The organism is Streptomyces sp. NPDC002577 (assembly GCF_053594815.1).
On sequence record NZ_JBSFWK010000008.1, the window covers coordinates 227,493 to 276,179 of the forward strand.

At 69.0% G+C, this 48,687-nt stretch carries 41 protein-coding genes and 3 pseudogenes (1 of these 44 cut by a window edge); 29 read left to right on the plus strand and 15 right to left on the minus strand.

Annotation, left to right across the window (positions count from 1 at the left end; translation table 11 throughout):
- The 9 genes from ACWD4J_RS14680 to ACWD4J_RS14720 all read left to right on the plus strand — a co-directional run.
- Positions 1-3,280, plus strand: the 3' portion of a protein-coding gene (locus tag ACWD4J_RS14680) for a HAMP domain-containing protein (RefSeq protein WP_451395718.1). Its footprint begins 902 nt before the window's first position; 3,280 of the gene's 4,182 nt are visible here — the last part of the coding sequence; the start codon falls outside the window, past its left edge; the stop codon is at positions 3,278-3,280.
- Positions 3,277-3,879: a response regulator gene (locus ACWD4J_RS14685; RefSeq protein ID WP_451395719.1), complete on the plus strand. Its 603-nt coding sequence runs from the start codon at positions 3,277-3,279 to the stop codon at positions 3,877-3,879. The genes ACWD4J_RS14680 and ACWD4J_RS14685 overlap by 4 nt, the downstream gene beginning before the upstream one ends.
- Positions 3,880-4,126: 247 nt before the next feature.
- On the plus strand, positions 4,127-4,333 hold the full coding sequence (locus ACWD4J_RS14690; protein WP_451395720.1) for a hypothetical protein: 207 nt from the start codon (positions 4,127-4,129) through the stop codon (positions 4,331-4,333).
- Positions 4,334-4,871: 538 nt separating this feature from the next.
- Entirely contained in the window at positions 4,872-5,927 is a 1,056-nt protein-coding gene (locus ACWD4J_RS14695; protein WP_451395721.1) for a LacI family DNA-binding transcriptional regulator, read from the plus strand.
- Between the two features lie 147 nt (positions 5,928-6,074).
- On the plus strand, positions 6,075-7,316 hold the full coding sequence (locus ACWD4J_RS14700; protein ID WP_451395722.1) for a sugar ABC transporter substrate-binding protein: 1,242 nt from the start codon (positions 6,075-6,077) through the stop codon (positions 7,314-7,316).
- A 21-nt stretch (positions 7,317-7,337) separates the two neighbouring features.
- Positions 7,338-8,321 (plus strand): carbohydrate ABC transporter permease, encoded by a 984-nt coding sequence (locus ACWD4J_RS14705; RefSeq protein WP_451395723.1) that lies wholly within the window; start codon positions 7,338-7,340, stop codon positions 8,319-8,321.
- The gene (locus ACWD4J_RS14710; RefSeq protein WP_451395724.1) at positions 8,318-9,178 is read left to right on the plus strand and encodes a carbohydrate ABC transporter permease; all 861 of its coding nucleotides are present in this window, start codon (positions 8,318-8,320) and stop codon (positions 9,176-9,178) included. The genes ACWD4J_RS14705 and ACWD4J_RS14710 overlap by 4 nt, the downstream gene beginning before the upstream one ends.
- 79 nt (positions 9,179-9,257) lie before the next feature.
- Positions 9,258-10,994 (plus strand): amylo-alpha-1,6-glucosidase, encoded by a 1,737-nt coding sequence (locus ACWD4J_RS14715; RefSeq protein ID WP_451395725.1) that lies wholly within the window; start codon positions 9,258-9,260, stop codon positions 10,992-10,994.
- Between the two features lie 67 nt (positions 10,995-11,061).
- The gene (locus tag ACWD4J_RS14720; RefSeq protein WP_451395726.1) at positions 11,062-12,909 is read left to right on the plus strand and encodes an RICIN domain-containing protein; all 1,848 of its coding nucleotides are present in this window, start codon (positions 11,062-11,064) and stop codon (positions 12,907-12,909) included.
- Between the two features lie 166 nt (positions 12,910-13,075).
- On the opposite strand, the gene ACWD4J_RS14725 is transcribed toward ACWD4J_RS14720, so the two are convergent.
- A complete protein-coding gene (locus ACWD4J_RS14725; protein ID WP_451395727.1) occupies positions 13,076-13,717 on the minus strand; it encodes a TetR/AcrR family transcriptional regulator in 642 nt (213 codons plus the stop codon).
- 106 nt (positions 13,718-13,823) lie between these two features.
- Between ACWD4J_RS14725 and ACWD4J_RS14730 the strand changes: the two genes are divergently transcribed.
- A complete protein-coding gene (locus ACWD4J_RS14730) occupies positions 13,824-15,308 on the plus strand; it encodes an FAD-dependent monooxygenase (RefSeq protein WP_451395765.1) in 1,485 nt (494 codons plus the stop codon).
- Between the two features lie 28 nt (positions 15,309-15,336).
- Here ACWD4J_RS14730 and mdlC read toward each other — a convergent pair whose 3' ends face one another.
- Positions 15,337-16,947 (minus strand): benzoylformate decarboxylase, encoded by a 1,611-nt coding sequence (mdlC, locus tag ACWD4J_RS14735; protein ID WP_451395728.1) that lies wholly within the window; start codon positions 16,945-16,947, stop codon positions 15,337-15,339.
- 431 nt (positions 16,948-17,378) lie between these two features.
- On the opposite strand from mdlC, the gene ACWD4J_RS14740 reads away from it, so the two are divergent.
- The gene (locus tag ACWD4J_RS14740; protein WP_451395729.1) at positions 17,379-18,059 is read left to right on the plus strand and encodes a TetR/AcrR family transcriptional regulator; all 681 of its coding nucleotides are present in this window, start codon (positions 17,379-17,381) and stop codon (positions 18,057-18,059) included.
- A 126-nt stretch (positions 18,060-18,185) separates the two neighbouring features.
- Here ACWD4J_RS14740 and ACWD4J_RS14745 read toward each other — a convergent pair whose 3' ends face one another.
- The gene (locus tag ACWD4J_RS14745; protein ID WP_451395730.1) at positions 18,186-18,746 is read right to left on the minus strand and encodes a flavoprotein; all 561 of its coding nucleotides are present in this window, start codon (positions 18,744-18,746) and stop codon (positions 18,186-18,188) included.
- A 202-nt stretch (positions 18,747-18,948) separates the two neighbouring features.
- A pseudogene (locus ACWD4J_RS14750) lies at positions 18,949-19,953 on the minus strand (cytochrome P450); the annotation flags it as partial.
- Between ACWD4J_RS14750 and ACWD4J_RS14755 the strand changes: the two are divergent.
- Positions 19,900-20,436: pseudogene (locus ACWD4J_RS14755) on the plus strand (gamma-glutamyl-gamma-aminobutyrate hydrolase family protein); the annotation flags it as partial. The pseudogenes ACWD4J_RS14750 and ACWD4J_RS14755 overlap by 54 nt on opposite strands.
- A 274-nt stretch (positions 20,437-20,710) precedes the next feature.
- Here ACWD4J_RS14755 and ACWD4J_RS14760 read toward each other — a convergent pair.
- The 4 genes and pseudogenes from ACWD4J_RS14760 to ACWD4J_RS14775 form a co-directional block, all read right to left on the minus strand.
- Positions 20,711-21,112, minus strand: a pseudogene (locus tag ACWD4J_RS14760) (MarR family transcriptional regulator); the annotation flags it as partial.
- 137 nt (positions 21,113-21,249) lie between these two features.
- Positions 21,250-22,110, minus strand: coding sequence for an alpha/beta fold hydrolase (locus tag ACWD4J_RS14765; RefSeq protein ID WP_451395731.1), 861 nt, complete (start codon positions 22,108-22,110; stop codon positions 21,250-21,252).
- Complete coding sequence (locus tag ACWD4J_RS14770) at positions 22,107-23,084, minus strand: VOC family protein (RefSeq protein WP_451395732.1); 978 nt, start codon at positions 23,082-23,084, stop codon at positions 22,107-22,109. The genes ACWD4J_RS14765 and ACWD4J_RS14770 overlap by 4 nt, the downstream gene beginning before the upstream one ends.
- A gap of 27 nt (positions 23,085-23,111) precedes the next feature.
- Positions 23,112-24,644, minus strand: coding sequence for an FAD-dependent monooxygenase (locus ACWD4J_RS14775; protein ID WP_451395733.1), 1,533 nt, complete (start codon positions 24,642-24,644; stop codon positions 23,112-23,114).
- Positions 24,645-24,756: 112 nt separating this feature from the next.
- Here ACWD4J_RS14775 and ACWD4J_RS14780 point away from each other — a divergent pair, with 112 nt between their 5' ends.
- The 4 genes from ACWD4J_RS14780 (at position 24,757) to ACWD4J_RS14795 (ending at position 28,312) form a co-directional block, all read left to right on the plus strand.
- Positions 24,757-25,392, plus strand: a complete 636-nt coding sequence (locus ACWD4J_RS14780) for a TetR/AcrR family transcriptional regulator (protein WP_451395734.1) — start codon at positions 24,757-24,759, stop codon at positions 25,390-25,392.
- A 210-nt stretch (positions 25,393-25,602) separates the two neighbouring features.
- Positions 25,603-26,598, plus strand: coding sequence for an aldo/keto reductase (locus ACWD4J_RS14785; protein WP_451395735.1), 996 nt, complete (start codon positions 25,603-25,605; stop codon positions 26,596-26,598).
- Between the two features lie 751 nt (positions 26,599-27,349).
- The gene (locus ACWD4J_RS14790) at positions 27,350-27,661 is read left to right on the plus strand and encodes a hypothetical protein (RefSeq protein WP_451395736.1); all 312 of its coding nucleotides are present in this window, start codon (positions 27,350-27,352) and stop codon (positions 27,659-27,661) included.
- Between the two features lie 180 nt (positions 27,662-27,841).
- On the plus strand, positions 27,842-28,312 hold the full coding sequence (locus ACWD4J_RS14795; RefSeq protein ID WP_451395737.1) for a GNAT family N-acetyltransferase: 471 nt from the start codon (positions 27,842-27,844) through the stop codon (positions 28,310-28,312).
- 312 nt (positions 28,313-28,624) lie between these two features.
- On the opposite strand, the gene cpt is transcribed toward ACWD4J_RS14795, so the two are convergent.
- The 4 genes from cpt to ACWD4J_RS14815 form a co-directional block, all read right to left on the minus strand.
- A complete protein-coding gene (cpt, locus tag ACWD4J_RS14800; protein WP_451395738.1) occupies positions 28,625-29,158 on the minus strand; it encodes a chloramphenicol phosphotransferase CPT in 534 nt (177 codons plus the stop codon).
- A gap of 137 nt (positions 29,159-29,295) precedes the next feature.
- Positions 29,296-30,192 (minus strand): aminoglycoside phosphotransferase family protein, encoded by an 897-nt coding sequence (locus tag ACWD4J_RS14805; RefSeq protein ID WP_451395739.1) that lies wholly within the window; start codon positions 30,190-30,192, stop codon positions 29,296-29,298.
- Positions 30,193-30,376: 184 nt separating this feature from the next.
- The gene (locus ACWD4J_RS14810) at positions 30,377-31,453 is read right to left on the minus strand and encodes an NAD(P)/FAD-dependent oxidoreductase (protein WP_451395740.1); all 1,077 of its coding nucleotides are present in this window, start codon (positions 31,451-31,453) and stop codon (positions 30,377-30,379) included.
- 182 nt (positions 31,454-31,635) lie between these two features.
- The gene (locus ACWD4J_RS14815) at positions 31,636-32,469 is read right to left on the minus strand and encodes an IclR family transcriptional regulator (protein ID WP_451395741.1); all 834 of its coding nucleotides are present in this window, start codon (positions 32,467-32,469) and stop codon (positions 31,636-31,638) included.
- Positions 32,470-32,797: 328 nt separating this feature from the next.
- On the opposite strand from ACWD4J_RS14815, the gene ACWD4J_RS14820 reads away from it, so the two are divergent.
- The 6 genes from ACWD4J_RS14820 (at position 32,798) to ACWD4J_RS14845 (ending at position 37,206) form a co-directional block, all read left to right on the plus strand.
- On the plus strand, positions 32,798-33,604 hold the full coding sequence (locus tag ACWD4J_RS14820; protein WP_451395742.1) for an ABC transporter substrate-binding protein: 807 nt from the start codon (positions 32,798-32,800) through the stop codon (positions 33,602-33,604).
- Between the two features lie 49 nt (positions 33,605-33,653).
- Positions 33,654-34,397 (plus strand): amino acid ABC transporter permease, encoded by a 744-nt coding sequence (locus ACWD4J_RS14825; protein WP_451395743.1) that lies wholly within the window; start codon positions 33,654-33,656, stop codon positions 34,395-34,397.
- On the plus strand, positions 34,397-35,047 hold the full coding sequence (locus ACWD4J_RS14830) for an amino acid ABC transporter permease (protein WP_451395744.1): 651 nt from the start codon (positions 34,397-34,399) through the stop codon (positions 35,045-35,047). The genes ACWD4J_RS14825 and ACWD4J_RS14830 overlap by 1 nt, the downstream gene beginning before the upstream one ends.
- Entirely contained in the window at positions 35,047-35,817 is a 771-nt protein-coding gene (locus ACWD4J_RS14835; protein ID WP_451395766.1) for an amino acid ABC transporter ATP-binding protein, read from the plus strand. The genes ACWD4J_RS14830 and ACWD4J_RS14835 overlap by 1 nt, the downstream gene beginning before the upstream one ends.
- A 292-nt stretch (positions 35,818-36,109) precedes the next feature.
- Positions 36,110-36,670 (plus strand): DinB family protein, encoded by a 561-nt coding sequence (locus ACWD4J_RS14840; protein ID WP_451395745.1) that lies wholly within the window; start codon positions 36,110-36,112, stop codon positions 36,668-36,670.
- Between the two features lie 32 nt (positions 36,671-36,702).
- Entirely contained in the window at positions 36,703-37,206 is a 504-nt protein-coding gene (locus tag ACWD4J_RS14845) for a GNAT family N-acetyltransferase (protein ID WP_451395746.1), read from the plus strand.
- 51 nt (positions 37,207-37,257) lie between these two features.
- Here the strand turns inward: ACWD4J_RS14845 and ACWD4J_RS14850 are convergent, their stop codons facing one another.
- Positions 37,258-38,718 carry a PucR family transcriptional regulator gene (locus ACWD4J_RS14850; RefSeq protein WP_451395747.1) on the minus strand — a complete coding sequence of 487 codons (1,461 nt, stop codon included), beginning with the start codon at positions 38,716-38,718 and terminating at the stop codon, positions 37,258-37,260.
- Between the two features lie 113 nt (positions 38,719-38,831).
- Between ACWD4J_RS14850 and speB the strand changes: the two genes are divergently transcribed.
- The 4 genes from speB to ACWD4J_RS14870 all read left to right on the plus strand — a co-directional run bounded on the left by speB (position 38,832) and on the right by ACWD4J_RS14870 (position 43,422).
- Entirely contained in the window at positions 38,832-39,779 is a 948-nt protein-coding gene (speB, locus tag ACWD4J_RS14855; protein WP_451395748.1) for an agmatinase, read from the plus strand.
- Positions 39,776-41,326 carry a purine-cytosine permease family protein gene (locus ACWD4J_RS14860; RefSeq protein WP_451395749.1) on the plus strand — a complete coding sequence of 517 codons (1,551 nt, stop codon included), beginning with the start codon at positions 39,776-39,778 and terminating at the stop codon, positions 41,324-41,326. The genes speB and ACWD4J_RS14860 overlap by 4 nt, the downstream gene beginning before the upstream one ends.
- A gap of 137 nt (positions 41,327-41,463) precedes the next feature.
- Entirely contained in the window at positions 41,464-41,853 is a 390-nt protein-coding gene (locus ACWD4J_RS14865; protein WP_451395750.1) for a YybH family protein, read from the plus strand.
- Positions 41,854-41,973: 120 nt separating this feature from the next.
- Positions 41,974-43,422 (plus strand): gamma-aminobutyraldehyde dehydrogenase, encoded by a 1,449-nt coding sequence (locus ACWD4J_RS14870; protein ID WP_451395751.1) that lies wholly within the window; start codon positions 41,974-41,976, stop codon positions 43,420-43,422.
- 274 nt (positions 43,423-43,696) lie between these two features.
- Here the strand turns inward: ACWD4J_RS14870 and ACWD4J_RS14875 are convergent, their stop codons facing one another.
- Positions 43,697-44,287 carry a TetR/AcrR family transcriptional regulator gene (locus ACWD4J_RS14875; RefSeq protein ID WP_451395767.1) on the minus strand — a complete coding sequence of 197 codons (591 nt, stop codon included), beginning with the start codon at positions 44,285-44,287 and terminating at the stop codon, positions 43,697-43,699.
- 154 nt (positions 44,288-44,441) lie between these two features.
- On the opposite strand from ACWD4J_RS14875, the gene ACWD4J_RS14880 reads away from it, so the two are divergent.
- Positions 44,442-45,461 (plus strand): aldo/keto reductase, encoded by a 1,020-nt coding sequence (locus ACWD4J_RS14880; protein ID WP_451395752.1) that lies wholly within the window; start codon positions 44,442-44,444, stop codon positions 45,459-45,461.
- 258 nt (positions 45,462-45,719) lie between these two features.
- On the opposite strand, the gene ACWD4J_RS14885 is transcribed toward ACWD4J_RS14880, so the two are convergent.
- A complete protein-coding gene (locus tag ACWD4J_RS14885) occupies positions 45,720-46,295 on the minus strand; it encodes a TetR/AcrR family transcriptional regulator (protein WP_451395753.1) in 576 nt (191 codons plus the stop codon).
- 114 nt (positions 46,296-46,409) lie between these two features.
- Here ACWD4J_RS14885 and ACWD4J_RS14890 point away from each other — a divergent pair, with 114 nt between their 5' ends.
- Together ACWD4J_RS14890 and ACWD4J_RS14895 are read left to right on the plus strand one after the other, a co-directional pair.
- The gene (locus tag ACWD4J_RS14890) at positions 46,410-47,639 is read left to right on the plus strand and encodes an MFS transporter (protein ID WP_451395754.1); all 1,230 of its coding nucleotides are present in this window, start codon (positions 46,410-46,412) and stop codon (positions 47,637-47,639) included.
- 101 nt (positions 47,640-47,740) lie between these two features.
- A complete protein-coding gene (locus ACWD4J_RS14895) occupies positions 47,741-48,544 on the plus strand; it encodes a tetratricopeptide repeat protein (RefSeq protein ID WP_451395755.1) in 804 nt (267 codons plus the stop codon).
- Positions 48,545-48,687: the final 143 nt, after the last annotated feature.

The window sequence follows — 48,687 nt, forward strand, 5'->3', positions numbered from 1 at the left end:
GATCCTCCAGCTGAAGAGCACCGTCAACACCATGGTCGACCAGCTGTCCGCCTTCGCCGACGAGGTCACACGTGTGGCCCGTGAGGTCGGCACCGAGGGCGAGCTGGGCGGCCGGGCGCACGTACGCGGCGTGTCCGGGGTGTGGAAGGACCTCACGGACAACGTCAACTTCATGGCGGACAACCTGACGTCCCAGGTGCGCAACATCGCCCAGGTCGCCACCGCCGTCGCCCAGGGCGACCTGTCCAAGAAGATCGACGTGGAGGCCAAGGGCGAGATCCTGGAGCTGAAGTCGACGATCAACACGATGGTGGACCGGCTGTCCGCGTTCGCTGACGAGGTGACCCGAGTCGCCCGCGAGGTCGGCACCGAAGGGAACCTGGGCGGCCAGGCGCAGGTCCGCGGCGTGTCCGGGGTGTGGAAGGACCTGACGGAGAACGTCAACTTCATGGCCCTGAACCTGACGTCCCAGGTCCGCAACATCGCCCAGGTCACGACCGCGGTGGCCAACGGAGACCTGTCGAAGAAGATCACGGTGGACGCCCGCGGCGAGATCCTGCAGCTGAAGGACACCGTCAACACGATGGTCGAGCAGCTGCGGGCCTTCGCCGACGAGGTCACGCGCGTGGCGCGCGAGGTCGGCACCGAGGGACAGCTGGGCGGCCGGGCCCAGGTGCCCGGCGTCTCGGGCGTGTGGAAGGACCTGACGGAGAACGTCAACTTCATGGCGGACAACCTGACGTCCCAGGTGCGCAACATCGCCCAGGTCGCCACCGCCGTCGCCCAGGGCGACCTGTCCAAGAAGATCGACGTGGACGCCCGCGGCGAGATCCTGGAGCTGAAGACCACCATCAACACGATGGTCGACACGCTGTCCTCGTTCTCCGCCGAGGTGACCCGCGTCGCCCGCGAGGTCGGCAGCGAGGGCCGGCTGGGCGGTCAGGCCCGGGTCGAGGGCGTGTACGGCACGTGGAAACGGCTGACCACCAGCGTCAACGAACTCGCTCTGAACCTGACCACCCAGGTGCGGGCCATCGCCGAGGTGGCGTCCGCGGTGACCCAGGGTGATCTGACGGGTTCCGTCTCGGTCGAGGCGCAGGGCGAGGTCGCCGAGCTGAAGAACAACGTCAACCTCATGGTGGCCAACCTGCGGGAGACCACGCGGGCCAAGGACTGGCTGGAGTCCAACCTGGCGCGCATCGCCTCCCTCATGCAGGGACACCGTGACCTGGTCGAGGTCGCCGACCTGATCCTTCGCGAGCTCACTCCGCTGGTCAACGCCCAGTTCGGCGCCTTCTTCCTCGCCGCTCCCGGCGCCCGTGCGGGAGAGGGTCTCAAGCTCATCGCCGGATACGGCACCGACCAGGAGGGCACCGAACCACTGCCGGGCTCGGGGACGTGTGGCAGCGGCTTGATCGCCCAGGCGGGCCTGGAGAAGAAGCGCATCCTCATCAACAACGTCCCGCGGGACTACATCACCATCAAGTCCGGGCTGGGCGCCGCTGCTCCGGCAAGCGTCGTCATCTTGCCGATCCTCTTCGAGGACCAGGTACTCGGAGTGATCGAACTTGCTTCCTTCAGCGGGTTCAGCGAGGTTCATCTGGCCTTCATCGACCAGTTCGTCAACACCATCGGTGTCTCGATCAACACCATCATCGCCAACGCCCGTACCGAGTCGCTGCTGTCCGAATCCCAACGGCTGACCACCGAGCTGCGCCAGCGCTCGAACGAACTCCAGCGCTCCAACGCGGAGCTGGAGGACAAGGCGGCCCTGCTGGCGACCGCGTCTCAGTACAAGTCGGAATTCCTGGCCAACATGTCGCACGAGCTGCGCACGCCGCTCAATTCGCTGCTCATCCTGGCCCGGTTGCTCGCCGACAATCCCGACGGCCGGCTGTCCGCGCAGGAGGTGCACTTCGCCAGCACCATCCACCGCTCCGGCTCCGATCTGCTGCAGCTGATCAACGACATACTCGACCTGTCGAAGATCGAGGCGGGCCGGATGGACGTCCGGCCGCGGACACTGCCGATGATGAAGCTGCTGGACTACGTCCACGCCACCTTCCGGCCGCTGGCCATGGACCGCGGCCTGTCCTTCGACATAGCCGTCGACGAGAACGTGCCGAACGAGCTGTTCTCCGACGAGCAGCGCGTCCAGCAGATCCTGCGCAATCTGCTCTCCAACGCCCTCAAGTTCACCTCGTCCGGAGGTGTGAAGCTGCGTGTCGAGCAGGCGGCCGGAGTGGAGTTCGCCGAGGAGACGCTGCGCGAGGCGGACACGGTGATCGCCTTCTCCGTAACGGACACCGGTATCGGCATCCCGCCCGAGAAACTGTCCGTGATCTTCGAGGCGTTCCAGCAGTCCGACGGCACCACCAGCCGCAAGTACGGCGGCACTGGGCTCGGCCTGTCCATCAGCCGGGAGATCGCCGGAATGCTCGGCGGCCGGATCGTCGCCGAGAGCGAAGTCGGCGTCGGCTCCTGCTTCACCCTGTACCTGCCTTCGCGCTACAAGGGTGTCGCCCCCGCGCCCGACTCATCAGACCCGGAAGCCGTCGAAGCCGACGTGCCGACCGCACTCCCCATCCCGGACGTTCCCGTCCCACCGCCCGCCACCACCGACGACGCGCAGAGCAGCGTGTCCGGCGACGCGGACGACCTGATCAGGGCTACGCGCTGGGACAGCCCCGAGGGCCGCGACGACGGCTGGCCGGAGCTCTCGCGGTTGGACGAGTGGCAGTCGGGACGGGCCCGCCGCGTGCTGGCCGGGCGCCGCATCCTCATCGTCGACGACGACATCCGCAACGTCTTCGCGCTCACCCATGTGCTGGGCCGGGTCGGCATGACCGTCAAGTATGCGGAGAACGGCAGAGAAGGCCTGGACGCCCTCCACCGCAACCCCGACGTTTCCCTGGTCCTGATGGACGTGATGATGCCGGAGATGGACGGCTACGAGACCATCCGGGCCATCAGGAACACACCACGCCTCGCCACCCTGCCCATCATCGCGCTGACTGCCAAGGCCATGCCGGGCGACCGCGAGAAGGCACTCGACAGCGGTGCCGACGACTACGTACCCAAGCCCGTGGACGTCGACAACCTGCTGTCCTCCATATGCGACCTGCTCGAGTTGCCCTGCGAGACGGAGACGACCGCGGACACGACCGCGGAAGACACGCAGGCCGAAAACGGGACCGCTGACAGCGCCGGGACCGATGAGGACACCGACTCGTCAGGCGAGTCAGGACAGTCAGGACGGTCGGGACAGGGGACGGCATGATCTCCAGCGCATCCGACAAGGGCGGCATCCTGATCGTCGACGACATGGAGGAGAGCCTGGTCGCCCTGGAGGCCGTCCTCAGCCCGCTCGACCAGCAGATCACCAGGGCCCGCTCCGGCGAAGAGGCGCTGAAGGCGATGCTGCGGCAGGACTTCGCCGTCGTCCTCCTCGATGTCCTGATGCCGGGAATGGACGGCTTCGAGACCGCCGCCAACATCAAGCGCCTCGACCAGACCAAGGACGTCCCCATCATCCTGCTGACAGGCACCGACGCCGACTCCGACTTCGCCTACCGGGGATACGCGATCGGCGCCGCCGACTTCCTGACCAAACCCATCGACCCCTGGGTACTGCGCACCAAGGTCGGCGTCTTCCTGGAAATGCACCGCAAGAACCGCCAACTCGCCGACCAGGCAGCGGAGTTGCGGCGCCTGTGGACCGACTCGGCACCATCCGAAGACCGCCTCGGGGAGGTCGCTGAGCTGCTCTCCAGAACCGAGGCGCTGCTGCGCGGCTGCGGGGACACCGAGGCGGCCGGGCTCGCGGCCCGTGTCGCCGAGATCGAGCGCGCTGTCCGCAGCAGGGGGCCAGTGACCTGAGTCAGAGGGCATCTGACCCAGGTGGGCAGCCGCGCCCTCGCGCCTGTCGCCACGGAGACCTCCGCGCCACCTGCTGACCCGTGCCGAGCAGACACTCGGAGAATAAGGCCCGACCGCCCTGTCGCTGCGCGAGCTCGCCCGCGACCTCGGCGTCAGTCACGCCGTACCGAGCCGCCGCTTCAAGGACGAGCAGGCACTGCTGGACGTCCTCGGCGTCGGCGAGTCGTTCGCCGAGCGGCTGGAGTCCGTGGCCCGTGCCTACGTGGGCCTGGCCGTCGCCAACGCCGTGCTGCTCGACCTGATGTTCTCGGTCAAGCACGGCCCGGAGGTATCGGAGGCGCTGGGCGCGACCTCCCACCGCTGGTCCGAGCAGCTCCTCGAACTGATCGGCGAAGGGCAGGCAGCGAGCGGCATGCTGCCGCCGGAGGTGGCCAGCACGGGCTCGACGACGTGACCGCGTCCATCTTGCGCGGGTGTGGGCCGGAGTAGAGCCACGCAGGACGACCGCGGCACCGGGCGCCGTCGTTCTTCTTCCTTCTTCGTCGCACTTTAAGTCTCCGTGGTTTCAGTCTCCGTGGTTTGGTGCTGCTTGTTCGCCGAGGGCAGGTCGAACCGGTTCGATTCGGCCGAGTCGTACGGGCACCATCAATTCACGAGGTGATGCCGTTCGGGCTCAGGGCTTCAGTGCCGTCCGGCTGCTCCTGATGGGGAGCCGGAACGCCTGGCATGTCGAACCGGTTCGGAGGAAGTTAGCACCGGGGAATTCCCCCAGCAATACCTCCGACGCAAGGAGATGTGTCTGTACGTCCGGGTTCCAGGGGCGTTACGAGAAGCGCTGGGTGAGGTGTTGACAACCGTCAGGCTTGTTCCTACCTTCACTTCACGCGAACCGGTTCGATGACCGGTAGTCACCTCTTCCTCACCCCAGCATCTAAGCGACCGGCGGTCTGCTCCTCGCGCTGTATCGAACCGGTTCGAGCAAGGAGTTCCACGTGAACATCGGTGAGATCGCTCGGCGGTCCGGCGTCTCGCGGAGCACCGTGTCCTACGCGCTGAGCGGCAAGCGTCCCGTGTCGGACGACACACGCCGGAAGATCCAGGAGGTCATCGACGAGCTGGGCTACCGGCCCAACGCCAGCGCGCGTGCCCTGGCCAACGGCCGGACCAGGACGATCGGCCTGGTGTTTCCGCCGGCCGGGAACCACTACACCGGGATGCAGCTGGACTTCATCGGCAGCGTGGTGGAGGCCGCCGCGGCCTACGACTACGACGTGCTGCTGTCACCGAGCGGCGTGGACAGTGACCGCTCGTTCCAGCGGCTGCTGGGGGAGCGGAGGGTCGACGGGGCGATCCTCATGGAGATCAGACTGGAGGACGACCGGGTCGATCACCTGGCTTCACTGGACTTCCCCTCTGTCGCCATCGGCCGCACCGCCCATCCGGACGGCGGCTGGTGGGTCGGCCTGGACCACACCGCGCTGGTGGAGGCGTGCGTCCACCACCTCGCGGACCTGGGCCACCGCAGGGTCGCGTTCGTCAACCGGCCCGAGCAGCTCCTGCGGGCGGGATACGAGTCCGCGCACCGGGGACTGGACGGGTTCACCAAGGCCGCGGCCGAGCGCGGGCTGATGGTGAGGACGTACTGCTCGGGGGACGATGCCGCGTCGGGCCAGGCATGCCTGGAGCGGATCCTGCGCGACGACCCGGCCACGACTGCCCTGGTCACGTTGAACGAGGCCGCGCTGGGCGGCCTCTACCGAGGGCTCGCGCAGGCGGGCCGCCACGTGCCGCGCGATTTCTCCGTCACCGGTGTCGTGGCCGGCCGATGGGCGGAGACGGTGACCCCGCAGCTCACGGCGGCGGACGTACCGGCGGTGGAGATGGGCCGTCGCGCCGTCGACCTGCTCGTCGAGCGGCTCGACCATCCCGACGCGCCTGCCCGGCACCACCTTCTCGCGCCGCCGATCTCGTTGCGGGCCAGCACCGGGCCCGTCACCGGCACGCCCCCGGTGGAGGCCCCGGACGCGGGCCTCTCCCCGGATTCCTGACTGCCCATCACGTCACGGCCCCGTTTTTTCCGCCTCCCACCCCCCGTACCGGGCACCTCGTCCCCTCACCGCCGCGTTCGGTGTGCCCGCATCCCCCTCGTCACCCCTCCCACGGCACCCCTGTGCCAAAGAGCGAAGGAACCCGCAATGCACAACTTCTCCAGACGGCTCCTTGCCGCCGCGGCCCTGGCGACCGTCGTCGCCGTCGTCGGCACCGCCTGCTCCTCCGGTTCGGGCAGCACCGACGCCAAGGACGCCGGCAGCGGCACGTACACCATCTGGGACCCTTACCCGCAGTTCGCCACGGACTCGGCCTGGACGAAGCTGCTGGACAAGTGCGGCACCGAGGCCGGCGTGAAGATCAAGCGGACCGGCTTCGACACCAGCGACCTGGCCAACAAGACGCTGCTGGCGGCACAGCAGGGCAACTCCCCGGATGTGCTCATCGTCGACAACCCTGTGGTGTCCACCCTGGCCGAAGCGGGAGTGCTCACCACGACCGACGACAACAAGCTGGACACCGCGAAGGTGGACCCCAACCTGCTCGCGGCCGGCCAGTCGGGCGGGAAGACGTACGGCACACCGATCGGCGCCAACACCCTCGCCCTCTACTACAACAAGAAGGTGCTGAAGGACGCCGGGGTGGACGTCGCCTCGGTCAAGGACTGGAAGTCGCTGACGGCGGCGCTGGCGAAGGTCAAGAAGGCGGGCAAGAAGGGCATCACCTTCTCCGCGATCGGCACGGAGGAGGGCAGCTTCCAGTTCCTGCCGTGGTTCTGGGGCGCGGGCGCCGAGCTGACCGAACTCGACTCCGCCCAGGCCGCATCCGCGCTGTCCCTGTGGAAGGACTGGCTGAAGCAGGGCTACGCCCCGAACTCGGTGCTCAACAACACCCAGACCACCAGCTGGCAGGAGTTCGCCAGCGGCGACTACGCCTTCGCGGAGAATGGCACCTGGCAGCTCGCAGGTGCCGAGAAGGCCGGCTTCGAGTACGGCGTCCTGCCCGTCCCCGCCGCCACGGGGGGCAACGCCGCCGCCCCGACCGGCGGCGAGTTCGTCACCATCCCGGTCCAGGACGACACCGGCCGCTACGCCACCTCCCAGAAGCTGACGACCTGCCTGACCAGCACCCAGAACCTGTACGACACCGACACCACCCTGTCCTACGTGGCCCCCACCAGCGAGGTCCAGGACAAGCAGGTGGCGGCGAACCCCGAGCTGAAGCCCTGGGTCGACGCGGTCAAGGCGGCCAAGGGGCGCACCAGTGACGACCTGGGCACCAAGTACCCCAAGATCTCCGAGCAGTTGTGGAAGGCCGTCCAGTCCGCCCTCAGCGGGACCAAGTCGCCCAAGGATGCGCTGTCCGCGGCCCAGTCCGCTGCACAGTAGCCAGGATTCCCCGGACCACAGATGAACCACACCACGCAGCTGTCGGACCACCGGTCCGTGGGCGCCCGGAACGGGGCGGCCATCGCCGCCCCGCCCCCGGCCCGCACCAGGAAATGCCGCCGGTCCACCTCCACGCAGTGGGCCGCCTGGGGATTCCTCACCCCGGTGACCCTCTACCTCGCCCTCTTCTACGCCTATCCGCTCTACCGCAACATCGACCTCAGCGTCCGCAACTACACCGTTCGCTCCTTCGTCCACGACGACGCGCCCTTCACGGGCCTGAAGAACTACCAGACGGTCTTCGACGACCCCACCTTCGCCCCGGCCTTGCTCCACACCGTGGTCTTCACCGCCGTGAGCCTGGTCTTCCAGTACGCCATCGGACTGGCCCTCGCGGTCTTCTTCAACCAGCACTTCCGGCTGTCGGCCACCTTGCGCGCCCTCTTCCTGGTGCCCTGGCTGCTGCCGCTGATCGTGTCGGCCTCGACCTGGTCGTGGATGCTCAACAGTGACTCGGGTGTCGTCAACGCCGCCCTGCACGCCATCGGCATCGACCCGGTGAACTGGCTGACCTCGCCGTCGTGGTCCCTGACCTCGGTGATCATCGCGAACATCTGGATCGGCGTCCCGTTCAACCTGGTCGTGCTCTACAGCGGCCTGCAGTCCATCCCCACGAGCCTGTACGAGGCGGCATCCCTCGACGGAGCCAACGCCTGGCAGCGCTTCTGGCGCATCACCTTCCCGCTGCTGCGTCCGGTGTCCGCGATCACGCTCCTGCTGGGCCTCGTCTACACCCTCAAGGTCTTCGACATCATCTGGATCATGACCAAGGGCGGCCCGGCGGAATCGTCCACCACCTTCGCCACCTGGTCCTATCAGCTCGGCTTCGGCAACCTTCTGCCGGCATTCGGTCCTGGTGCGGCCGTCGGGAACCTGCTCGTCGTCGCCGCCCTGGTGTTCGGCCTGGTCTACGTCAGAGTTCAGCGGAAGCAGGACACCTCATGACCACCGCGATCACACCCCTCGCCACCACGCCGCGACCTCGTCGGGGACGGACCACCTGGTGGAAGACGGCCGTCGGCCTTGCGCTGACGGCGGTCATGCTCTTCCCGGTCTACTGGATGCTCAACGTCTCCCTCACCCGCGACCAGGACATGCGCAAGAGCCCGCCGGACCTGCTGCCGATCCACGGCACCCTGGCCGGCTACCGCACCGTCCTCGACGAGCAGTTGCCCTACCTCGGCACCAGCCTCGTCATCGGCCTGGGCACCGTCGTCCTGACCGTCGCCCTGTCCGCACCCGCCGGTTACGCCCTGGCCAAGCTGCGCCCGCGCGGCGGCGGCGTCCTGAGCTTCGTCCTGCTGGCCGCCCAGATGATCCCCGGCATCATCATGGCGATGGGTTTCTACGCCATCTACCTCAGTCTCGGCCTGCTCCAGTCGGTCCCCGGCCTTATCGTCGCCGACTCCACCCTGGCCGTCCCCTTCGGGGTTCTCATCTGTACCGCGTTCATGTCCGGGATCCCCAGCGAACTGCTGCAGGCGGCGAAGACGGACGGCGCCGGCTCCTTGCGCACGTTCTGGTCGATCGTCCTGCCGATGAGCCGCAACGCCGTCGTGACGGTGTCCCTGTTCGCCTTTCTGTGGTCCTGGTCGGACTTCGTCTTCGCCAGCACCCTCGTCAACGGTGGGGCCCACGAGCCGATCACTCTGGGCATCTACCACTACATCGGCAACAACAACCAGGAGTGGAACGCCATCATGGCGACCGCCGTCGTGGCCTCGCTGCCGGCCGCGGTGATCCTCGTCCTCGCTCAGCGTTACGTCGCCGCCGGCGTGACCGCCGGTGCGGTCAAGGACTGAGTCCCCCCATCCCCTCACGACCGACCCGGCTGGGCGCCAGTCGGCCGGTGCCCCCTGCTCGAGAAACGAGTCCCGCTTCATGACCGCCGCCCGATCCGGCCCGGCCTTCTCCGTCCACGACATCCCGTTCAGCACACACGGATCCTGGTTCGACATCTCGCCCGTGGTGGGGGAGAAGACCTACGCCGAAGATTTCCACCTCGTCTCGCACCAGAACGGCATGCACGCCGTCCTGCGCCTGGTCCCCCTGGACACGGCGACAGGCGACCGCGCCGAGACCCGCGTCGCGGCGGCACCCGGACTGCTCAGCTGGATCGGCTCGGCCGGGCAGGTCGACCTCGCCTACGAGTCGCCGGACACCGTACGCCTGCGGGGCAGCGGCCTGGGCATGAGCGTCTCGGCGGCCTCGCAGGCCCTGACCCCGTTCAGCGGAACGTACTTCTTCCACGACCCGGCAGCCGGCGCGCACATGTTCACGTCGTACGAGACCGGACGACGTTACCGCGTCACCATCCTGTCCGGCATCGTCGCCGACACCGCCGGAGCCCAGGCCCTCGGCAGCGGCGGCCGCTGTCTCACGATGACCGCGGAAGCGGACGGTGCCTGGGAGATCGCAATCGAGGAACTCGATACTTCTCGCCCGCCGTACGCGTCCTCGGCGACCTTCGACGACATCGTGGAGTCGGTACGGGGCGGGTTCGCGGACTTCGTCGACGCGGTGGCCCCGTGGCGCTCGTCGGCCACTCCCGCGGCCGAACTCGCCGCCTACGTCGTCTGGTCGGCGACCGTACGGCCGACGGGCCTGGTCACCAGGCCTGCCGTACTGATGTCCAAGCACTGGATGGACAAGGTGTGGAGCTGGGATCACTGCTTCAACGCCCTTGCCCTCGCCCCCGGATGCCCCGAACTGGCACTGGACCAGTTCACCCTGCCCTTCGACCATCAGGACGACAGCGGCGCCCTGCCCGATTCCGTCACCCACTCCGAGGTCCTCTACAACTTCGTCAAACCGCCCATCCACGGCTGGGCCTTCGGCCGCCTGCGTCGCCGGCTGCCGACGCCTCCCAGCCGGGACGAACTGGCCGAGGCATACGGGCGGCTGGAGCGCTGGACGGACTTCTGGCTCACCGCACGGCGAGCCCCCGGCGCCGAACTGGCCTACTACCAGCACGGCAACGACAGCGGTTGGGACAACGCCACGACCTTCGACCCCGAGCGGGTTGTCGCCACCGCCGACCTTGCGGCCTTCCTCGTTCTCCAGATGCGTGAACTCGCGGATCTCGCCATGGAGTTGCGCAGGCCGGACGAGGCGCGCCGATGGACGCGGGCAGCAGAGGAGATGCAGACGGCGCTCCTCGAGCAGCTCTGGACCGGAGACAGGTTCGTCGCCCGGGGCGTCGGCACCGGCGACACCTGGAGCAGCGCCAGTCTCCTCGACCTGATGCCCATCGTGCTGGGTGAGCACCTGCCCGGCGATGTCAGCAGTGCGCTGGCCGACCGCGTCAAGGCCCACTTGACGCCGTACGGCCTCGCCACCGAACTGACCACATCACCGCACTACCTCGCCGACGGCTACTGGCGCGGCCCGATCTGGGCCCCCGCCACCGTGCTCATCGAGGACGGCCTTCGCCGCGCCGGCCACCACCGGCTGGCGGACGACATCAGCGCGCGCTTCCGCGCCCTGTGCGAAACCCACGGCTTCGCCGAGAACTTCGACGCCCTCACCGGAACGGGACTGCGCGACCGCGCCTACACCTGGACCGCCAGCAGCTACCTCCTCCTCGCGGAAGCGCACGCGCACCGAGACGGCCGCTGACCGGCCGTCTCCCCAGAGCCCCGGGACCGTTCGGGTCCCGGTCCATCCTCCTTCCCCAGGAGCCGCAATGAAGTCGCCCCTCCCCAGACCCACGACGCGCACCAGGCGCCGAGCCGTCTCGTCCGTCGCCGTCCTCATGGCCGCCCTGGCCTCGACCCTGGTGCCCGCCGCCCCTTCCCAGGCCGCGGACACCAGCGTCACCGTCGACTTCGCCACCGCCGGAGGCGCCCCGACGTACCACGCCTCCGGCATGATCTACGGGATGACGCCGGACGGCTCGCTGCCGCAGGACCACTTCTTCAAGGACATCAAGTGGCACTTCATGCGGGCCGGCGGCGCACAGCTCAACAGCGGCGGCTACGCCACCAGCCTCGCCGACTACCAGACCCGCTGGAACTCGACCCTCGCCCAGTACAAGCGGACCGCTGCCCTCGGCGGCACCTTCGTCATCCTCCCGCACGACCTGTGGGGCGCGGACGGCACCACCAACCAGGGCTGGCCGGGCGACAACGGTGACTGGACGCAGTTCGACAACTTCGTCACCCAGCTCATAGGCGACGTCAAAGCCAACAACATGACCGTCGAATGGGACCTGTGGAACGAGCCCGACGGCAGCGGCTTCTGGAAGCCGTCGCAGGCGCAGTACCTGCAGATGTGGTCGCGCTTCTACGCCCGTGTCCGGGCCGCCTTCCCGAACCAGCTCATCGTCGGCCCCAGTACCGCGGGCCAGCCGAACGCGTCCAACTCCTGGTGGACCACGTATCTGAACTACGTCAAGGCCAACAACGTCGCTCCGGACATCTACAGCTGGCACGACGAGCCGGGCGACCCGGCCACCGACGTCGGCCGCGCCAACTCCACCCTCTCCGCGGCGGGCCTGACCAACACCCGCCCGTACCAGATCAACGAATACGCCACCCTGTCCATGCAGTCCCCGGGCGGCGGCGCCTGGTTCATCGGCCGCCTGGAGCGCGCCGGCGCCGACGGCCTGCGCGGCAACTGGGCCTCCGGGACCGGCCTGCACGACTACGAGGCCAACCTGCTCACCAAGAACAGCGCCGGCCAGTACCTGCCGCTCGGCGAGTGGTTCATGTACCGCTACTACGGCTCCCAGAGCGGCAACATCGTCAACCTGATCCCCGGCGCCGGCACCGACGGCCTGGCCACCAAGGACAACAGCGCCAAGAACGCCAAGATCCTGCTCGGCAGCAGCGGCAACACCGGCACCGTCACCGTCAACCTCACCGGCCTCAACACGACATCGGTGGTGGAGAACAGCCAGGTCCGCGCGGTCGTCCAACGCGTCCCGTACAACAACGGCGCCGCGGTGGCCGGACCCGAGACGATCTCCGACACCACCCTGACCGTCAGCAACAACGCCGCCTCGGTGAGCCTCCCCTGGAGCAACGCCAAGGACGGCTACACCGTCACCCTGCTGCCCCCGTCCAACACCACCGTCTCGACGGTCGCGGTCAGCGAGAACAGCGGGCAGTGCCTGGACGACACCAACCTGAGCACCGCCAACAACACCCAGTACCACCAGTGGAACTGCGAGGGTGGCTACCAGCAGATGCTCGACCTCAAGCCGGTGGCGGGGAAGACCAACACCTACAACATCGTCAACGAGCTCAGCGGCAAGTGCCTGGACGTCTCCGGTGCGTCCACCGCCGACGGCGCCGCCGTCATCCAGTACACCTGCGGTTCGGGCACCAACCAGCAGTTCACGCTCAACCCGGTCAGCGCGCTGGGCAACAGCAAGGACTACCAGCTGGTCGCCGTGCACAGCGGGAAGTGCGTCGACGTCAGCAACGTCTCCACATCGCCCGGCGCCCTGATCCACCAGTGGACCTGTGATCCCGCAAGCGCATTGAGCACCAAGAAGAACCAGATCTGGCGCCTGCTCGGCAAGGGCTGACGGCCGACGACTCCCGTGATCCCCCTGACATGCGTGGCCTCCGGTATCGCTGCCGGAGGCCACGCATGCTTCGCCGGTCGTCAGCCCTTGCCGAGCAGGCGTCCGTCTCCGCCGCCCTCTGGCGCCCGCCGCCATAGGGAAGAGCACGATCTCCGGATGCCACGTGTCACTGCCGCGAAGGCAGTTTCCGCAATCCGTTCTCCAACAGCGCGAACGCGTGTTCCGCGTCGGCCACCGCACCCGCATAGCGCTCGTCGGCCGACTCCCCGTACGCCAGGCGATCGGCGTTGTCCTGGGCCAACGCCCATTGGACCCCGACGATCTGGACGGCAGCAAGCCGCGCGGTGAGTTCCGGAATGTCCGCTGTTTCCTGCAGCGCCTGGGCGAGTGCGCGTTCGGCGCCGGTCTTGAACCGGTCCATCCGGGCCACCAGCGAGGGCGCGTCGAGGATCATGCGGTGGACCTTCCGCACCTGGGGGTGGTCGTTGAGCCCGGTGATCGGGTCCCGCTCGCGCAACCCCTTGAGGAAGTGCTCGCGCAGCGCGGTCAGCGGGGCGGTGCGGGGCGGGCGGGCCCGCACGACGCGTGCGGCTTCGGTCTCGTGGTCGGCGAGGCGATGCACCACGAGGTCTTCCTTGGTCGGGAAGTAGGCGAAGAGCGTGCGTTTGGACACCTCGGCCGCCTCGGCCACCTGAGCCACCGAGACCTGGTTGAAGCCGTGTTCGAGGAACAGCGTGATCGCCGCATCGGAGATCGCCGCATGGGTCCGCTGCTTCTTTCGTTCCCGCAGCCCTGGCTTGCCCTCCACGACGCCCACGGTAGCAGATCGTTGCCCCGAGGAGATTTCTGCACCTGGTATACATTTACCCCAAGGCGAGAGATGAGATGGAGTGAAGGCGAAGGTGTTGGCAGAGATCGAGACCGAGGTCGTCATCGCGGGCGCCGGCCCGGCCGGACTGATGCTGGCCTATGAACTGACTCTGGCCGGGGTCGAGACCCTGGTGCTGGAGAAGCTGCCCCGGCGCGTCGAGCAGGTGAAGGGCGGCGGGGTTCAGCCCCGTACCGCCGAGCTGCTGGAGATGCGCGGGCTGCTCGAGCCGTTGCTGCAGCGGGCCACGTCACGTGAACCGGTCGGCGGGCACTTCGCCGCCCTGCCCGTGCCCTTGGACTGCACACCCTGGCAGACCAGGCACCCTTTCCCGATCGCGATCCCTCAGTGGGAGATCGAGGAAGTACTGGAAGAGCGGGCGATCGCCGCCGGCGCGCGCGTTCTGCACGGCACTGCCGTCTGCGAAGTCGAGTCGGACGACGACGGTGTGGTGGTGAGGGCGGACGGTCTGCAGGTGCGGGCTCGCTACCTGGCGGCGTGCGACGGCGGCCACAGTACGGTGCGCAAACTGCTCGGGCTGCCGTTCCCCGGTAGGCCCGGGACGCATCAGGCGGTGTTGGCCGACATCCGCCTGTCCGCCGTATCGTCGCTGGTGCCGCAGCAGTTGGGGCATATGAGCAGCCTGATGCGTCATGCGGGCGGCTATTGGGCCATGCTGGTCCCTCTCGGCGGCGACCGGTACCGGTTCACCTTCGGGCGCGCGGACGATGCGGACACCACCCGCGACACCACGATCACCCACGAGGAGATCGCCGCCGCGCTGCAGGCCGTGTACGGCGATGAGACCACCCTCGGCGCCGTGGACAACTCCTCGCGGTTCAGTGACGCCACGCGGCAGCTGGAGCACTACCGTGCGGGCCATGTCCTGTTCGCGGGCGACGCCGCACACATCCACCCGCCGCTGGGCGCCCAGGGGCTCAACCTCGGCATCCAGGACGCGATCAACCTCGGTTGGAAACTGGCCGCGGCCGTCCGGGACCGGGCGCCGAGCGGCCTGCTGGACAGCTACCACGCCGAACGGCATCCGGTCGGAGCCCAGGTCCTGCATCACACGTCGGCACAGCGGGTCCTGGCAGACCCGAACCCGAGCGAGGACGTGGCCGCCCTGCGGGACATCTTCATCGACCTGCTGCGCCTGCCCGACACCAACCGCCACCTCGCAGGACTGATGTCCGGCCTCTCGCTGCGCTACGAACTGCCCGGCGATCACCCGCTCACCGGACAGCGCATGCCGGACGCCGACCTGGTCACCGAAGCAGGCCCCACCCGGCTGTCGACGCTGTTCGGCTCGGGGCACGCCGTCCTGCTCGATCTGGCCGGAACCGTCCCGGCCGACCTCCGGCTCTCGCCACGAGTCGACCTCGTCCGCGCCACATGCACCGACGATCTGGGCGCTGCCGCCCTGCTCATCCGTCCCGACGGCTACGTCTGCTGGGCTGCGGACACCCCCGCCGCCTGCGGCGATACCCTGCTCGCCGCAATGGCCCGCAACCTTGAGAGGGCACCCTGAGCCAGGTGCCCTCCGATCGTGCTGCGGCCTACAACAGGGCTTTCTGGGGCTGCGTGGGGACCACGATGACGGTGGTGGTGCCTGCGCTCAGGGCCGCCTTGAACTCGCGCTCCAGGTCCTCGGTGCTCTCCACGTCGACCGCGCGGCATCCGAAGCCGCGGGCGACGGAGGCGATGTCGAGCCCGGGCAGGTCGAGTCCCGGAACGCCCGGTGTCTCCTCCAGCACCGCGAACGACTTGAGGATGGAGTACTCGTGGTTGTGCATGACCACGTAGACGATGGGGAGGTTGTGCTGGGCCGCCGTATAGATGGCCTGCACGGAGTACTGGAAGGACCCGTCGCCGATCAGTCCGATCACCGGCCGTTCGACGCCTCTGTCCTGGTCGCCGAGCGCGACGCCCACCGCGGCTGGTGTGCCCCAGCCGATGCCTCCGCTGGCCGTGGCGAAGAACGATCCGGTCCGGATGGTGGGGAGCCACTCGATCTGCTGCGCCATCGTGGAGGTCGATTCGTTGACGATGACCGCGTCGGACGGCCGGACTCTGCTCAGAGCGGCATAGACCTCGGGCGGGGTGAGGGGGCTGTTCGGCGTCTGCGGCAGCTCGCGGGGCCGCGGCATCGGTTCTGGAGCGGTCCGCGTCGGGCCCTGCGTGACCATGTCCAGGAGCAGCTCGATCGCCGTCCTGGGATCGCCCAGGAGGCTGTCACCCACACGCGCCGCGGCGGCAACATCCGGATTGCCGGTGATCTGCAGGAGTTCGGTGCCGTCGGGGAGATAGTCGCCGGGCACGTAGGGGTAGTAGCGGAACACCTCCGCGCCGATCACGACCACCAGATCGTGCCCGGTCAGCCGATCGCCGATGGTCTTCACCGACATGCCCAGCGGGCCGCCGAAGAGGGGGTGGTCCTCGGGGAAGGAGGCGCGGTCCAGCAGCGGGGCGCCGTAGACGGCCGCGCGCAGCTTCTCCGCCAGGGCGACGGCAGCATCCCAGCCGCCGCTGCGGTCGACCTCCGGCCCGAAGATCAGTGCGGGACGACGGCTTGCGGAGATGCGATCGGCGAATGTGCGCAGCCGCTCGGTGTCGGGGGCGACGCGGTCGCTCACCGTCCGCACCCGGACGAAACCCGACAGGGGCCGCTTCCAGTCGTCCATGGGAACCGACAGGTAGACCGGTCCCGTCGGCGGCTGCAACGCCACTGCGTAGGCCCGCATGAAGGCTTCGGGGACGTCTTCGGCGCGGGCCGGCTCGTAGGACCACTTCACCCATGGCTTCGGCAGCGTGGTGGCCTCACGGTTGCCGAGATACGGCTCCCCGATCACCAGTTCCCGATGCTGCTGTCCCGAGGTGATGATCAGGGGCGTGTTTCCGTGGTAGGCGGCCACCAGGTTGCCCATGGCGTTTCCCATCCCCGCTGAGGAGTGCAGGTTGACCAGTGCCGGCCGGCGGGTCACCTGGGCGAAGGTGTCGGCCATCGCGATGACGGACGCCTCCTGCAGCGCCAGGACGTAGGTGAAGTCCTCGGGGAAATCCTGCAGGAACGGCTGTTCGGTGGAGCCGGGATTGCCGAAGACCGTGGTGAGTTCGAGGGTGCGCAGCAGGTCGTAGGTCACGCTGCGGACGGTGGAGTGCTCAGTCATGGCTACTACTGACTTTCGTGCTGGAGCTGGGCGCCGGGTCACCGGCACTGCCTCCCCATCGAGGGACACGGTGCTCTGGCCGTTGAAGTGAGTGGTTCGGCCTTGTACGCGTACGGGTTCTCGGACACCGGCGCGAGGGCCTCGTGTCCGTGCAGCTCCTGGGTGGGCTCGGCGGCCGTGGCGGCCAGGTAGCACCAGGAAGCGGATGTCCTCGGTGAACAGGGCCATCTGACCCTTGGCGTCCCCTACGGTCCGCGCAGTGCGCGTAGGCGTCGATCAACTCGTGGACGGCCAGCCGGTCGGCGGCTTCCTCGGGTGAGATCACAGTAGGAGGACATCTCTACTCTCATCATGAAATTATTTGACATATGCATGAGAACACCGGTCGCGGGCGACCCGCAACCGGGCGGCAGGGACGGGAGGGAAACTCTGTGACTTCTGCGAGCGACAGGACCGATCCCCGCATCACACGGACGACCACCGCCCTGCAGCGGGCCGCCGTGGAGCTCGCCTCGCGGCGACCCGTTTCCCGGATCACCGTCGCCGAGCTGGCCGGGCGCGCCGGGGTCACCCGGGCGACCTTCTACAACCGCTACAACACCCCCCTCGACCCAGTCGTCGAGGCGCTTTACGCAGACCTGGAGACCGGCCACCGGCTGGAGGACCGGCGCCGCGACGAGGGGTACCCGGGCCCGGAACTGCTGCGGCTCGCCGTTGCGGAGGTGGCAGACCACGTCGAGCGGTTCGAGGGCGTCTACCGGCACGCCCTCGACGATCCGGCGGACCGCGGCGTCTACGACGCGCTGGTCCGTCACTTCAACGACTACGCCCTCACCTTCCTGGCCCGCGCCACTGCCGCCGATGCCGTCCTCCCGGGCGCCGACCACCAGGTGATCGCCCAGTTCCTCGCCCATGGCTTCGCCGGAGCGATCAAGGCCTGGCTCAGTGATCCGTCCGTCACCAAGGACAACCTGGTCGACGCCGCCGTGGCATGCGCCCCCGCCTGGTGGGCGGCTGGAGCCTGTGCCCCGCCCAAGACCGTTGACCAAGGGCATCCTTGCCCGGGACCGATCCGGAGAACAGGGAGAAGCACAACCGCTGATCGGGGTTAGCGAGCCGGCGCGCGTTCGCGATGTGCTCAGGTGCTCCACGGCGCGGACGCCGCCGACGGTCCCGTGGGAGACGAATGCGGCGGCCTTGTTGTCCCAGTCCGCCGGCGAAGTCGAGGGCGTTCTCGATCATGGTCGGGTGGGCAGGCGCTTCAGAGTGAGCAGTTCCAGTGCCTCCTCCCAGCGGAAACCGTCTGCCGCACCATCCGACTTTGGTTGGTGAGGCTGATACGAGCTGATCAGGACGCCCATCTCGCGCAGCCGTTGAAGACTCTGGGGGTATGCGGGGTGGGCGGCCTGAGCCGAGTTCAGGTACGGCAGAACAGCGGTGGGGATCCCCATGCCATGTGCCTCGCACAGGATGCCCAGGGCGAGGGTGTCGCAGATCCCGGCGGCCCACTTGTTGATCGTGTTGAAGGTGGCGGGCGCGACGGCGATGGCATCGGCCGGGGGCAAGGGGCGTGGCTGGCCGGGCGTGCGCCAGGCAGAGCGGATCGGGTAGCCGGTCTGTGCCTCCATGGCCGTCGTGTCGATGAAGCCCAGGCTCAGCGGGGTGGCGATGACGCCGACGTTCCAGTTCGTCTCCTGGGCCGCCGTGATCAGTTTGCCGACGTCGCCGGCAATTCCGGCCGCGCACACGACGACGTAGAGGAACGGTTGGCTGCTCTGCTGGTCGGGCTGATCGCTCACGCGGGGACTCCCAGCTGTCGGCTGAACCGGTGTAGTTCAGGCAGGCTACGACGTCGGTCGCGGGCGGCGGGCGGCCATGTCGAATCGCGTGTGTCCTGTCTGCTGTGGGCGGAGACACGCGTGCCCTCGGCCGGGATGTCCGGCCGAGGGCACACGCGGGGAGAACAAGTACGGCCGGCAGACGGCCGTGGTCGGCTGAGCGTCAGGCGAGGGTGACCTCGACCGGCAGCTTCTTGATGCCGTTGACGAAGTTGGAGCGGACGCGCGGGACGTCGCCGGCCAGCCTGATGTCGGCGATGCGCGGGATCAGCTCCTCGAACATGATGCGGATCTCGGTGCGGGCGAGCAGGTTGCCCAGGCACGGGTGGAGGCTGCCCTTGCCGAAGGTGACGTGGTCGTTGCTCTGCCGGGCCACGTCGAAGTCGTAGGGGTTGCCGAAGACTTCCTCGTCGCGGTTGCCGGAGGCGTACCACATGACGACCTTGTCGCCCTCCTGGATCCGCTTGCCGCCGAGTTCGACGTCACGGGTCGCGGTGCGGCGGAAGTGGTAGACCGGGGAGGCCCAGCGCAGGAACTCCTCGACCGCCGTCGGGATCAGGGACGGGTCGTCCTTGAGGCGGGCCAGCTGCTCGGGGTGCTGGAGGAGGGCCAGCATGGAGTGGGAGATGGTGTGGCGGGTGGTCTCGTTGCCCGCCACCACCAGGAGCAGGAAGTAGTTGTCGAAGTCCTGCGCGGACAGGGGCACTCCGTCGCGCGGGGTCGTGTTGACGAGCTTGGAGATCAGGTCGGTGCCGTCGCCGCCGCGCCGCTGCCGGGCCGGCTCGCGGCCGTACTCGAAGACCTCGAGGGAGGCGGGGGAGCGGAAGGGCAGGTCGCGGTACTTCTCGCTCTCCTCGCTGTGCAGGAGCACGTCCGCGTAGTCGGGGTCGGTGTTGCCGATGATGCGGTTGCCCCAGTCGATGAGCTGCTGGTTGTCCTCCGACGGGACGTCGAGGAGGCGGGCCAGGACGTTGATGGGGAAGTCCGCCGAGACCTCCTTGACGAAGTCGAACGTTCCCTTCGCCAGGGCCGCGTCCAGCGTCTTCGCGGTCAGGCCGCGCAGGAAGTCGCTGTAGCTGTTGATGACGCTTGCGCCGAACTGGCGCTGGATCACGCTGCGCAGCGCGCGGTGGCGGACGCCGTCCATCTCCAGGATGGAGGCCCGCTCTACGGCGCCAGCGACACCCACGACAGCGTCTACGACGTCGACGACCTCCAGGACGACTTCGACCTCGAACTCGCCCGGCACACCATCGACTTGGGCCTGCCCCTGCTGGCGATCTGCCGTGGCCTGCAGGTCGTCAACGTCGCCCTCGGCGGCACCCTGGAGCAGGACATGGGCGGCCCCGAGCGAGAGCACCGGCACGTCGTGCACCCGGTGGCGATCCAGCCCGGCACCTTGCTGGAACAGGCCACCGGCGCGCAGAAGGTCGAGGCGTCGTGCTACCACCACCAGCGGGTGCACCGCGCCGGCGCGGGACTCGAGGTCACCGCACGCGCGGCCGACGGCACCGTGGAGGGGCTCGAACTCCCCCGTGTCCACGGATGGTTCAGCGCCGTTCAGTGGCACCCGGAGGACACCGCCCACGAGGACCCCGCCCAGCAGGGCCTCTTCGACGCCCTCGTACGAGCCGCCTGCGACAGACGCTGACATGACACCAGAGCCTCCGGGCCGGATGCCGGGCGTTTCGGCCGGTGCTCGGCCCGGAGGCCAGGTGGCGTGGTCGGCCGCGTTCGGCGGGGCTTCACCCACGCAGATCCGGATCTGCAGGCGTCCCTATGTGGCAGGGCAGCGACTGGCCCCGCTGAGCCGGGCGCGCGGCGGCATCGGCAGAACCCTCGACACCGAACCGCCGGGCACCCCGGCGATGGAGGCGTTCTCACTCCGACAGTTCGGCCGGCGGTGGCCCCGGATCAGTGAGGACTCAGGCCTGTGCACGGCGTCCGCTGCGGCGCGGTGCCGGAGGCGCGCCGTCGAGGAGAGCGAGGCGTCGTTCCTCGCCGTGCTCCTCGACCTGGAGCACGACCTGGCGCAGCCCTTGTGCGACGCTGCGGCACTCCTCGTCACTGAGCCGCGAGGCAACGAAGGCCTCCTCCTGGTTGAACTCGGGGAAGAGCCGCTGCATGAGCTCTTCGCCCTCCTCGGTGAGGCTGAGCAGCACCAGCCTGCCGTCGGTGGGGTGACCGGCCCGCCGCACCAGCCCGCGCTTCTCCAGGGTCCGCGCGACTCCGGTGAGTGTCCCCTTGGAGATCCCCGCCTCCTCCGCCACGTGCCGGGTCTCCGACTCGCCCCAGACCCAGACCAGCCACAGGACGACGAACGCCGTCCCCGGTGCGGCGTGCTGGCGGGGTAGACCGTCATGCGTGGGTAGCCCGCGGCGCGGACCGTGGCGTCCCCACGTCGCCGCTCTCGCGGAACGAAGAGGGCCCCGGATCGTTCCGGGGCCCTCGAACCGCTGAGGTCCTACTCGGCGAGGAAGAGCTTCGCCTGTGCGGTGAAGCCGGCCGCCTGCTCGATCTGGATCCAGTGACCGGCGTGCGGGAGCACGTGGAGCCGGGCGTTGGGAAGGTTCTCGGCCAGGTAGTACCCGGCCGCCACCGGGAGCATCCGGTCTTCACGACCGTGCAGCACGAGCGCCTGGTGCTGGATGGCTGCCAATTCGTCCTCGGTGTACTTGACCGGCCCGTACTCGGGGTTGAAGGTCGCCAGGTGCGAGCGGCGCACGTCTTCGCGGGTGGCCAGCGCGACCCGTGTCCGCGCGATCTCCTCCAGCTTGCCGGCGAAGAGGTCGGTGTCGTCGACGAATCGTACGAGCAGGTCGGCCATCGTCTCGGGCGACGGGTCCTGGTAGAAGGTGATCAGCTTCATCAGGTCCTCGGTCGGCGGGATCGGTGCCCCGCCGCTGCCCATGAGGATCATCTTGTCGATGCGGGCAGGCTCGATCTGAGCGACACGAAGCGTGATCATGCCGCCCATCGAATTGCCGACGAAGTGTGCCTTGGCGACACCCAGGGCGTCGAGCAGGGCGATGAGCGACCGGGCACGCAGGGTGGTGTACTCCGGCATGCCACCGGTCGGGGCGGGTTCCGGGTGCTCCGAGTCGCCGAACCCCAGCACGTCGGGTGCGATGCAGTAGTAGTCCTCGGCGAACCACGGCATCAGATGCGCCCAGTTGGAGGGCGCGCTGACACCCGGTCCCGAGCCGTGGACGAAGAGGATCGCGGGCTTGGACGGGTCGCCGCAGGTGTAGACCCGCAGTCGATGTCCACCCGCCTGGATGTCCTGGCTGCGGACCTCGCGGTCGCCGGCAGCGGTCGCGGTCACTTGGCGCCCTCCTCGGCCGCCGCCTTCATGGCCGCTTCCTGGAGTTCCTGGCCGCGCTTGGCCAGCTCGACGAGGGCCGTGCCCAGCTCCATCGGGTTCTTGTGGCCCCACGCGCTGATGGAGTCGTACTCGCCGACCTCCCAGGCGTCGTCGTCCTCGATGATCAGGCCACCCCAGCCGTACTCGACCGCGATGCCCGACGGGGAGTGGGCGTAGAAGGAGAACATCTTGTCGTTCGGGTGCATGCCCATGGTGTGCAGCAGCGGCACCCGTGCCTCGACGATGCGGTCGTAGGCCCAACCCACGTCCGACATGTTGTTGTTCTCGATCAGGAAGTGGTGGAGCTTGAACGGTGCCGGCATCTCGGCGAAGGCCAGCGTGTGGTGACGGCCGTTGCAGTGGGTGAAGGCGGCGTCGACGAAGACGCCGGGCGCGACCTCGTCCTTGATGTAGTCCGACAGCTTGAAGCCGAGGTGGCTGTAGAACTCGAGCATCCGCTCGCGGCCGCCGCCGGGCGTGCAGAGCAGGAACATGTGGCCGGCGCCGCCCTGGCGGGTCTGGAAGCCGTACTTGTTGACCTCGTTGGCGTAGGGCGTTTCGGCCTTCTTCAGACCGTTGATCAGCTCGACGCGGTTGCCCTCGGGGTCGGCGGTGACGTAGATGCGGGCCACTCCACGCTCGGCCGCGAGCTCAGGGGCGCCTTCGGCGACGTCGTGTCCCTTACTGCGCAGCAGCGCGACGACCTCGTCGAGATCCGCATCCGAGCCGCAGTCGAAGCCGGCGAAGGCCAGGTCGTTGCGCGGGCCCCGCACGACGATCGTGCGGTGGATGTAGTCGTCGAGCCGGAAGGTGCGGATGTCGTCCTCGTGACGGGCCGGCATCAGACCGAGAAGCTGACCGGCGAAGCCGCTCCAGGCGTCCAGGTCGTCGGCCTCGATGCCGACGTAGGAGAGTTCTTTGATCGTTGCGGCCATGTCGAATCTTTCAGTCGGAGGGGGCGGTCAGGCGGGAACGGAGAGGCCGGTGGGGTCGGCTGCGGCCACGAAGCGGTCGGGGCGTACGACGACCACGCGGGCGCCGCGCTCACGCAGCCAGCCGATGAGGGTGCCGTCGATGTCGACGATCTCGTCGGGACCCTCGGTGCCCTGGTCGGCGGCGCGGACGGTGAGGTAGCGCGCGCCGATGGCGTCCCAGCCGGCTTTCTCCTCGGCTGACAGCACGGTCGTCGGGTCGACGTGGTCGCCGAGTACGACGAAGCCGTTGCCGAGCAGATCGTCGAGCCGGCCGATGAGGCCGTTGACGGTGGCGGCTCGCGGCTGCGGGATGATCTTTCCGACCGCGCTGTCGGGCGCCGCGGCACCCGTGAACCAGCCGGCGACATAGAACGGCGGCCAGAGCAGCGGCGGCAGCTCCTCCGACTGCGCGGCCAGAGCGGCCTGCTCCTCCTCGGTGAGTTCCTGCTTGATGATGCGGCCCAGCTGTACCGAGACCTCGGTGTAGAAGTCGACGTTGGGGCGGCGCTCCGCCTCGTAGGAGTCGAGGATCGAGGCCGGGAGGGAGCCGCCGAGCACGCCGGCGAGCTTCCACGCGATGTTGAACGCGTCACGGATGCCCGACTGCATGCCCGACCCGGCCCACGGCGGCATCAGGTGAGCGGCGTCGCCGAGCAGGAAGACGCGCTCGCCGACGCGCCACGAGTCCGCGGACCGGATGTGGTGGCTGTAGAAGGCATGGCCGTGGATGTCGATGTCGTCGCGCGAGACCCCGAGCGACTCCAGCAGCGGCCAGAGATCCTCGTGGGTGGCGAAGTCCGCGTCGGTTTCGTCGGGCTTGAGCGGGATCTCCCAGCGGTGGTTGTCGCGACCGAGCGCGATGTCGACGACGGGGCGCTCCTTGTCGGACCAGAAGGTGAGGATGTGGCGGTTGGGCCACCAGCGCTTCACCTTGCCGTCGACGACGACCCAGCGCACATTCAGGGTGTCGCCGACGAGGTTGACGCCCAGGCGCTCGCGGGTCGCGGCTTCGCCGCCGTAGCAGGCGAGGGCGTACCGGGCTCGCACCGTGGAGGACTCACCGGTGGCGAGGTCACGGGCGGTGACCGTGACTCCGTCGGCGTCCTGAGCCACGTCGGTCACCTCGACGCCGTACTCGACCCGGATCTTGTCGCCGAACCGCGCGGCCCCGTCGCGAAGGGCCTGCTCCATGGTGGGCTGGTAGATCGCGTACGACGTCGCGTGGCCGAGCTGCCCCGGCGGGAACGGCAGGTGCAGCAGCTCGGTGCCGTCGTAGGTGATCCAGCGCAGGGCGAGAGTGGGATCCATGTCGGCCTTGACGCGCTCGTCGAGGCCGACCTGCTGGAAGAGGCGCATCGTCCAGTCGTTGACCGTGACGGCGCGGGCACGGCTGTAGATGTCGCGTTCACGCTCGAACGCGATCGCGGTGATGCCGAGGGTGCCGAGCGCGTTCGCCGCGGCGACGCCCGAAGGGCCGTAACCGATGATCGCGACGTCGGCATCGTAGTCGTGTGGACGCATGTGTCTCGCTTCCGGAATGAACGCTCCAGACAGAATGATGTGGCGCCCATTAGAAGTGGCCGCTGTCATGGTGTCAAGGGTCTGGATCGAACATTCCAGTTAGGATGCGAGCATGCCGACCACAACCGCGGGACGCCGCAACAAGCGCCTGCTCCAGGGGGAGCGCTCGCGTGATGAGATCCTCGATGCCGCCTCGCGGATGATGTCGATCCGCGGATTCGACGGCACGAGCATCGCCGACATCGCCCGGGAGTCAGGGCTGCCCAACAGCTCCATCTACTGGCACTTCAAATCCAAGCTGGGCATCCTCGCCGCTGTCATGGAGCGCGGGGCCGACCGCTTCTTCGCGAGTGTCACCACACCTGAACCAGACCCGGGCGACACACCCGAGGTGTACTTGCGCCGTGCCCTCCGCGCCGCCAGTGCCGCATTCGTCGACCACCCGGAGTTCCTGCGGTTGTTCGTGCTGCTACTCCTGAGCAGCGACGCCCCGGAGACGATCGAGATCATCGAACGAGTACGAGCACACGGACGCTCCAACCTCCATGCTCTGATCACCCATGCCTTCACCACCATCGCCCCCGACCGGGCCGGGCAGGTGGCCGACGACACCGTCGACTTCGCACTCGCGGGCTTCGACGGCGCCTTCCTCGCACTCCAGGCCAACCCCGCCGCAGCGCACGAGCACTTGATGGAGCAGCTCGCCATTGCGCTGTCGAGTCTTGGTCGGCAGAGTCTCGACGCATGACCAGGATCAGCCGAAGCGGAGCACGCACGTGAGCGCTTGAGGACACCCACCCGCCGCAAGCCGCGCTGCCCGGGAGGAGTGCCGATGAGCCGCACGTCATCGGGGGCTGATTCAGCGCCTGGCACTACCGGCGACCCACGCCAGCACGGGCGCACGGCCCGGCCCCAGAAACACCGGACACAGACCCTCCTTCCCTCTAGAGTCAAGATCATGGAGAACAGGATCCTGGGGCGCACGGGCAGGCACGTCGGGGTGATCGGGCTCGGGGCCTGGCAGCTCGGCGGCGCGGACTGGGGGCAGGCGGACGAGGCAGACGCCCTCGGCACACTGCACGCGGCGCTCGAGTTGGGCGTGGACTTCATCGACACCGCCGACGAGTACGGGGACGGGCGAAGCGAGCAGATCATCGGCGAACTCCTGCGGGCGCACGCGCAGACGGGCACGAGGGCACCGACGGTGGCGACGAAGATGGGCCGGCGGTCGGCCCAAGTGCCGGAGAACTACAACGCCGCCAACTTCCTTGCGTGGACCGACCGTTCGCGGCGCAATCTCGGCGTCGAGCGGCTCGACCTGGTGCAACTGCACTGCCCGCCGGACCCGGTGTACGCGAGCGACGAGGTGTTCGACGCCTTGGACGCGCTGGTCGAGGACGGGACCATAGCCGCGTACGGAGTCAGCGTCCGCACCTGCGAGCAGGCGCTGGCCGCCCTCCGCCGCCCGAACCTTGCCACGATCCAGATCGTCCTGAACGCCTTCCGCCTCAAGCCACTGGAGCAGGTTCTGCCGGCCGCGGCAGAGGCAGGAGTCGGCATCATCGCGCGCGTGCCGTTGGCCAGCGGGCTGCTCTCGGGGCGATACACGGCCGCGACCGTCTTCGGCGCGGACGACCACCGCAACTACAACCGGCGCGGCGAGGCCTTCGACGTCGGCGAGACCTTCTCGGGCGTGGACTACGCGACCGGGCTCGAGGCGGTGGAGCGGCTGCGTCCGCTGCTGCCCGAGGGCGTGACGCTCGCTCAGTTCGCGCTGCGCTGGATCATCGACCAGGAGGCGGTCAGCGTCGTCATCCCGGGCGCGCGCAACGCCGAGCAGGCGCACGCGAACGCCGCCGCGGCCGCGCTGGCCCCGCTGGATCAGGACACACACAAGGCTGTGCAAGACGTCTACGAAGAACTGATCCGTCCGCAGATCCACCACCAGTGGTGATCCGCCCAGCCTCACCACCCGGCACCCGAGATCGAGCTTGAGCCGATACCTCACCAGCCCGGTACAACGACGAATCGGGCAGGCGCCGACGTTCCGCATGCCGCGGCCGGCCGAAGTGGGCCTCTATCGGGTTGGCTCAGGAGGCGTACATCGGAGTGAGGCTCAGCTCGACCTTGTTCTTCCCCCGGGCGCTCCCGGAGATCACCCGGGAGCTGCACCCCAACGCGATACCCAGCGCCATGTACGGTGAACCGATGGGCCACCCGGGGCTGCGCGCCCCCGCCCCGGATGCTCTTCCAGTCGCTGGGCGCCCGCGTCACCGGAGTGCCCGTCGACGAGGATGGGTTACGGGTGGACGAACTGCCCGCCGACACCAAGCTGGTCTACGTCACCCCTTCCCATCAGTTTCCGCTGGGCATGCCGATGTCCCTGCCACGCCGTCTGGCCCTGCTGGAATGGGCGCAGCAGCAGGGTGCCGCGGTGGTGGAGGACGCCTACGACAGCGAGTACCGCTACGGTGCGCGGCCGATCGAGCCGGTGCAGAGTCTGGATCGCGGTGGGCGTGTGCTGTACGTGGGATCGTTCTCCAAAACGCTGATGCCGCTGCTGCGGCTGGGCTTCCTCATCGCCCCCGCTCCGCTGCATCAGGCCCTGCGGGCGGCCAGGTTCGTCACCGACTGGCACACTGCCGTTTCAGGCGGCGCTCGCCCGCTTCATCGACGAGGGGCTGTTCGCCCGGCATGTGCGCCGCATGCGGGCCGTCTACGGCAGGCGCCATGCCAGGCTGGCCGCCCTGCTCGCCCGCAGCTTCCCCGACCGGCTGCACCCGGTGTCTTCGGCAGCCGGACTGCACCTGAGCGCCTATGCCCCGGCAGACAAGGAGCACGGGGCCAGAGCCGTGGTCCGCCGCGCGCGGGCGGCGGGAGTGATGCTGCACTCGCTGTCGGAGTTCCGCTATGAGCGCCCCGCCCCGGTGGGCTTCGCCTTCGGATACGGGGGTGTGGACGAGGACTGCATGGAGGATGGCATGGCCCGGTTCTCGCAGGCACTGGGTCTGCCGTAGCCAGAGCCCGATCACAGCCCGGCGTGCCAGTCCCGCTCCAGATCGCCTGTGTCGCATACGCTGCGAAGATGTCCAAGCCGGCGTCCTTGATAACGCATGCGTACGAGGACATGCCGCCCGCTGGCGGCTCTTCACGTCGGCCCGGATGGCGCAGCTGCCGGATGCGGGAAGGGGTGCGGCATGAGGTCCCCAGGCGTGCACCTACGGGAGATCACCGACGACAACCGGGATGCCGTTCGGGCCCTCCGCGTCCGACGTGACCAGAAGCAGTTCGTCGCCTCCGTGTCCAAGTCGCTCAAGGAGGCGGCAGGGAAACCGGAGGCCAATCCCTGGTACCGCGCCGTGTACCGCGGCGACGAACCAGTCGGCTTCGTGATGCTGTCGTGGAAACCGCCGGCTGGTCCTTACCAAGGCCGGCACTTCATCTGGCGCCTCCTCGTCGACAAGCGGCACCAGAGGCGAGGGATCGGCCAAGAGGCACTCACGCAGATCGCCGCCCTGGTTCGCGCGGACGGTGCCACCGAGCTGCTGACCAGCTACGAGCCCGGCGACGGCGAACCGTGGCCCTTCTACCAGAAGTTCGGGTTCGAGCCCACCGGGGAGATCGACGACGGCGAGATCGTTCTGCGGCTCACCTTCCCCGCTCAGTGAGCTCATACGGGAAGCCGCGGACGGTTTGGGCCGCCGGGGCTGCACGCCGGTCGTGCGTGTATGCGGCCGCGGCTCCCCACGAGGTCGGCCTGTCCGGCCTGGACTTGGTGGGCGGGAGGCCGTCCCCGCCTGCTCAAGCCTGACGACGGGGACTTGGTCATCCATACGGTCACCACCCGCCCCGCCAAGCCAGCTCGTCACCCGCTGATCACTGCGGAGACTTGTCGCCTCCCTGCGGAAAGTCCATGGCCGTGTCATCCGGATCGTCCGCGAGGCATGACGCTGCCTGCTCGCCTGCCACGAAGCCGTCGATCACTCGATCCGAGCGGCGATAGTCCGCGCGCACTCCAGGGCCTCGGTATGCGTGGTGTCCACCTCCAAGTCATAGAGCATGCCCTGGTGGACCACCTCCGCCTGCGACACGGCCATTCCCCCGATCCGATCCCCGCGGGCGATCTCGCGGCCTGCGGCGACCGCGCGCTCGCATCGGACACCCACCCAGAGCACCTCGAGCCCGTCAAGAACCTTCTGCCACTCCTGCTGGGACGCCGCCCCACCGAGGAAGACATCATCGATGATGACCCGGGCGCCCGCACGGACCATTGCGGCGACGCCCTCTCTCCACGCTGCTTGAAGCGCCCGGAACGCCGGCCCGACGCTCACCCCGCCGTCTGCGGCGAACTCGATCCCCGCATCCGATGTCTGCATGGACACGGGCATGGCTTCGATCAACGAGTCGACCCCGAAGGCAAGCCACGGATCCGGCAGGACCGCCTGTAGACACCGGACAATCCCGGACTTGCCTGAACTGGAACCGCCATTCAGCATGATCACCTGAGTCGTCACCGTGCCACAGTAGAGGCACACGACGACCGGAGTGTATGTCGGCAAGCCTGCCTTGCCGCCCAGAACCCGGCCAACGCTTTGCGCTCACAGCACTCCTCTCGTGCTGTGACGGGAAACGCAGCGAGATGCCGATGCCGTCAGTACTCGGAAGCGAAGACGTCGACGACGGCTTCGCATCGCAGCGGATCGTCGGTGAAGCCTGCATCCAGTCCCCACAGCCAGTAGTCGGCGCACCGCACGACGGTCCAGGCGCGGGCAAGGTCCGCGTCCAGCTCGGCGGTGTCGACCAGGGTGTGGAAGTGGTGGAGGAGTTCGGTCCTTCCGGCCATCTCGTCGAGACGCGTCCACAGCAGCTGGGCCACCTGGTACTCCGGGTCCCCGGTGAAGACCTTCGGGTCGACGGCCAGCCACGGTTCCCGGTCCGCGGCCAGGACGTTGTCGTAGTGGAGATCGTGGTTCACCATGAGGGACCCCGTCCGACGGCTGAGCTCATCGGCCAGGTCCCGGGCCCGGTCCACCAGCATCCTGGGAAAGGGACGGCCGAGCCGCTCCCACCGGCTTTCCAGGCCGTCGCGGGTCTCGGCAGCGATCTCGGAGAGGCGGCGGGGCCCTGCCGGGGCGGGAATGGCAAGCCGGCGCAGCAGTGTGCCTGCAGCGCGTACCGCTGCTTCGAGGTCGAGGGCGCGCAGGGGCCGGTGGCTGTGGGCGCGTTCCAGGAGCAGGGCGCCTTCGGCGGGGGAGGTCTCGAGCAGGCGGACGGCGCCGCGGCCGCTCCAGGTTTCCAGGGCCAGCGCCTCGTGGCAGACAGCGGTCTCCAGTGGCCAGGACACCTTGAGGACGCATCGCTCCTGCCCGCGGAGGACGGGGAGGACCATGCCGTTGTAACCGTGCATGGCCTCGCCGTCGGGCGTCAGGTGCCAGCGAGCGAGCAGCGCGTCCACCGTGTCCGGCAGGGCGCGGATCCAGGCGTGTCCTTGCTCGCCTTCGAGCTGCCAGCGACCGAAGGCCTGGAGACCGGATGGCACCGAGACCACGACGTCTTCCCTTCAGGCCCGGGGAGTGAGGCCACTATGAAACCGGGGATGGAAGGCGGCCCGCCCGCCCCAGCGCGGTCCAATCAGAAACCCGGTGAACCTTCCCGCTCACCGCACTGGCCACCCGAGTCAGCAACGGATGGGACCTGCCAGGGGGTTCCACGTGGGCATGACCGCGGCGCATTCAGACACCGATGGCCTTGCGGGAACCGTATTTCGCGCCGCTGACGGTGATCCCCTTGGCCACCACCGCGGTGCGCCCTTTGACGTAGCTGTCCCGGAGGGCGTCGTCGCGGTGGGTGAACTGGGCTACTGCGTCCTTGCGTCCGAGGCTGACGCACCGTGCCACGTAGCGCAGGGAGTAGGGCTCGGGCTTGCGGCCCTGGATCAGGCCGGCCAGGGCGTCGGCCGCGGCGCCGGCCTGCGCTCCGGCGGTCTGGCAGCCGAAACGGGCTCCCGGCACTGCCGCGCAGTCGCCCACGGCGAAGATCCGCTCGTCGGTGACGCTGCGCAGGAACTCGTCCACGACGATACGACCCTCCGCATCGACCTCGAGGCTGCTGCGAGCCGCGAGTTCGGGGACGCCCGTCACGATCGCCCACAGGGTCAGGTCGGAGGCGACGTCCTCTCCCGACCGCAGGCGTACCACGCCGTCGAACTGCCCTGCCCCTGCGGCCACTTCCTCGACACTGTCGTCGATGACCTCGACCGCGAGCCGGTCCAGTGCGGCGAGAACCCGCTGCCGTGCCCCACCGGAGAAGTTCTCGGCGACCGACGATCCGACGAGCCGCACCTGGACATCGGGCCTGGCCTCCGCCACCTCGGTCGCCGTCTCGATGCCCGTCGGACCGCCCCCGACCACCGTTACGGTGCGCCCCGCGGGGAGCGCGGCGAGTGCGGCCCGGGCCTGTTCGGCCCCCTCCCAGGTGCCGACCGGGACCGTGCCCGCCAGGGGCCGAACCGTGCTGCCCACAGCGAGGAAGAGGTAGTCGAAGTCGATGCTCTCGCCGTCGTCGAGGGTGATGGTGCCGTCGCCGATCTTCTCTACGGTGCCGATCCGCGGCGTGATCCCGTCACGCAGCATCGATGTGAGGGGTGTCGCGACCGCGGCAGTCCCGGCGATCTGCTGGTGCAGCCGTACGCGCTCCACGAACTCGGGTCGCACGTTGACCACCGTGACCTCGGCGCCCTTCACCTTCTTGGCCACCCGGTTCGCCGCGAACGTACCCGCGTACCCGGCGCCTACCACTACAACCTTCATCTCGGCCTCCCATGGGAGTAGCTGGTCGAACACGAGACGACGAAGGATCGGGTTTTGTGACACGACGGGTTTGTGAGGTACGCCACAGGAGCGAAGTGGCTCTCTTGACGAGTCGTGAAGTCGGTCCTCCCCGGGCTCGAGGGGCGCCTGGATCCACAGTCGCGTGACGTTCGCGATGGGATTTATCGGGGTGCCGGTGCGGTTCCGCCGAGGTGGTGGGTGAGGGTTTCCGCTGTTTCGGTGACGCGTTGCGCGATGTCCGGGAGTCGGTCGTGGGTGATGCGGGAGGCGGGGCCGGAGATGCTGATGGCGGCTATGACGGTCCCGTTGTGGTTGAAGGCGGGTGCCGCTACGCAGCGGATGTCGTGTTCGTTTTCGACGTCGTCGATGGCGTAGCCGCGTTCGCGGATGAGGGCGAGTTCGGTGTGGAGTTGCTGCGGGGTGGTGATGGTGGAGGGTGTGCGTGCGGGCATGCCGGCTGTTATCACCGTCTCGAGGATCTCGCTGGTGGTGTGGGCGAGGAAGGCTTTGCCGGTGGCGGTGCAGTAGGCGGGCTGGCGTGCGCCGATGCGGGAGTGCATGCGTACGGCCTGGGGGCTTTCGACCTTGTCGATGTAGACGATGTCGGGGGGGTCGAAGCTGACCAGGTGGACGGCTTCGCGTACGTCCTGGGCGAGCTGGTGCAGCAGGGGTGATGCGGTGCGCCGGATGTCGAGACGTTCCAGGTAGAGCTGGCCGAGCAGGGCGTTTTGCGGTCCGAGCCGGTAGTGGCCGTTTTCCGGGTCTTGGTCTACCAGTCGCTCCTCGCGCAGGGGGCCGAGGAGGCGCAGCACGGTGCTCTTGCTCATCTGGAGGCCGGCTGAGAGGTCGGTGAGTGAGGTTCCGTGCGGATGGCTGTCGTCGTCTGCCAGGTACATCAGGATGCTGAGTGCGCGCCGCAGGGATGAGGATGCGTTGCGGCGGGGCCCGGGCCCGGGCGTGTCGGGGGTCTGGTGCGCGCTGTCGGGCGAAGCCACGCCGGTTCCTCCTGGGGGTGAGATGCCGGGGCGTTCAGCCCGTCAAGGCCCGCCGCCTGGGACCAGCCGTCTGGGACCCGACATCACCCTACCGAACTGCATAGCAAAACGGAATGTCACATGTTGAAATCGGCCGTTGACGGCCGTGGGGTGCCGGGCTAGCTTCTCCGCAACGCAACGCAATGCAATGTGAAACACGGTTCTGCATTGCAAAACGCAGCTGGCGATCGATGCTGATCGCCCCCTCTCCGGCCGCCTCGGCTCACCCCTCAAAACCTCCCGGAAGGGAACGTATGTGATGAGATTTCGTCACGGTACCCGCCCTGTGATGACGATGTGTATCGGTGTGACGGCCGTCGCATCGCTGGCCGCCTGCAGCGCCGGCAGCGGCACCTCGGCTGCCGGCCAGCAGTCCTCCACGCTTCAGGACGTCATCAAGCGCGGCACCCTCAACGTCGCCAGCTGTCTGACGTTCCCCCCGTTCGGCTCCATGGACAAGGACAACAAGCCGCAGGGCTTCGACGTCGACGTCGCCACCGCCATGGCCACGGCCCTCGGCGTCAAGGTCAAGATCGTCGACACCACGTCCGCCAACCGCATCCCCAACCTGCAGACCAAGAAGGTCGACGCGGTGGTCTGCAACTTCACGACCACGGCCGAGCGGGCCAAGCAGGTCGCCTTCAGTGACCCCTACATCGTCGCGGGTGAGGTGATGCTGGTGAAGAAGTCCAGCGGTATCTCCTCCCTGAAGGACCTTGCGGGCAAGACGGTTGCGGTGACCAAGGGCTCCACCAACGGGGATGCGGTCAAGGCCGGCAACTCCAAGGCGAAGATCCAGGAGTACGACACCTCGGCCGCCGCCGTGCTCGCCGTCAAGCAGGGCCAGGCCGACGCCATGGTCGAGGACTCCAACTTCCTCAACTACCAGGCCAAGCAGGATTCTTCGCTCAAGGTCACCAAGGACTCGGTGGTGCCGCTGGAGTACAACGGCATCGGTGTCCCGCTGGGCGATGCCACCTGGCTGCAGTGGGTCAACACGTGGCTGCGGGAGTTCAACACCTCCGGGCAGGCCGACGCCCTCTACAAGAAGTGGTTCGGCGTGAACCGCGTCTACCCGCTCAACCCGTCCTACTGAGTCCCGGTCGGGCGGCGGACCCGCTGCCGCCGCCCCGTGGAGGAGTCCCATGTTCGTTGACTGGACCTACGCCCTCCGGGACTGGCCCACCTATCTCGACGCGGCCTGGCTGTCCCTGAAACTCTCGCTCGAGGCGTTCGCGCTCGCCTTCGTCCTCGGCCTGCTCGGTGCGCTGGCCCGCCGGTCCCGCTTCCGGGTGCTGCGGGCGCCGGCCGCCGTCTACGTCGAGGTCATCCGCAACACGCCTGTGCTGCTGCAGATGTTCGTCGCCTACTTCGCACTGCCGTCGGCGGGCCTGCGCCTCAGCCCGGTGCAGGCGGGTGTGCTCGCCCTCGGCGTGAACGTCGGCGCGTACCTCACCGAGATCTTCCGCGCCGGTATCCAGGCCGTTCCGCGCGGCCAGCGCGAAGCCGCCCGGGTCCTGGCCCTGAGCCCGCTGCGCACCTTCCTCCATGTGGTGCTGCCGCAGGCCTTGCGCAACGTCTACCCCGCCGTGGTGAACCAGCTGGTCCAGATCATCCTGGGCTCGTCGCTGCTGTCCGCCATCTCCGTGCCCGAACTCACCGGCACGGCCATGGTCATCAACTCCCGCACCCTGCTGACCGTGCAGGTCTTCGGCATCGCCGCCGTGCTCTACCTGGTCCTCACCAACACGGTCGTGCTCGTGGCCGGGCTGATCGGACGCGTCGCGTTCAAGCCTCCGCTGCGCCCCGCCGTACGGCCCCGCCCCCTGAGCGCCGTACGCCGTCTTCTGCCGGCGCGACCCGTGCGTCCCGTCCACAAGGAGGCCTGATGGACTGGTCGGTCATCTGGTCCAACCGCGACCTGTACGTCTCCGGGCTGTGGGCCACCGTCGTGCTGTCGCTCGCCGTGATCGCCACCGGAACGCTCCTCGGACTGGCCGTCGCGGCCCTGCGCACCAGCCGTATCCCCATCGTGGCCCAGCTCGCCCGCGCCTATCTGGAGGTCTTCCGCGGCACACCGCTGCTGATCCAGATGCTCTTCCTCTACTTCGGCGCCGCCTATCTGGGCCTGGTGGGCATCACCGTCTTCGGCGCGGCGCTGCTCGCCCTCACCCTCTACCAGGGCGCCTACATCGCGGAGATCTTCCGGGCCGGCATCGAGGCGGTGCCCCGCGGACAGTGGGAGGCAGCGCGGGTGCTGGGCCTGACCCGCAGCCGCACGTTCCTGAGCGTCATCCTTCCCCAGACCCGCACGATCGTCCTGCCCCCGCTGGTCGGCCAGTACCTCTCCCTGATCAAGGACACCTCCATCGCCGTGGTCATCGGCTACGTCGAACTGGTCCGCCAGGGCCAGGCCGTCATCGACCGTGTGGGAAGCCCCGCCACGTCCTACATCGCCGTCGCCGTCTTGTACTTCGTCATCTGCTACCCGCTGTCGCTGCTCGTGCGGCGCATGGAGCGAAAGGCTGTCACCGCATGATGATCACCGACTCCGCCGCCCAGCAGAAGGCGGTGACCACCTCACGGATCTCTCTGTCCGGCGTGCACAAACGCTTCGGCGACCTGGAGGTCCTCAAGGGCGTCGATATCGACGTGGATGAGGGTGAGGTCGTCGTCCTCATCGGCGCGAGCGGCTCCGGCAAGAGCACCCTGCTGCGGATCATGTGTGACCTGGAGCGGGCCGACGGCGGCGAGGTGTGGGTGGGCGGTGTACCCCTGCATGACCGCAAGCGCGCGCCCGAGATCTTCGGACACGTCGGAATGGTCTTCCAGCAGTTCAACCTCTTCCCTCACAAGACCGCGCTGGGCAACGTCACCCTCGCCTTGCTGAAAGTCAGAAAGCTCTCCCGCGCCGACGCCGAGGAGCGTGGCCGGGCCGCCCTGACCCGGGTCGGGCTCGCCGACAAGGCCGACGCCTACCCCGCACAGCTCTCCGGGGGCCAGCAGCAGCGCGTCGCCATCGCCCGCGCACTCGCCATGGACCCCGCGATCATGTTCTTCGACGAACCGACCTCCGCCCTCGACCCCGAACTCGTCGGCGAGGTCACCGGGGTCATGCGCTCCCTCGCCGAGGACGGCATGACCATGGTCGTCGTCACCCACGAGATGCGCTTCGCCAAGGACACCGCAGACCGTGTCGTCTTCATGGACGGCGGCGTCGTCCTCGAACAGGGCCCGCCCGCACAGGTCTTCGGCCATCCCGCCGAGCAGCGCACCCAGCAGTTCCTCCACCGCGTCCTCGACACCTGAGGGCTTCCTGCCAGTACTGACATCGCTTTGATGCCCGTGCGGCACGGTATGCCCGTGCGGACAGCGGTCAGGTCTGTGCCGCACGGGCGGCTAGTGGTCCCGCTGGCCGGTTGCGGTGATGCGGGAGATGGCCTCCAGGGTCAGGGCACGAGTGTGGGGTTGCGCGGACAGAGCCTCGGCGAGGGCACCTCCACCAGGCCACGCGAAGGCCGGCCGCATCGGCGACGAGCCCGAGCCGGCACGCCTGAATAATCACTTGTCCGTCGGACCGCTGCTCGGAATCATGCGCACGATGAGCGACGTGCCCGAGCGGTGGAGTCAGGCCAGCGTCTACCCCGACATGTGGGTGGACCCCGACGAGGATCCCCGCAACAGTGACGGAGTCAGCCCGGACGGTGAATTGGCCACGCTGCAGGACTTCCTGACGGGCTATCGACTGACCCTGCGTATGAAATGCGAGGGGTTGGACCCGGAGCAGCTGGCGCGGCGCTCTGTGCCGCCGTCGACCATGTCCTTGCTGGGTCTGGTACGCCATCTTGCCGAGGTGGAGCGGGACTGGCGCAACTGGATCCTGCCTGCAGACCCGGCGCCGAAGCTGTACGGCGCGGATGACGGCGACTTCGAGGCAGCCGTTGCGGAACAGGAGCTGGTGCAAGGCGCATTCACCGATCTTGCCCGCGAACAGGCGGCAACCGATGCGGTGCTGGCCGAGTATCCGGATCTGGGTGCGCGGGTGGGCCGCGACGGCATCGCTGTGAGGGAGCTGTGGGTTCACCGGATCGAGGAGTACGCCCGCCACTGCGGCCACGCCGATCTGCTGCGCGAATGCGTCGACGGCCGGGTGGGGCAATAGCGCACTCGACCCGCTGCGGCAGAGTAGGGCCTGTGTCTACCTACGAGCCGATGTCATGTCACCTCGAGACCGAGCGGCTGCGGCTGCAGCCGTGGGCGGAGTCGGATGCAGAGGAGCTTTGTGCCCTTCACGCCGAGCGCGGGAACGGGACTTCGACGGTCGAGCACACCCGGGCACTCATCGCGAAGGAGCTTGCCGCAACGGCCACAACGGGCATCGCCCTGCTGCCCATCCGGCGCCGTGACGAAGGCGACTTCATCGGCTACTGCGGGTTGATCGTCGGCCGCTCCACCCTTGAAGAGCCCGAGATCGCATATGAGCTGTTCCAGCGCGCGCATGGGCGTGGCTATGCCACCGAGGCGGCTGGCGCGGTGCTCGATGCGGCGATGGCAACCGGGCGGAGGCGGCTCTGGGCGACTGTCCGCGCGTGGAACACGGCATCGTTCCGTGTCCTTGAGAAGCTCGGTTTCGAGCGAGATCACGTTTCTGCAGACGGCCGCGGTGAGCTGGTATGGCTCACCCGCTCGCTGCCCTGACGCGGGTCGTGCCCAGGGGCTTCGTGCTGAACCGGTGGCCGGCTGCTCGCGTCAGTCCAGCAGTCCGAGTTCCGAGGCGGAGCGGATGGCCATCCACACCTCGGTGAAGGCGCCGGTGCTGGTGAGGTCGCGGCCGGTGAGCGTGCTGAAGCGGCGCAGCCGGTAGGTGAGCGTGTTGGGGTGGATGTGCAGGGCCGCAGCGGCGTCGTCGGTGCGCCGGTCGCGTTCCATCCAGGTGCGTACCGACAGCAGGAGCTGCGCGTCGTGGGTGATGTCGTAGCGCAGTGCCTCGCCCAGGACCTCCTCGACCAGCGCGTTCAGGGCCGCGGGGTCGTCGGGCAGCCAGCGGCCGGCGGGGTCGTCGCCGTAGCGGACCAGGGGGCGGCCGGACGCGGCGGCGCGGGAGGCCGCCCACCGGGCCTCGCGCTGGGCGATGCGCAGGGACGCGCCGCAGGGGAGGGGGCGGCTGGTCCCGGCGGCGACACCGGGCAGGGCCGCGATCGCGTCGCCGAGGCCGGGCGGTCCCAGCAGGAAGCGGTCTTCGCCGCGGTTGAGGAGGAGGTACGGCGCGTCGTCCAGGACGCGCAGCAGCGCTTCCTCGGTCACACCTCGGACCACGGTGAGCTCGGTCGTGCCCTCGATGGAGTGGCGCAGCAGGCGGCGTTCGGCGGCCTGCTGGTCCAGGGTGCCCTGGAGCATCTCGGCGAGGATCTCCGTGCCCTCGCGGCGCAGGGTCTCCCGCTCGGTACGGATCACCGCGAGCTGGAGCGCGGCCACTGTCGCTATGTGCTGGACCACCGCCAGCCCGGCCGGCTGCGCGCCCTCCCGCTCCAGTGCGATCAGGAAGCCGGCCGCGCCGCCCGGGGCGGGCACGGGCAGAGCGAAACCGCCGGGGATGGTCGGCGGGGCGTCGAGTGAGTCGGGGACCAGCGACGGCTCGGGGACGGGTACCCCGGGCAGCAGCGGCCGGCCCTGCGTGGTGCACAGGCGGATGTCGTAACCGGAGAGTCTCTCCAGGCGGCGGAAGAGCGTCGTGGTGTCCAGGTCTTCCGAGGCCATCCAGCGCAGCGCGCCGAACACCTGGAGCTGCGCCCCGAGCCGGTGCCGGGAATCCTCCTGTACGGCGGCCGCGACCTCCTGGGCCACCACGATGAACGGCACGGCCAGCGGCACCTCGAGCACGGGGATGCCGCGCTCCTGGGCCGTGTCGAAGAACGCCTGCCGCAGCGGCGGCATGTGCAGTTGCACAGACACGGCCAGCGCGGCCACCCCGGCGTCGTCCAGCCGCTCCAGGTAGGCGCGCTGCCCGGCGGCCGAGCGCGGCAGCGCCCGCCCCGTGGTCATGATGATCTCGGCCCCCAGCAGCCACGGGGTGGGATCCTCCAGCTCGCTGGCGTGCGCCCAGGAAACCGAGCGGTCCAGGCCGGCCTCGCCCGCGAGAAGCCGCAGCTGAAGCGCGGGATAGGACAGCACCTCCCGGACATTCACCCCACGTCGTTTGTTGTTCTCCACAAAGTCAGCCTAGCTCTTTGTGGCTGTCACGATTGAACGGTGGGGCGGCGCCCGCGCAGACTCGGCCATGCCGGGTGGTCCCGGCGTTTGCATGAAGGAAAGGCGTCAGGAAAATGACCGAAGCCCGTGGGCCTGTCGACTCCTCCCGGGTGCCGCGTTTCGCGGGACCCGCGACGTTCGCCCGGCTGCCCCGACTGGACGAGGTGGCGCGCGCCGACGTGGCGGTGGTCGGTGTCCCGTTCGACGCCGGCGTCTCCTACCGCCCCGGCGCCCGTTTCGGCGCCACCGCGGTCCGTGAGGCCAGCAGGCTGCTGCGCCCGTACAACCCCGGCCTCGACGTTTCCCCGTTCGCCACCCAGCAGGTGGCCGACGCCGGTGACATCGCCTGCAACCCCTTCAACATCGGCGAGGCCATCGAGACCATCCAGGACGCTGCGGCCGGCCTCCAGGCGGACGGTACCCGGCTGGTCACCATCGGTGGCGACCACACCATCGCCCTGCCGCTGCTGCGTGCCGTCGCCGCCCAGCACGGCCCCGTGGCGCTGCTCCACTTCGACGCGCACCTGGACACCTGGGACACCTACTTCGGCGCCGAGTACACGCACGGCACGCCGTTCCGCCGCGCGGCGGAGGAGGGCATCCTCGACACCGAGGCGCTCTCCCACGTCGGCACCCGCGGCCCGCTCTACGGCAAGCAGGACCTCACCGACGACCAGAAGATCGGCTTCGGCATCGTCACCTCTGCCGACGTCTACCGCCGCGGCGCCGACGAGATCGCCGACCAGCTGCGCCAGCGCATCGGCAACCGCCCCCTGTACATCTCCATCGACATCGACTGCCTCGACCCGGCCCACGCCCCCGGCACCGGCACCCCCGAGGCCGGCGGCATGACCTCCCGCGAACTCCTGGAGATCCTGCGCGGCCTGGCCGGCTGCAACCTGGTCGGCGCGGACGTGGTGGAGGTCGCCCCGGCCTACGACCACGCGGAGATCACCGCTGTCGCCGCCTCCCACGTCGCCTACGACCTGATCAGCCTGCTCGCCCTGAAGGACGTCACATGAGCAACAACGCTCCCGCTCCCGCCCTGAACGAGGTCGAGCAGTTCGGAGTCGAACGGATCCCGGACGCCGAACGCACCGCCGGGCCCCTGGACCTGTTCCGGCTCGCCTTCGGCGGCGCCAACACCTTCGCCACCTGCGTGCTCGGTGCCTTCCCGATCCTGTTCGGCCTGTCGTTCAAGCAGGGCCTGCTGGCGACCGTGCTCGGCCTGGTCGTCGGCTCGCTGATCCTCGCGCCGCTGGCCGTGTTCGGCCCGCGCAACGGCACCAACAACGCCGTGTCGTCCTCCGCGCACCTGGGCGTGCACGGCCGGATCGTCGGCTCGTTCCTGTCGCTGCTCACCGCGATCGCGTTCTTCTCGATCTCGGTGTGGTCCTCCGGCGACGCGCTGGTCGGCGGCGCCAACCGGCTCGTCGGCCTCCCGGAGAACGACGGCTCCTTCGCCGTGGCGTACGGCATCTTCGCGCTGCTGGTGCTGGTGGTCTGCATCTACGGCTTCCGGTTCATGCTCTTCGTGAACAAGATCGCCGTCATCGCCGCGTCGCTGCTGTTCGTGCTGGGCTTCTTCGCCTTCGCCGGGGACTTCGACTTCGGCTACCAGGGCGCCTTCGAGTCGATGTCGTCGCCGGGCTTCTGGCCCGCGTTCATCGGATCGGCGCTGATCGTCCTGTCCAACCCGGTGTCCTTCGGCGCCTTCCTCGGCGACTGGGCCCGTTACATCCCGGCCGACACCCCGCGCAAGCGGGTCGTCACCGCGGCGTTCGCCTCGCAGATCGCGACCATCCTGCCGTTCTTCTTCGGTCTGGCCACCGCGTCGATCATCGCCGCCAAGGCGGCGCCGTACATGGACCCCGCCGCACCCAACTACGTCGGCGGCCTGCTCGCGACCTCGCCCACCTGGTACTTCCTGCCCGTCTGCCTGCTGGCACTCATCGGCGGCATGGCCACCGGCACGACCGCGCTCTACGGCACCGGCCTCGACTTCTCCAGCGTGTTCACGCGGTTCAGCCGGGTGCAGGCCACGATGTTCATCGGTGTGCTGTCGATCGCCTTCATCTTCATCGGCCGCTTCGCACTGAACCTGGCCACGTCCATCTCGACGTTCGCCACGCTGATCATCACCTGCACCGCACCCTGGATGGTGATCATGATGCTCGGCTGGCTGACCCGCCGCGGCTGGTACGACCCCGACTCGCTCCAGGTGTTCAACCGCCGCCAGCGCGGTGGCCGCTACTGGTTCAACCACGGCTGGAACTGGCGCGGCATGAGCGCCTGGCTGGGCTCGGCCGTCCTGGCCCTGATGTTCGTCAACCTGCCGGGCCAGTTCGTCGGCCCGCTCGGCAATGCGGCCGGTGGCGTCGACATCTCGCTGCCGGTGGGCCTGGGCCTGGCCGCGATCGCCTACATGGCGCTGCTGTGGCTGTTCCCGGAGCCGCGCGCCGTCTACGGGCCCGAGGGGCCGCGCCTGGTGCGGTCCTCGGACACCCCCGTACCCGCGATCACGGGCGAGGACGGGACGCCCGCTCAGCCGGCGGAGGAACTGGTCTGACCCCGGCCCCGGCGGCGCCGTTCCACGGCGCCGCCGGGGGAGCCGGAGCCGGGACAGGCCGGACACGACCGCCTGGCGCACACACCCACGACTAGACCCGGTCCACACCCCCACGACTAGAAAGGCAGGGCCCCCGTATGACCGACGAGGTCCTTCAGGCCGCCGACGACCTGGTCGCCGCCTTCGGCGAAGGCCGGCTCGACGACTACTTCGCCGCGTTCGCCCCCGACGCCACCTTCGTCTTCCACACCACGCCCGAGCGGATCTCCTCCACCGCGGAGTACCGCACGCTGTGGCAGAGCTGGGTCGACGAGGACGACTTCCGCATTGTGGACTGCGTCTCCACCAACCGCCTGGTCCAGCACTTCGGCGACACCGCCGTCTTCAGCCACGACGTCAAGACCACCGTGAGCACCACGTCGGGCCAGGAGACCCTCGCCGAGCGCGAGACGATCGTCTTCCACCGCGACGGGGCCGGCCGCTGGCTGGCCGTGCACGAGCACCTCTCGCCCGCGTCCGGCAGCTGACCCGAACCCGTACGGGCCCCGGCAGCCTCCCGGAACCACCTCCGCAAGCAACGACACACCCCCGTGCACCGCCGGTGCGCCACCCAGGCGCCGGCGGGCACGACGACGAGGAAACAGGTCATGAGCGAGCTTCTTGCGCTGCGCAACCACATCGACGGCGCCTACGCGGACGCGGCCGACGGCCGCCGCCTGGAGGTGGTCGACCCGGTCACCGGCGAGCTGTACGCGCACGCGCCGCTGTCCGGCGCCACCGACGTGGACGCGGCGATGGCCGCCGCGGCCGCCGCGTTCCCGCTGTGGCGCGACGCCACCCCCGCCACCCGGCAGCGGCTGCTGCTGCGTGTCGCGGACGCGATGGAGGCCCGGGCCGACGACCTCGCCGACGCCGAGTGCCGCGACACCGGCAAGCCCCGGGCGCTGACCCTCACCGAGGAGATCGCCCCCGTCGTCGACACCATTCGCTTCTTCGCCGGGGCCGCCCGGATGCTGGAGGGCCGCTCGGCCGGCGAGTACACCGAGGGCATGACCTCGATCATCCGCCGCGAACCGGTCGGTGTGATCGCTCAGGTCGCCCCGTGGAACTACCCGCTGATGATGGCCGTGTGGAAGTTCGCCCCGGCGATCGCCGCGGGCAACACGGTCGTGCTGAAGCCCTCGGACACCACCCCGGCCTCCACCGTCCTGCTCGCCGGCATCATCGGCGACGTCCTGAAGGAAATGGACCTCCCTGCCGGGATCTTCAACGTGATCTGCGGCGACCGTGAGACCGGCCGCCTGATGGTGGAGCACCCGACCCCGGCGATGGCCGCCATCACCGGCTCGGTCCGCGCGGGCATGGAGGTCGCCGCCTCCGCGGCCCGCGACGTCAAGCGCGTCCACCTGGAGCTGGGCGGCAAGGCCCCCGCCCTGGTCTTCGCCGACGCCGACCTCGCCGCGGCCGCCGAGGGCATCGCCGCCGGCGGCTACTTCAACGCCGGCCAGGACTGCACCGCCGCCACCCGCGTACTCGTCCACGCCTCCGTCCACGACGAGTTCGTCGCCGCCCTGACCAAGGCCGCAGCCGGCACCCGTACCGGCGGCGGCGTCGACGACGAGGACATGTTCTTCGGTCCCCTCAACAACGCCGACCAGCTCGCACGCGTGGCCGGCTTCATCGACCGGCTGCCCGACCACGCCACCGTGCAGACCGGCGGCCACCGGGTGGGGGAGCGCGGCTACTTCTACGCCCCGACCGTGGTCTCCGGACTGCGGCAGGACGACGAGATCGTCCAGAACGAGGTGTTCGGCCCGGTGCTCACCGTCCAGCCCTTCACCGACGAGGACGAGGCCGTCGCCCTCGCCAACGGTGTCGAGTACGCGCTGGCCTCCTCGGTGTGGACCCGCGACCACGCCCGGGCGATGCGGATGTCCAAGGTCCTCGACTTCGGCTGCGTGTGGATCAACACCCACATGACCCTCGTCGCCGAGATGCCGCACGGCGGCTACAAGAAGTCCGGCTACGGCAAGGACCTCTCCGCGTACGGCTTCGAGGACTACACCCGCATCAAGCACGTGATGACCGCCCTGTAACCATCAGGCACGTCACGACCGCCTTGTGACCCACGGCGCCCGCGGCCGACTGGCCGACGGGCGCCGTCCTGCGTCAGGCGGTGAGCGGCGGGTCCCCACGGCGCGCGGGCGGACCGTGGGGACCGTACCGTCGCGCGCTGCACGACCGGACGTGGTCCGCCGTGGTCCGCCGTGGTCGGCGCCTCGGGCCGCTGCTCGGGCTACGACCGCGCCGCCGGTTCCGGAAGGACACCGTGCTCACGGTGGACGGCGCCTCGGTGCCCACCCGTGACCGTCACTGCGCTCGACGTAGTCCTGTGATGAGGAGTTCGACCAGCCGGCGTGCGTCATAGCGGGGGTCGGTGTCCGCGCCGATGCAGAGGTTGCCGACGCCGCGCATGAGTTCGTATGCGTCGATGTCGGTGCGGATCTCGCCTGCGGCGGCTGCCGCGTCGAGCAGTTCGGTGCACACGGGCACGAGCCGGTCGAGGAAGTAGGCGTGCAGCGTGTCGAAGCCGGCGGTGTCGGATTGCAGCACGGCGGCGAGTCCGTGCTTGGTGACGAGGAAGTCGACGAAGAGGTTGACCCATTGTCCGAGTGCGGCGTGGGGTGTGGGACCGGCCGCGAGCAGGGCCGGCCCGGCCTGGGCGCAGGCGTCGACCTGGTGGCGGTAGACGGCGATGATGAGATCGGCTCGCGTGGGGAAGTGGCGGTAGATCGTGCCCAGTCCGACGCCTGCCTTGGCGGCGATGTCGCGTACCGGTGCTTCCACGCCTGAGGTGACGAAGACCGCGGCGGCCGCGTCGAGCAACGTTTCCTTGTTTCGCCGTGCGTCCTTGCGCTGGGGCGGGGCTGCGCGCCCGGCGCCCTTGTCGCTGTCGTTCACCGCACCGCTCCCTTTGCCGTGGCTCTTGCCGAACCGGAACATCGTTCCGTATCGTTCCGGAACGAGGTTCCGTTTGCTCATGATGTCAGAGCAGGGTCTGGCAACCAAGCCATGCCCTGCCACCACGCTTCACCCGCGATGAGGAGAGACGGTCATGCAGTACCGCACCTTGGGCCGCACCGGTGTGCAGGTCAGCACCCTCGCGCTCGGCGCGATGAACTTCGGCAAGATCGGGCGTACTACCCAGGACGAGGCCACCGCCCTCGTCGATGCCGCCCTGGAGGCGGGGATCAACCTCATCGACACCGCCGACATGTACAGCGACGGAGAGTCGGAAGAGATGGTCGGCAAGGCAATTGCCGGTCGCCGCGAGGACATCGTTCTGGCCACGAAGGCGAACATGCCGATGGGCGACGAGCGCAACCGTCAGGGCAGTTCGCGCCGTTGGCTGGTCACCGCGCTGGACGACAGCCTGCGCCGCCTCGGCGTCGACCACGTCGATCTCTACCAGATCCACCGGTGGGACCCGAACACCAGCGACGAGGAGACACTGTCGGCTCTGAGCGACCTGCAACGCGCGGGAAAGATCCGTTACTTCGGCTCCTCGACCTTCCCCGCCTACCGCATCGTGCAAGCCCAGTGGGCCGCCCGCGAGCATCACCTGGGCCGTTACGTCACCGAACAGCCCAGCTACTCGATCCTGCAGCGCGGGATCGAGACCCACGTCCTGCCCGTGACCGAGCAGTACGGGCTCGGTGTGCTGGCGTGGAGCCCGCTGGCCTCGGGCTGGCTGTCGGGCGCGGTCCGCGCGGGCCAGGAGATCACCACCAGCCGCTCGAGGGCCATGCCGGAACGCTTCGACACCACCATCCCGTCCAACCGGGCCCGGCTCGACGCCGTCGAGCAGCTGGCTGTAGTCGCCGACGAAGCCGGCCTGACGATGATTCAGCTCGCGCTCGGCTTCGTGACCGCGCACCCCGCCGTGACCAGCGCGCTCATCGGCCCCCGTACGATGGCCCACCTGCACGCACAGCTCGCCGCGGCCGACACCGTGCTCACCGCCGACGTACTCGATGCGATCGATGCCATCGTCGTCCCCGGCACAGACCTCGCCGCACACGAGAAGTACGACACTCCGCCCGCGCTGCTCGATGCGTCACTGCGGCGCCGCTGATCGTCCGAAGAAAGCCCCATTCTCTCCCGCAGCTCCCCAGTCAACGGCACTCGCGCAGGCGCCCGGCGACAAGCTTCCTGCGGCTCGCCGGGCGCCCGCCGAGACGGACATGCGGCACCGCGTCGCGGACGAATGCCACGTATTCGCCGCAATCGACCTCGGCGAATCAAGGTCCACCCCTCCGAACGCATGGAACGCATGTCCCGCTCAAACCGGCGCGGCCTTGTCCCGCGCACACATGCCGCCGAGGGCCATGCCCTACGGACGCGGCTCCGGGTGCTTGTGCCGGTCGGCGACGGTCCGCACGATCGCGGCGATGTCGGCGCGGCTGGTGGGGGAGGAGTCGAAGTGGTTGTGCAGCGCGAAGCCTTCGACGAGGGCATCCAGGGCGCGGGCTGTCAGCGGGTCGAATTGCCGGGCCAGGGCGTTCCGGCTGGCCTGCAGCCAATCGCTCATGACAGTGCGCAGTTCGGGGTTCCGGGCCGCAAAGGCGTACAGCTCATAGGTGAGGAGAGGATCACGCTCGCTGCTCCATGCTCCGCCGCAGATGATGTCGACGACCGCTTCCTGGGCCTCCTCGGGGGTGCGGGCCGCGTCCAACAGATCGCGGTAGCGCTGGCATACGGCCTCGGCGAGGCGGGTGTACGCCTCGGTGAGCAGCTGATGCAGGTCGTCGAAGTAGTAGGTGACCGAGCCGAGCGGCACCCCCGCCGCGGCGGCGATCTTGCGGTAGGTGACTCGGACGGCGCCGTGCTCGGCGACCACGTCGAGTGCCGCGTCGAGGATGAGGTCCCGCCTGGCGGGGGCGGGGGTTGTGGGCGTGCTCTGCGTCATTACCGTAAGCGCTTCCTTGCTGCGGCGAACAGGCATGTACATTTGTCCAAGCCGGTTGGGCGCCGATGCCCGGGCTGTCAGCAGCCGTCCCAGCTCCCACGGAGAAGCATTCTCATGGACAAGGCCGTGCGTCGGCGCCGTCAGGCGCTGTTCCTGTTCTTCCTGAGTGCCGGCATCGCGATGTCGTCGTGGGTGACGCGCACGCCCGAGATCAGGGACCGGCTGGACGTCTCCACCGGACAGATGGGGCTGGTGCTGTTCGGGCTCTCGCTCGGCTCGATGCTGGGGATCAGCTGCTCGGGGCGGCTGGTGACCAGGTATGGGACGCGGCCCGTCATCGCTTGGGGGACATGGCTGCTCATCGTCGGCCTGGTCACGGTCTGCGCGGGCAGCCTTGCCGCGTCAATACCCGTGGTGACAGCGGGCCTGTGTGCTTTCGGCGCCGGCATGGGCAGCGGCGACGTGGCCGTGAACGTCGACGGCACTGCTGTGGAGCGGATCAGCGGTGTGACCACCCTGCCCGCATTGCACGGCTGCTTCAGCCTCGGCACGGTTTTCGGAGCCGGTGCGGGCATGGCGGCGACGACGGCCGGGGTACCGGTGCACTGGCACCTCGCTGGGGTCACCCTGCTGGCCCTCGGGCTCTTCCTCTACGCAATTCGCGCCGTCCCGGCGGGCACCGGCCGCGCCGCCCCCGAAGAGTCGCAGGAAGCCGACGGCGGCGGGCGGCGTCCGGCGCTGTGGAAGGACGGACAGCTTGTCCTCATCGGCGCGATCGTGCTGGCCATGGCGCTGGCCGAAGGCTCCGCCAATGACTGGCTGCCGCTGCTGATGGTTGACGGACACGGCATGGACGCCACATCGGGGTCCCTCGTCTACGCCGGATTCGCCGCCGCGATGACGCTGGGCCGCTTCACCGGAACCTTCTTCCTGAACCGCTTCGGCCGTACCGTCGTCGTACGCGCCAGCGCCGTCGCCGGTGCACTCGGCCTGCTCCTCGTGATCGTCTCGGACAGTGCCGTCCTGGCCGGCGTCGCCGTGCTGTTGTGGGGGCTGGGCGCCTCGCTCGGCTTCCCGCTGGCGCTCTCCGCCGCCGGGGAATCCGGCCCCAACGAGACGGCCCGGGTCAGTCTGGTCGCCACCATCGGCTACGTCGCCTTCCTCGTCGGACCTCCCGGCCTCGGCTTCCTCGGCGAACACATCGGCCTGCGGTCCGCCATGCTCGTCGTCCTCGCCTGCGTCGCCTGCGCGGCCTTCCTGGCCCCTGCGGTCGAGACCCGGCCCCGCACCACCATTGCGGCGTCAACGCGCGACGGCGCCACCGAGCCGACCTGCCACGGCTGACGGCGCCGAAGAGAGGACGTTCCAAGCGCCTCCGTGGTGCCCGCCCGCAGGGCGGTCGCCCGCGCAGCCGGCCGGACCGGCCGATGGCATAAGGTTCCCGCATGCAGCTGGAGGAGGGGCGAAAGGCCGCCGAGGCCGGGGACTGGGTAGCCGCGGGGCACGCCTTCGTCCGGGCCGCGATGGAGGGCAGTGCGGAGGGTGCCGAGCTGGCGGCCCGGGTGACCGTCGAGCTGGCGCCGCTGGCGGACGGCGGGTCGGCGGAGGCCGCCGCGCTGCTCGCCGGGATCTACCTGGAGTACTTTGACGAGTCGGCCCTGCCCATGGCCGTGCGTTATGCCCGCGCGGCGGCCGAGGCCGGGCTCCCGGCCGGACAGCGCACCTACGGGCACATGGTGGTGACGGGGCTCGGCGTCGAAGAGGACCGCGCGCGTGCCACCGAGCTGTTCCGGGCGGCTGCCGAGGGCGGGGACACCTACGGCATGTTCAACCTCGCCCAGTTGGTCGACGACCCCGACGAGTCCCTGCGGCTGCTGGAGACTGCCGCACGCGCGGGGATCGTCGACGCCGGCGCCGTCCTCGCCGACCGGCTGTCGGCACTGGACCGGGACGAGGAGGCGCTGGGCTGGTACGTCTGGGCGGCCGAGCGCGGGCACACGGGGGCGATGAACGCTGCCGCCTGCTGGTACCGCGACGGCTTCGGCACCACGCCGGACCCGGTGCAGGCCGTGCGCTGGTTCTTCGTCATGCTCGCGCACGGCGACGGAGACGGCATCCACGAGGCGATCCAGCTGGCGAAGGCAGGGGCCCTGGACGAGGTGCAGATCCGCGACGCCGGGCGGCTCGCCGGCGATCCTGGGGCGGCGGAGGCCCTGATCGGTACGGTTCTGGGCGGCGGCCGAACCTGAGGAAGCGCCCAGCCAGGCCTTGATCCGCCGGACCCTGACGAGGGGCCGCTAGTCTTCTGAGTCAGGAATTCTGTTCAGATGTGTAAGGTTGTGGGGTGGCGCGTACTGGGCGGCCGAAGGCCGAGTTGATCCTGTCGGATGAG

What these genes read in the sequence shown, in the direction of transcription:
- ACWD4J_RS14860 (WP_451395749.1), top strand. Translation starts at nt 39,776, where the DNA reads ATGAGCAACAACGCTCCCGCTCCCGCCCTGAACGAGGTCGAGCAGTTC.
- ACWD4J_RS14840 (WP_451395745.1), top strand. Translation starts at nt 36,110, where the DNA reads ATGAGCGACGTGCCCGAGCGGTGGAGTCAGGCCAGCGTCTACCCCGAC.
- ACWD4J_RS14825 (WP_451395743.1), top strand. Translation starts at nt 33,654, where the DNA reads ATGTTCGTTGACTGGACCTACGCCCTCCGGGACTGGCCCACCTATCTC.
- ACWD4J_RS14700 (WP_451395722.1), top strand. Translation starts at nt 6,075, where the DNA reads ATGCACAACTTCTCCAGACGGCTCCTTGCCGCCGCGGCCCTGGCGACC.
- ACWD4J_RS14810 (WP_451395740.1), bottom strand. Translation starts at nt 31,453, where the DNA reads ATGAAGGTTGTAGTGGTAGGCGCCGGGTACGCGGGTACGTTCGCGGCG.
- ACWD4J_RS14880 (WP_451395752.1), top strand. Translation starts at nt 44,442, where the DNA reads ATGCAGTACCGCACCTTGGGCCGCACCGGTGTGCAGGTCAGCACCCTC.
- speB (WP_451395748.1), top strand. Translation starts at nt 38,832, where the DNA reads ATGACCGAAGCCCGTGGGCCTGTCGACTCCTCCCGGGTGCCGCGTTTC.
- ACWD4J_RS14830 (WP_451395744.1), top strand. Translation starts at nt 34,397, where the DNA reads ATGGACTGGTCGGTCATCTGGTCCAACCGCGACCTGTACGTCTCCGGG.
- ACWD4J_RS14715 (WP_451395725.1), top strand. Translation starts at nt 9,258, where the DNA reads ATGACCGCCGCCCGATCCGGCCCGGCCTTCTCCGTCCACGACATCCCG.
- ACWD4J_RS14885 (WP_451395753.1), bottom strand. Translation starts at nt 46,295, where the DNA reads ATGACGCAGAGCACGCCCACAACCCCCGCCCCCGCCAGGCGGGACCTC.
- ACWD4J_RS14835 (WP_451395766.1), top strand. Translation starts at nt 35,047, where the DNA reads ATGATCACCGACTCCGCCGCCCAGCAGAAGGCGGTGACCACCTCACGG.
- ACWD4J_RS14865 (WP_451395750.1), top strand. Translation starts at nt 41,464, where the DNA reads ATGACCGACGAGGTCCTTCAGGCCGCCGACGACCTGGTCGCCGCCTTC.
- ACWD4J_RS14770 (WP_451395732.1), bottom strand. Translation starts at nt 23,084, where the DNA reads ATGGCCGCAACGATCAAAGAACTCTCCTACGTCGGCATCGAGGCCGAC.
- ACWD4J_RS14790 (WP_451395736.1), top strand. Translation starts at nt 27,350, where the DNA reads ATGCGGGCCGTCTACGGCAGGCGCCATGCCAGGCTGGCCGCCCTGCTC.
- ACWD4J_RS14710 (WP_451395724.1), top strand. Translation starts at nt 8,318, where the DNA reads ATGACCACCGCGATCACACCCCTCGCCACCACGCCGCGACCTCGTCGG.
- ACWD4J_RS14685 (WP_451395719.1), top strand. Translation starts at nt 3,277, where the DNA reads ATGATCTCCAGCGCATCCGACAAGGGCGGCATCCTGATCGTCGACGAC.
- ACWD4J_RS14705 (WP_451395723.1), top strand. Translation starts at nt 7,338, where the DNA reads ATGAACCACACCACGCAGCTGTCGGACCACCGGTCCGTGGGCGCCCGG.
- ACWD4J_RS14795 (WP_451395737.1), top strand. Translation starts at nt 27,842, where the DNA reads ATGAGGTCCCCAGGCGTGCACCTACGGGAGATCACCGACGACAACCGG.
- ACWD4J_RS14890 (WP_451395754.1), top strand. Translation starts at nt 46,410, where the DNA reads ATGGACAAGGCCGTGCGTCGGCGCCGTCAGGCGCTGTTCCTGTTCTTC.
- ACWD4J_RS14820 (WP_451395742.1), top strand. Translation starts at nt 32,798, where the DNA reads ATGACGATGTGTATCGGTGTGACGGCCGTCGCATCGCTGGCCGCCTGC.
- ACWD4J_RS14895 (WP_451395755.1), top strand. Translation starts at nt 47,741, where the DNA reads ATGCAGCTGGAGGAGGGGCGAAAGGCCGCCGAGGCCGGGGACTGGGTA.
- ACWD4J_RS14720 (WP_451395726.1), top strand. Translation starts at nt 11,062, where the DNA reads ATGAAGTCGCCCCTCCCCAGACCCACGACGCGCACCAGGCGCCGAGCC.
- ACWD4J_RS14870 (WP_451395751.1), top strand. Translation starts at nt 41,974, where the DNA reads ATGAGCGAGCTTCTTGCGCTGCGCAACCACATCGACGGCGCCTACGCG.
- ACWD4J_RS14785 (WP_451395735.1), top strand. Translation starts at nt 25,603, where the DNA reads ATGGAGAACAGGATCCTGGGGCGCACGGGCAGGCACGTCGGGGTGATC.
- ACWD4J_RS14775 (WP_451395733.1), bottom strand. Translation starts at nt 24,644, where the DNA reads ATGCGTCCACACGACTACGATGCCGACGTCGCGATCATCGGTTACGGC.
- ACWD4J_RS14780 (WP_451395734.1), top strand. Translation starts at nt 24,757, where the DNA reads ATGCCGACCACAACCGCGGGACGCCGCAACAAGCGCCTGCTCCAGGGG.
- mdlC (WP_451395728.1), bottom strand. Translation starts at nt 16,947, where the DNA reads ATGACTGAGCACTCCACCGTCCGCAGCGTGACCTACGACCTGCTGCGC.